The 57,671-nt window shown below is 57.3% G+C and carries 51 protein-coding genes (2 of these 51 cut by a window edge); 13 read left to right on the forward strand and 38 right to left on the reverse strand.

The features are described 5' to 3' along the window. The 5 genes from HLUCCO03_RS03515 to HLUCCO03_RS03535 all read left to right on the forward strand — a co-directional run. Positions 1 to 815, forward strand: the 3' portion of a protein-coding gene (locus HLUCCO03_RS03515; RefSeq protein ID WP_027830939.1) for a lysophospholipid acyltransferase family protein. 94 nt of this gene lie to the left of the window's left edge; the window shows 815 of its 909 coding nt (coding positions 95-909); its start codon lies off the left edge, out of view; it ends in the stop codon at positions 813 to 815. A 64-nt stretch (positions 816 to 879) separates the two neighbouring features. Further along, positions 880 to 1,983, forward strand: a complete 1,104-nt coding sequence (locus HLUCCO03_RS03520; RefSeq protein WP_027830938.1) for a glycosyltransferase family 4 protein — start codon at positions 880 to 882, stop codon at positions 1,981 to 1,983. Between the two features lie 130 nt (positions 1,984 to 2,113). Next, on the forward strand, positions 2,114 to 2,944 hold the full coding sequence (locus HLUCCO03_RS03525; protein ID WP_027830937.1) for a glycosyltransferase family 2 protein: 831 nt from the start codon (positions 2,114 to 2,116) through the stop codon (positions 2,942 to 2,944). Continuing rightward, entirely contained in the window at positions 2,941 to 4,089 is a 1,149-nt protein-coding gene (locus HLUCCO03_RS03530; RefSeq protein ID WP_027830936.1) for a glycosyltransferase, read from the forward strand. Before HLUCCO03_RS03525 ends, HLUCCO03_RS03530 begins: the two co-directional genes overlap by 4 nt. 43 nt (positions 4,090 to 4,132) lie before the next feature. Continuing rightward, positions 4,133 to 4,792: a hypothetical protein gene (locus tag HLUCCO03_RS03535; RefSeq protein WP_051603775.1), complete on the forward strand. Its 660-nt coding sequence runs from the start codon at positions 4,133 to 4,135 to the stop codon at positions 4,790 to 4,792. An 85-nt stretch (positions 4,793 to 4,877) separates the two neighbouring features. On the opposite strand, the gene HLUCCO03_RS03540 is transcribed toward HLUCCO03_RS03535, so the two are convergent. The 8 genes from HLUCCO03_RS03540 to HLUCCO03_RS03575 form a co-directional block, all read right to left on the reverse strand. Beyond that, a complete protein-coding gene (locus HLUCCO03_RS03540) occupies positions 4,878 to 5,534 on the reverse strand; it encodes an HAD family hydrolase (protein ID WP_036197266.1) in 657 nt (218 codons plus the stop codon). Beyond that, positions 5,528 to 6,271, reverse strand: coding sequence for a 3-deoxy-manno-octulosonate cytidylyltransferase (locus tag HLUCCO03_RS03545; RefSeq protein WP_027830934.1), 744 nt, complete (start codon positions 6,269 to 6,271; stop codon positions 5,528 to 5,530). The genes HLUCCO03_RS03540 and HLUCCO03_RS03545 overlap by 7 nt, the downstream gene beginning before the upstream one ends. Positions 6,272 to 6,277: 6 nt before the next feature. Continuing rightward, on the reverse strand, positions 6,278 to 7,894 hold the full coding sequence (locus tag HLUCCO03_RS03550; RefSeq protein ID WP_027830933.1) for an aldolase catalytic domain-containing protein: 1,617 nt from the start codon (positions 7,892 to 7,894) through the stop codon (positions 6,278 to 6,280). Between the two features lie 26 nt (positions 7,895 to 7,920). Next, positions 7,921 to 8,607: an acylneuraminate cytidylyltransferase family protein gene (locus HLUCCO03_RS03555; protein ID WP_027830932.1), complete on the reverse strand. Its 687-nt coding sequence runs from the start codon at positions 8,605 to 8,607 to the stop codon at positions 7,921 to 7,923. 40 nt (positions 8,608 to 8,647) lie between these two features. Continuing rightward, on the reverse strand, positions 8,648 to 9,769 hold the full coding sequence (locus HLUCCO03_RS03560; RefSeq protein ID WP_155939878.1) for a hypothetical protein: 1,122 nt from the start codon (positions 9,767 to 9,769) through the stop codon (positions 8,648 to 8,650). A gap of 166 nt (positions 9,770 to 9,935) precedes the next feature. After that, positions 9,936 to 11,285: an O-antigen ligase gene (locus HLUCCO03_RS03565; protein WP_027830930.1), complete on the reverse strand. Its 1,350-nt coding sequence runs from the start codon at positions 11,283 to 11,285 to the stop codon at positions 9,936 to 9,938. Then, a complete protein-coding gene (locus HLUCCO03_RS03570; RefSeq protein ID WP_027830929.1) occupies positions 11,278 to 11,964 on the reverse strand; it encodes a hypothetical protein in 687 nt (228 codons plus the stop codon). The genes HLUCCO03_RS03565 and HLUCCO03_RS03570 overlap by 8 nt, the downstream gene beginning before the upstream one ends. A gap of 34 nt (positions 11,965 to 11,998) precedes the next feature. Beyond that, positions 11,999 to 12,727, reverse strand: coding sequence for a 3-deoxy-D-manno-octulosonic acid kinase (locus HLUCCO03_RS03575; RefSeq protein ID WP_027830928.1), 729 nt, complete (start codon positions 12,725 to 12,727; stop codon positions 11,999 to 12,001). A gap of 145 nt (positions 12,728 to 12,872) precedes the next feature. On the opposite strand from HLUCCO03_RS03575, the gene HLUCCO03_RS03580 reads away from it, so the two are divergent. Further along, entirely contained in the window at positions 12,873 to 13,931 is a 1,059-nt protein-coding gene (locus tag HLUCCO03_RS03580) for a glycosyltransferase family 9 protein (protein WP_036197912.1), read from the forward strand. Between the two features lie 69 nt (positions 13,932 to 14,000). On the opposite strand, the gene HLUCCO03_RS03585 is transcribed toward HLUCCO03_RS03580, so the two are convergent. The 3 genes from HLUCCO03_RS03585 to glnE form a co-directional block, all read right to left on the reverse strand. Then, on the reverse strand, positions 14,001 to 14,405 hold the full coding sequence (locus HLUCCO03_RS03585; RefSeq protein ID WP_027830926.1) for a DUF6165 family protein: 405 nt from the start codon (positions 14,403 to 14,405) through the stop codon (positions 14,001 to 14,003). A gap of 35 nt (positions 14,406 to 14,440) precedes the next feature. Next, entirely contained in the window at positions 14,441 to 15,367 is a 927-nt protein-coding gene (locus HLUCCO03_RS03590; RefSeq protein WP_027830925.1) for a branched-chain amino acid transaminase, read from the reverse strand. Between the two features lie 88 nt (positions 15,368 to 15,455). Next, positions 15,456 to 18,362 (reverse strand): bifunctional [glutamate--ammonia ligase]-adenylyl-L-tyrosine phosphorylase/[glutamate--ammonia-ligase] adenylyltransferase, encoded by a 2,907-nt coding sequence (gene glnE, locus HLUCCO03_RS03595; RefSeq protein WP_027830924.1) that lies wholly within the window; start codon positions 18,360 to 18,362, stop codon positions 15,456 to 15,458. A gap of 81 nt (positions 18,363 to 18,443) precedes the next feature. On the opposite strand from glnE, the gene HLUCCO03_RS03600 reads away from it, so the two are divergent. Beyond that, on the forward strand, positions 18,444 to 19,619 hold the full coding sequence (locus HLUCCO03_RS03600; RefSeq protein WP_027830923.1) for a potassium channel family protein: 1,176 nt from the start codon (positions 18,444 to 18,446) through the stop codon (positions 19,617 to 19,619). 18 nt (positions 19,620 to 19,637) lie between these two features. Here HLUCCO03_RS03600 and HLUCCO03_RS03605 read toward each other — a convergent pair whose 3' ends face one another. From HLUCCO03_RS03605 to typA, 5 genes are all read right to left on the reverse strand, one after another. Next, the gene (locus tag HLUCCO03_RS03605; protein ID WP_027830922.1) at positions 19,638 to 20,495 is read right to left on the reverse strand and encodes a CYTH domain-containing protein; all 858 of its coding nucleotides are present in this window, start codon (positions 20,493 to 20,495) and stop codon (positions 19,638 to 19,640) included. A 102-nt stretch (positions 20,496 to 20,597) separates the two neighbouring features. Then, a complete protein-coding gene (locus HLUCCO03_RS03610; RefSeq protein ID WP_027830921.1) occupies positions 20,598 to 21,590 on the reverse strand; it encodes a porin in 993 nt (330 codons plus the stop codon). Between the two features lie 514 nt (positions 21,591 to 22,104). Next, entirely contained in the window at positions 22,105 to 22,554 is a 450-nt protein-coding gene (gene dtd / locus HLUCCO03_RS03615) for a D-aminoacyl-tRNA deacylase (RefSeq protein WP_027830920.1), read from the reverse strand. A 104-nt stretch (positions 22,555 to 22,658) separates the two neighbouring features. Next, positions 22,659 to 23,621, reverse strand: coding sequence for a prolyl aminopeptidase (gene pip / locus HLUCCO03_RS03620; RefSeq protein WP_027830919.1), 963 nt, complete (start codon positions 23,619 to 23,621; stop codon positions 22,659 to 22,661). A gap of 97 nt (positions 23,622 to 23,718) precedes the next feature. Continuing rightward, a complete protein-coding gene (typA, locus tag HLUCCO03_RS03625) occupies positions 23,719 to 25,530 on the reverse strand; it encodes a translational GTPase TypA (RefSeq protein WP_027830918.1) in 1,812 nt (603 codons plus the stop codon). Positions 25,531 to 25,978: 448 nt separating this feature from the next. Between typA and glnA the strand changes: the two genes are divergently transcribed. From glnA to ntrC, 4 genes are all read left to right on the forward strand, one after another. After that, positions 25,979 to 27,382 (forward strand): glutamate--ammonia ligase, encoded by a 1,404-nt coding sequence (gene glnA / locus HLUCCO03_RS03630; RefSeq protein ID WP_027830917.1) that lies wholly within the window; start codon positions 25,979 to 25,981, stop codon positions 27,380 to 27,382. 190 nt (positions 27,383 to 27,572) lie between these two features. Beyond that, positions 27,573 to 28,103, forward strand: coding sequence for a DUF4124 domain-containing protein (locus tag HLUCCO03_RS03635; RefSeq protein WP_027830916.1), 531 nt, complete (start codon positions 27,573 to 27,575; stop codon positions 28,101 to 28,103). Positions 28,104 to 28,430: 327 nt separating this feature from the next. Then, on the forward strand, positions 28,431 to 29,513 hold the full coding sequence (glnL, locus tag HLUCCO03_RS03640) for a nitrogen regulation protein NR(II) (protein ID WP_027830915.1): 1,083 nt from the start codon (positions 28,431 to 28,433) through the stop codon (positions 29,511 to 29,513). Then, on the forward strand, positions 29,510 to 30,937 hold the full coding sequence (gene ntrC / locus HLUCCO03_RS03645; protein ID WP_027830914.1) for a nitrogen regulation protein NR(I): 1,428 nt from the start codon (positions 29,510 to 29,512) through the stop codon (positions 30,935 to 30,937). Before glnL ends, ntrC begins: the two co-directional genes overlap by 4 nt. A 7-nt stretch (positions 30,938 to 30,944) precedes the next feature. On the opposite strand, the gene HLUCCO03_RS03650 is transcribed toward ntrC, so the two are convergent. From HLUCCO03_RS03650 to HLUCCO03_RS03725, 16 genes are all read right to left on the reverse strand, one after another. After that, positions 30,945 to 34,580: a DUF6701 domain-containing protein gene (locus HLUCCO03_RS03650; RefSeq protein ID WP_051603773.1), complete on the reverse strand. Its 3,636-nt coding sequence runs from the start codon at positions 34,578 to 34,580 to the stop codon at positions 30,945 to 30,947. Continuing rightward, complete coding sequence (locus HLUCCO03_RS03655) at positions 34,577 to 34,990, reverse strand: hypothetical protein (RefSeq protein WP_027830913.1); 414 nt, start codon at positions 34,988 to 34,990, stop codon at positions 34,577 to 34,579. The genes HLUCCO03_RS03650 and HLUCCO03_RS03655 overlap by 4 nt, the downstream gene beginning before the upstream one ends. Beyond that, a complete protein-coding gene (locus tag HLUCCO03_RS03660; protein ID WP_027830912.1) occupies positions 34,980 to 35,765 on the reverse strand; it encodes a type II secretion system protein in 786 nt (261 codons plus the stop codon). Before HLUCCO03_RS03660 ends, HLUCCO03_RS03655 begins: the two co-directional genes overlap by 11 nt. Beyond that, positions 35,765 to 36,253, reverse strand: a complete 489-nt coding sequence (locus HLUCCO03_RS03665) for a type II secretion system protein (protein ID WP_027830911.1) — start codon at positions 36,251 to 36,253, stop codon at positions 35,765 to 35,767. Before HLUCCO03_RS03665 ends, HLUCCO03_RS03660 begins: the two co-directional genes overlap by 1 nt. Then, a complete protein-coding gene (locus HLUCCO03_RS03670) occupies positions 36,250 to 36,711 on the reverse strand; it encodes a type II secretion system protein (RefSeq protein WP_027830910.1) in 462 nt (153 codons plus the stop codon). Before HLUCCO03_RS03670 ends, HLUCCO03_RS03665 begins: the two co-directional genes overlap by 4 nt. A gap of 90 nt (positions 36,712 to 36,801) precedes the next feature. Then, complete coding sequence (locus HLUCCO03_RS03675; protein WP_036197263.1) at positions 36,802 to 37,263, reverse strand: type II secretion system protein; 462 nt, start codon at positions 37,261 to 37,263, stop codon at positions 36,802 to 36,804. A 35-nt stretch (positions 37,264 to 37,298) separates the two neighbouring features. Then, on the reverse strand, positions 37,299 to 37,808 hold the full coding sequence (locus HLUCCO03_RS03680; RefSeq protein ID WP_036197908.1) for a type II secretion system protein: 510 nt from the start codon (positions 37,806 to 37,808) through the stop codon (positions 37,299 to 37,301). A 96-nt stretch (positions 37,809 to 37,904) separates the two neighbouring features. Then, positions 37,905 to 38,465 carry a hypothetical protein gene (locus HLUCCO03_RS03685; protein ID WP_051603772.1) on the reverse strand — a complete coding sequence of 187 codons (561 nt, stop codon included), beginning with the start codon at positions 38,463 to 38,465 and terminating at the stop codon, positions 37,905 to 37,907. Then, positions 38,466 to 39,695 carry a type II secretion system F family protein gene (locus tag HLUCCO03_RS03690; protein ID WP_027830907.1) on the reverse strand — a complete coding sequence of 410 codons (1,230 nt, stop codon included), beginning with the start codon at positions 39,693 to 39,695 and terminating at the stop codon, positions 38,466 to 38,468. Beyond that, on the reverse strand, positions 39,695 to 41,488 hold the full coding sequence (locus HLUCCO03_RS03695) for a GspE/PulE family protein (protein ID WP_027830906.1): 1,794 nt from the start codon (positions 41,486 to 41,488) through the stop codon (positions 39,695 to 39,697). The genes HLUCCO03_RS03690 and HLUCCO03_RS03695 overlap by 1 nt, the downstream gene beginning before the upstream one ends. 3 nt (positions 41,489 to 41,491) lie before the next feature. After that, positions 41,492 to 42,631, reverse strand: a complete 1,140-nt coding sequence (locus tag HLUCCO03_RS03700) for a lipopolysaccharide assembly protein LapB (protein ID WP_027830905.1) — start codon at positions 42,629 to 42,631, stop codon at positions 41,492 to 41,494. Beyond that, a complete protein-coding gene (locus HLUCCO03_RS03705; RefSeq protein ID WP_027830904.1) occupies positions 42,628 to 43,467 on the reverse strand; it encodes an AAA family ATPase in 840 nt (279 codons plus the stop codon). The genes HLUCCO03_RS03700 and HLUCCO03_RS03705 overlap by 4 nt, the downstream gene beginning before the upstream one ends. Position 43,468: 1 nt before the next feature. After that, on the reverse strand, positions 43,469 to 45,199 hold the full coding sequence (mshL, locus tag HLUCCO03_RS03710) for a pilus (MSHA type) biogenesis protein MshL (RefSeq protein WP_027830903.1): 1,731 nt from the start codon (positions 45,197 to 45,199) through the stop codon (positions 43,469 to 43,471). Continuing rightward, positions 45,196 to 45,510, reverse strand: a complete 315-nt coding sequence (locus HLUCCO03_RS03715) for a hypothetical protein (RefSeq protein WP_027830902.1) — start codon at positions 45,508 to 45,510, stop codon at positions 45,196 to 45,198. Before HLUCCO03_RS03715 ends, mshL begins: the two co-directional genes overlap by 4 nt. A 1-nt stretch (position 45,511) precedes the next feature. Continuing rightward, a complete protein-coding gene (locus HLUCCO03_RS03720; protein WP_027830901.1) occupies positions 45,512 to 46,201 on the reverse strand; it encodes a type II secretion system protein M in 690 nt (229 codons plus the stop codon). Beyond that, positions 46,198 to 47,712: a PilN domain-containing protein gene (locus HLUCCO03_RS03725; protein WP_292016609.1), complete on the reverse strand. Its 1,515-nt coding sequence runs from the start codon at positions 47,710 to 47,712 to the stop codon at positions 46,198 to 46,200. The genes HLUCCO03_RS03720 and HLUCCO03_RS03725 overlap by 4 nt, the downstream gene beginning before the upstream one ends. A gap of 494 nt (positions 47,713 to 48,206) precedes the next feature. On the opposite strand from HLUCCO03_RS03725, the gene HLUCCO03_RS03730 reads away from it, so the two are divergent. Further along, positions 48,207 to 50,480 (forward strand): sialidase family protein, encoded by a 2,274-nt coding sequence (locus tag HLUCCO03_RS03730; RefSeq protein ID WP_051603771.1) that lies wholly within the window; start codon positions 48,207 to 48,209, stop codon positions 50,478 to 50,480. A 49-nt stretch (positions 50,481 to 50,529) separates the two neighbouring features. On the opposite strand, the gene HLUCCO03_RS03735 is transcribed toward HLUCCO03_RS03730, so the two are convergent. The 6 genes from HLUCCO03_RS03735 to HLUCCO03_RS03760 form a co-directional block, all read right to left on the reverse strand. Next, positions 50,530 to 51,414 carry a metallophosphoesterase gene (locus HLUCCO03_RS03735; RefSeq protein WP_036197260.1) on the reverse strand — a complete coding sequence of 295 codons (885 nt, stop codon included), beginning with the start codon at positions 51,412 to 51,414 and terminating at the stop codon, positions 50,530 to 50,532. 87 nt (positions 51,415 to 51,501) lie between these two features. Beyond that, positions 51,502 to 52,554 carry a cell envelope integrity protein TolA gene (gene tolA / locus HLUCCO03_RS03740; RefSeq protein WP_051603770.1) on the reverse strand — a complete coding sequence of 351 codons (1,053 nt, stop codon included), beginning with the start codon at positions 52,552 to 52,554 and terminating at the stop codon, positions 51,502 to 51,504. Next, positions 52,551 to 52,949, reverse strand: coding sequence for a biopolymer transporter ExbD (locus HLUCCO03_RS03745; RefSeq protein ID WP_027830899.1), 399 nt, complete (start codon positions 52,947 to 52,949; stop codon positions 52,551 to 52,553). The genes tolA and HLUCCO03_RS03745 overlap by 4 nt, the downstream gene beginning before the upstream one ends. A 1-nt stretch (position 52,950) precedes the next feature. Continuing rightward, entirely contained in the window at positions 52,951 to 53,355 is a 405-nt protein-coding gene (locus tag HLUCCO03_RS03750; RefSeq protein WP_027830898.1) for a biopolymer transporter ExbD, read from the reverse strand. Beyond that, complete coding sequence (locus HLUCCO03_RS03755; RefSeq protein ID WP_197025640.1) at positions 53,345 to 54,061, reverse strand: MotA/TolQ/ExbB proton channel family protein; 717 nt, start codon at positions 54,059 to 54,061, stop codon at positions 53,345 to 53,347. The genes HLUCCO03_RS03750 and HLUCCO03_RS03755 overlap by 11 nt, the downstream gene beginning before the upstream one ends. Before the next feature lie 10 nt (positions 54,062 to 54,071). Beyond that, a complete protein-coding gene (locus HLUCCO03_RS03760; protein ID WP_081813494.1) occupies positions 54,072 to 55,412 on the reverse strand; it encodes an alkaline phosphatase PhoX in 1,341 nt (446 codons plus the stop codon). Between the two features lie 474 nt (positions 55,413 to 55,886). Between HLUCCO03_RS03760 and HLUCCO03_RS03765 the strand changes: the two genes are divergently transcribed. Then, a protein-coding gene (locus HLUCCO03_RS03765; protein ID WP_081813493.1) for a TonB-dependent receptor crosses the window boundary here: on the forward strand, positions 55,887 to 57,671 show its 5' portion. The gene runs 1,098 nt beyond the window's last position; the window shows 1,785 of its 2,883 coding nt (coding positions 1-1,785); it begins with the start codon at positions 55,887 to 55,889; its stop codon lies off the right edge, out of view.

Raw genomic sequence — 57,671 nt, forward strand, 5'->3', positions numbered from 1 at the left:
GCATGGTCGGCTGGCTGTTCAAAACAGAATCGCGGAAAACCACCAGCACTAACCTGGAGATCTGTTTCCCGGAGTACACGGAAGAGCAGCGCCAACGCATGGCCCGCTCCAGCCTGCGCCACACCGGGCAGACCATGATGGAAATCCCGCTGATGTGGGAATGGCCGGTGGAAAAATGCCTGGGGCTAATACGTGAAATTGATGGCGAAGAGCTCCTGGCAGAGGCCAAGCAGGGTGGCCGCGGCCTGTTGCTGCTGGCCCCGCACCTGGGCAACTGGGAACTGACTGGTCTGTATTTTTCGTCTCGCTATCGCATGGCCGCCCTCTACAGCCCACCGCACATCAAGGAGTTTGAAGACTACATGATCCGGGTTCGCGGCCGAATGGGATCGGAGCTGGTCCGTGGCGACCGCCGTGGCCTGGCCAGGCTGATCAGCCTGCTGCGGGAAGGCGAAGTAGCGGGCATACTCCCCGACCAGAGTCCCCGTGGAAAAGGCAACGCCTACGCGCCGTTTTTCGGCATGGAAGTGCGCACCATGACCCTGGTCTCCAAACTACTTCAAAAGTCCGGAGCCAAACCCGTGGTGACCTACGCCCAGCGCCTGAAAGATGGCCAGGGCTTCCGGCTGGTGATTCGGGAATGCGAACCCGGCATTGCAGACCCGGACCCGGTGGTCGCTACAACAGCACTGAACAAATCCATCGAGAACGTAGTGCGCGAAGTGCCCGAACAGTACCAGTGGGAATACAAGCGATTCCGCCACCGCCCGACTGGCCTGCCCCACCCCTACAAACCCGGGCGGGTGTGTAAGTAAACCGTCACTGAACCGTCATCTCCAGCTGGTAGCCTGCTCGCAAACCTGAATACATAGGTCTGCCATGCGAGTACTGTTTTCGAAACCCCACCTGGATGCCGCGGAGCTGGACCTGGTGCTTCGTCTGCACAGCATGGGTGTGTTCATCCGTGTGCTGGCATCTCCACGAACGCTTGGCCGCCAGGAGCTTGCGGCCAGGGGGCTGTTCATCGAGGCCGCCGCAATCAAGGGCAAGATACAGCCACGGCTGATCAGCCAGATGCGCCGCCTGATACGGGAACTGGACCTGTCCATTATCCACGCCACGGACTCTGCTTCCCTTTCCAACGCCCTGTTCGCCTCGTTGTTTACCTCTGTGGACGTGGTTGGTTATCGCGGCACACTCTCCCGCATTCGGCGCTTTGATCCAACCTACTGGCTGGGCATCCTCAACCCGCGGGTGCGGAAAATTTTCTGTGTCAGTGAGTCAGTACGCGACCACCTTGCGCCATTCATCAACCCCAGCCGGTTGGTGGTGAATCCCAAGGGCTTCAGTTGTGAGTGGCTAAGCGCCAATACATCCGCCTTGGAGCTGCCCTCCCGCACCCGGTTGTCGGCTGTGTTTATCGGTAATGCGAGGGGCCGCCCCTACAAGGGGCTGGATTCACTGATCCAGGCCTTTCATATTGCCAACCACCCCGAGTGCTCGCTGGTGATTGCAGGTGACTATGATGACCATATACCGGCGCTGGTCGCCGATGGCCCGGCTTCGGAAAGAATTCATCTGCTGGGACAACAAGGGGGAGCCGCCAGCATGCTCCCCTCGGCAGATATCTACATCCAGCCTTCATTACGGGAAGGCCTCCCCCGCTCGGTAAAGGAGGCCATGGGCGCAGGTCTGCCGATTATTGCCACTGACATTCCCGGCAATACCGACCTTGTTGAGCATGGGCGTTCCGGACTGCTGGTGCCACCCTCTTCGCCCGAACATATGGCAGCGGCGCTTTTAAAGATGTGCGACTCGGCAAAACTCCGATCACAACTTGGAGAGGCGGCACGGGAACGCTTGAAAACCCGTTTCTCGCCAGCCCGGTATGCCCTGAAGACATTCCAGGTCTACGAAGAAATACAGAACTCAAGACAACGCCCTCCCCGAACCGTAAAACCGGCCCCCGGAAGCGCCCGCTGAAGCCTTTCCGCCCTCAGGGTATCTACGGGCATCCCGGCCGGTGCCCGCCGGAGGCTAAAACTGTATAATCCCCTGACCAAACCAGTCTTGATGACTGTCTGTTTTTCCTGAAAATAACCGGGCCGGATTCATGTCCCCAGAGCGTATTGGTGTTGTTATCACCACCTACAATTCCCCGTTATGGCTGAGCAAGGTGCTGACGGGCTATGAGAACCAGACCGACAAGGACTTCCGGACCATCGTCGCCGACGACGGCTCCACCGATGAAACCCGCGCCCTGATCGACCGGTTCCGGGAACGCGGCATTCTGAACATTGACCATGTCTGGCATGAAGATGACGGCTTTCGCAAGTGCCAGATCCTCAACAAGGCCATTGCCGAAACCGACTGCGACTACCTGATTTTCACCGACGGTGACTGTATCCCCGAGCCGGAATTCATTGCCACCCACAGGCGGCTCGCGGAACCAGGCCACTTCCTCTCCGGGGGCTACATCAAGCTCACCATGCCGGTTTCCGAGGCCATCTCTGACGCGGATATCCAAAGTGGCGTGATTTTCGATCCGCAATGGCTGGTCAGCAAGGGCCAGCCGAAAAACCACAAACTCTGGAAGCTGTCCCGCTCGGCGCTGAAAAAGAAACTGCTCAACGCCATAACCCCCGCCGCCGCCAGCTGGAACGGCATGAACAGCTCCACGTGGACGAAAGACCTGATCGCGGTTAACGGCTTCAACGAGGACATGCAATACGGTGGCCTGGACAGGGAGCTGGGTGAACGCCTTTGGAACTACGGGCACAAATCGAAGCAGATCCGCTACAGCACTGTCTGCCTGCACCTGGATCACGCCCGCGGCTATTCCAAACCGGAAATCTGGGCCAGGAACAAGGCGATCCGCAAGGCCGTGAAGGACAACAATACCTTCTGGGCGGAGAACGGAATCAAGAAGAGCCGCGCCGCATGAGAACCCTGGTCGTCATTCACAGCCTGAAAATGGGGGGCATGGAGCGCGTTGCCGTTAACCTGGCCGATGCCTTTGCCGACGAGGGCCACGAAAGCCACCTGCTGTCCTGCCGCAACCGCCCCAACGATCTCAGCCCGGCCAATCGGGCGGTGCACCTGCACCATTTCGACCAGTTCCAGGCGCTGATCAAATCGGTGATTGGCATTCCGGTTTTCCTGCTTTCCCGCCTGCTGCTCGGCGTGCTGATGCCGAAATCCCACTTCATCTGGGTGGGCTGGCTCAGCGGCTGGCTGCTCAAAAAGCATATTGCCAAGCTGGAAAGACAGTTCGGGCGCTTTGACCGCATCGTTTTCAGGGGTCTGGGCACCTTCAAATATTTCTGGTCGTTCCGTGACGATCGCAATGTGTATGTGCTGGAAAACGTCATCCATTACGACCGCCCCCTGTGGCAGAAAAAGCTGGAATGGAAACTGGTTTTTCATGGCCGTCACCTGGCCTGTGTGTCTTCCGGGGTTCTGGATTCAGCGCGGGAAGCATTCGAGAAAGGCGGCATCGAGCCTGCCAGCCTGCGGGTGATCACCAACCCCTGCCCGGTGGAACAGATCAACGCCCTTGCGCAGGAATCTGACCCGGATATCCCAAACGAACCCTACATCCTCAATGTTGCTCGTCTCGTGCCCCAGAAAGGGCATGAGTTATTGCTGGAAGCCTATGCCAGGGCCGGAATCGGTCATAAGCTGGTCATCGTTGGTGAGGGTGAGCTGAGAAAGACTTTGGAAGAGAAAGCCAGAAGCCTGGGTATCGCTGACCGCGTATATTTTGCCGGTAAACGCAAGAACCCCTATCCCTGGATGAAGCACGCAGACCTGTTTGTGCTGGCCTCGGAATACGAGGGCCTGGGGATTGTTCTGACCGAGGCACTCGCCTGCGGCACACCTATTCTGTCTGTGGACAGCCGGGGGGGCGTGCGGGATGTGTTCCGGGGAGAGCTGGAAGCCTTTCTGACGCCACGCACTGTGGATGGGCTGGCCGAGGGGCTGTCATCGGTGGTGGCTGAGTTGCCGGTGAAAGTTAAAGCTGAGTGGCTGGCGCCTTTCAGGTCCAGAACAGTAGTAGAGGCGTTTCTGAGAGGGCCCCTTGCTTAAGCGTGAGCACGCCGGAAATCAGTGCCAACAGGGAATAAAAGCAATGGGCATCACCGAAAAAAAGCGATTTCAGCAAATTCGTCGTAACTGGAACAGCAGGCTCAGAGCACTCCGGATCGATGGGAAAAATCGAAAACAATACGGTGACATGGCACCAAAATTTGCTGAACTTCTTTGGGTCCCCACTGACTCCATAGACTACAGCGTGAAAGTCGGAAGCTCCAAAGACAGCGCCCGGGTCGTTCAAGACTGGCCAGACCAACTCGTTGTCCCGGTGAGAGAATTACCGTCGATCAAGGCCTGCCTCGCGCATTGGCAAGACGGCGTGGCCTGGGAAGAAACTGGTATTTTTCAGCAAATGCTCAAGAAAATTGACGAAAAGGGTAAAGTAGATCGGCTGAGAAACCTCGATGACATAAAATCACGTTACCAGAGTGTTGACGAACTTTACCGCCAAGTTGCTTTATCCAGAAGACTTAGCCCGAGATCCGAACTCATACCCGGCAACTTCAGAGAGGAAGGGGGCATCCTCATACATATTGGCCCGAGCGGCACCCCATTCTTCGGTAAAAAAGGCCATCACCGGCTGGCGATTGCACTCGCTCTAAAGCTTGAATATGTGCCTGTACAACTCGGGGTGGTTCATATTTCAGCAATCAAAAGCCTAGAAGCGTTTCGCTTAGAGAACCCGCAATTTCTCTGACAATGGCCGCCACATTGTCTTCGCGAGCGTAGTCAGTCTCTTTTTTACTGCCGGCTTATAGGGCTCCAGTAACCCCGGCAGCGACTCACACCGCACTACACCCGTCGACAAGATCCCGAATAGCGCCGGCGTGTCTGGTGGCACCATCGAAACTGAAAGTGGACTCGCTCCAGTCCGACAAATAAATAAAATCCAGCCCTGCCCTGTTAGCGGCCTCATAATCGTACCGGCTATCACCAAGAAAAACAGCCGGTTGCGCCAAACGACCGGACTGTAACTCTCGCTTAAGTATCTGATCCTTGTTGGCAGGGCTACCAAAGATGCCTCCGTCAAATAAGGACGACAAGTCTCTTGCTTCGAATACCTTTCTCAACTCAGCCTGGTCGCCTCCAGAAACAACAAGCCACCTGCTGTCCTCAGTTCGCCTCTTGAGTTCGAAGAGACCCTCTGCAATGTCGCAATCCAACAAACCCTGAATGACGTTTTCTGCATAAGCTCTGAGCAACCGCTCCAGCTCATCAGAATCAATCTCGTTACGACCGATAATATGTCGCAGAAAGTATTCAAATTTCGCATACCGCGAAATTCCGCCGTGCTGAACGTGATATTTCACCAACGCGGAAGCCGCTAGATCCCCGTAGCCTTTTGCAGCTGAAAAAAAAGCGTCGGTTTTGACCCTGTTGGAATCGAGAATAACGCCGTCACAATCGAAAACCCAGGTTCTATATTTGCTGATCAGCATCCACGGCCACTCTCTTTTAATGCTTTTTCCACTGGTGCTACATCCGCTGGAACATCAACAGCCAGGCTTCCCGGAGACGTCTCTACCATTAACACAGGCCGGTCCAGCTCAAGAAACCGCAAAATTTCTATGTCTTCACTCCACTCAAGCTCACTCTTTCGGCCAAATTTTCGGAATGCTGCCAGCTCGGATCGGCTAAACGCATAAATGCATACCTGCTTTTTATACCTGCCAGGGGCTCTCTTCGGTTCTTTATACCCAGGCAAAGGATTACGAGACATATAAACAAGCTCGTTCTGCTCGTTCGTAATCACTTTCGGTATGTTGACGCTTGAAGGATCTTCAGCAGCAGAGATCCAGCAGAACCCGTTAATCACCATATCGGGATTCGATAATTTCATATCGCGGATTTTCAGGATATCAGCCGGGTTTACCAATGGTTCATCACCCTGGACATTTATATAGACATCTGCATCGATATATTTGCTGGCTTCTGCCAGACGGTCAGTGCCCGTTAAGGCATCGGAGCTTGTCTTCACCGCTTGATAGCCCGCCTCTCTGACGACCCATGCGATTCGGTCATCATCGGTCGCTACATAGACGTTTTCAGCCCCAAGCGCCTTTGCCGATATATCAGCTACCCACAAGATCATGGGCTTACCCAACAACTTAACGAGCGGTTTACCGGGATATCGGGAGGACTGGTAACGCGCGGGAATCAACACAACCGTTTTCATCAGGCTTCAACTCATGCCGTAAATTGATTCTGTAGACACCGAATAGCGGGTTGGTGTTACAGACACCAGCTCGCGAGCGCCAGGTGTGTTCTGGTAGAGATCAATAAGCTCCTGCATTTCCCGGCTTCTAGGATCATCTGCGCCATAACCGTCGAATCCCGCCATCAGCACTCTACTTGCGCATCCGCTTGTCGCTATTGCGAGTGCGTAAGCCACTACTAAGGCTGTCGGTAAAGTACAAGAAAATTGGCTGAACGCGAAGCGTCCTCTCTCTATTTCCAGTCCAAAATCCAGAACTTCTTTACCCTTCAAAGATGTTTTTACATCGTCAGGAAGCATCGACCACGGAGTTACCAGTGGCTGAGGTAGCAGTGTGTGGGCCTCACAGTCAGCAAGCAGACGAACCGGGTGGCACGCAACCCGCAAGTCAATCAGATCAGGGAGAAGTGCAGCTTGAGTATTCAATGCAATTACAACGGGCCTGTTTTTCCGAACGTATTTGTCAAGGGCCCACTTATGGCGCTCCACACCCGGCCCGGTTCCTAGCAGCAAGACCTCCCGACCCTCAATCAGTGTGGCGGGATTCCAGTCGCCCTCCCGATTCTGTCCGTAAAAATGTCGGGCGGCATCAAGCGTGTGTATACTGAATTTCTTACCGCCCTCAACCCGCAAGTGATCGATGGCTGAAAGAATATCTTCTTCATCGTAACGGGAGTCGCTCAACATTTCCTGTATATAGGTAGGGTGGATTCCATATTTCCCGGCGAGGTAATAGTAAGGATTGGTTCCCCACCCATACCGCTCCTGCATAGGCCTGAACTCTTGTCGAATCAGCTGCATCAGGGGGACCAGGCTGATTCGTTTTCCACGGAGATCCGCAACTTCAATTGCTAGTTCCTCAGTCTTTGCGTTACCGGGGCCACGGCCCATGCCAGTAACCGTTGCATCGATCCAGGTAACCCCCTCAGACAGTGCGGTCAATGTATTCTGAAGTGCCATCCCCAGATTATCGTGGGTATGGATGCCCAACGCGCCACTCCAATAATTACGCAACCAACGAATAATTCTGAGAGTTTGTTCCGGCCCCATGCTGCCCATACTATCTGCAAAGTACAGCGCTTCTATCGGATACACGGTCGCCTCGCGTGCAAGTGCCTCCACCTCAGCCTGCTGCCGATCTGCTACCTGCATGAGGTTAAAGCCTACCCGGTACCCTTGATCATGCAGCCATACACTGGCAGGGAGGGCTTTAGAGAATTCGTGAACATGACAGGCAACTCTCACCAGATCAACCGGGGAGTCGTCAGCATGTACGGGGAACATCCTTTGCAGACTGTCCTCCATGGGTGTGCCATCAACCAATTCAGCCGCATTGACCATCACGCCAACCGACAGGTTATCGGGAATTGGTAAGCTTTCGAGAAATTCGTCGGTCGAAAAAGCGCATGGCCCTTTGAACCCACCACCCCGGAGGGTTCTCAGACCCAGCTCCACGATATCAACGCCAGCAACTCCCATTGCTTCAAGATATCGACCAATCAAGTTCGACTCGAAGTCCCACGCATTGTAGTAACCACCATCTCTGAGCGTGCAGTCAATGAATGTGATGCTTGCGTTGTTCATCGGATGTACTCACTTGGAACCATCATTTAAATTCGCGAGATACCAGCGCGCATCAAGGCTTCTGCAATCTGGAAGTCTTCTTCCCAGTCGATATCAAAGCCCTGGATCTTATCCAGCTTATATTTGAACGGATTTGTTCCAATCCTGTCCTTTCGTTCGCGATATACATTCACAGGAGCCACAAAGGCACCGCTATTCACTTCATAGAGTGGGGTCAACGTTTGAGTTCTGGGCCACTTTTCCACGCTGCGATCATAGTTCACCGGTCCCGCATCATCCCAAATAAAGCCGTGAAGTTCGGTAACCGTCATCAAAGAATCATACCCATTCTCAAGTTCGCGGAGATAGACCCTTAATAATTCATCGTACTGTCCGGCTCCAATAAAAGGCGATGTCACGTGAGTCCAGACCAGGTGCCCTTCGTCTACCTGAGAGCCTGCATACTCGATTAACTCATCTGTACTGGTACTGTTGGAGGCAAGTGACTCGTCGCGGGGCCTTACTTCAAGACGATCCGCCCCCAAAGAGGCTGCGAACTCCAGAATCTCCTCGTCATTAGTAGAGAGAATAACTCGATCGATCATCGTCGTGGATAGAAGCTGATCCAGTTTTATTTCCAGCAGCCCAAACGATTTGCCCGCAATTGTTCGGATATTTTTCCTCGGAACTCGTTCACTGCCTTTCCGACACGGCAAAAAACAGGTAATAGTCAATTTACTACCCCAAATACGTAGCAGTTTGGTAAAAGAGAAGTCACTGGGACCTTCCCCTTAGATTCTCCCTGGCTATTGCGCCATGCCCTTCCTGAAGACGCTTAATGTAATCGCGCTCATCGCTTGCCATAACTTCACAGAAACGCTCGTCACCATCAATAAGCCTTCGAGACCAAGCAAGCTTCGCCCAACGAAACTGCATTAAAGGGTCATGAGTTTTTGCAAAGGAATGCGAATAGTTAATTTCTTCCCCACCTGGTTGCGAATAGCCGCGGTATCGACCTGCAGTAAGCATTAAGTCGGTATTGAACACTTTGACGGTTGCAGGCGCAAACCTCAGTAAATCGAATATGGCATTAGGCCCGGCATTGAACTCACTGTCAAAAAGTAACCATTGAAGGTTCATCAGCACCCGTCCGGTGGTGGTATATCGGCCAAGGAGCCGATACCCTTTGCCTTTCACAAAAACAGGAAATGGTATATCAGAAATAAAGGCGGGGTTTGTTTTCCGGGCAATAAACTTTGCCTGTTGTAGATTGAAGTAGGAAATATCGACCCGACTTCCCTGCGTATCGGGATCCCGTCCCCCTGGGCCACCACGATAATTGAACTTCGCGACAAGATCGAATCCGTCGATTTCAGGACCATTGGGCGACCGGGTCGGTACAGGCCCCACCAGAGCAATGCTTGCACCCTGCGTGGCCTTCAGCACTTCAGCCTCAACAGGAAACTTGTCTGGCCGAAGGTATGCCAATGGCCTTTCGCTATCCAGCAACCGAAGCAACCAGTCAGCATGTTCCATAAGATCCGGATCATCCCCTTTTTGACGAAGGCCATTCAATACAGTGCGCGCCTCGTCAAAGGAGCCCCTTTCAATCAACACCGACATCGCATGCCGAAGGGTATCTATCGATGCATCATCGGCCTCTGCTTCGACCAATACAGCTAGTTCAGCCCGCTGCCGGAGCTCAATGCCAACCACAAAGAGCCCGGAAATCAAACAAATACGATACAACTCGAGCCAATCGCGATAACCCAACTCGCCAACCGACAACTCTCTGCACATCTTCAGCAGTATTGCTTCTTTAGCCACGTAACTCGCATCGTCGGCGGCCACTGCATCGGCGTACGCCGACCACCATGCGCGCCCAACCGTGATCAAGCGCTGGTTCCCGGTCCTTGCAAGAGCCCGCTCAATCCGCCCGAAATCAGCGTCAGAAAATCCTGTCTTGCAATGACTTATAACTCCCGTCAGCCCTTGAGCCAGAAGTGTAAGACGACGATCCCGACTCTGAAGCGATTTCCGCCTCAGCAGGTACCAAGTCTTATCAATCCATATCGACATCGCGGCTCCCGTTGAAACACTCCTGATCTTTCCTGTTCCTGACCGCAGACTCCTCTGCTCTGATCGCTCCCCAGATAAAGATGACCATGAATGCAAACATCATCACGCCGATGTTCCTCTCAAGCATACTCTGCGTCAGGTTCACAATTGCATGCAGCGCAACGAAAAAGCTGCCACCGAGCGCTAATGCCTGCACAGACGCAGATTCAGATCGTGCTCTCTGCAAGAACAGGATGAACGGAACAACCAATAGCATCAGATAGCAGGTAAGGCCAATCAAGCCATATCGTGCCATGACATCTACATATTGGTTATGCAGGTGTCGGAAATTTTCGACAGCAGGATGTATTCTCTGATCCGCAACAAGCTCAGCAATGACTGCATCAGTTCCACCAGGCCCAGAACCAATCAAGGGATTACGTATAAAAGCAGTCATCCCAGCCTTCCACATATCCAGTCGCAAACCGACTGAGGTCCCGTTACGACCTTCTTCGTAGTAATCAACAAACTCATCAACGGCTACTTGCGCCCTTTTCTCGACCATATCAACCTGCAAAAGTGCCGAGAAGCCAACGACCACGAGCGATAGCAGCACAAAGGAGATTAGCTTTTTCCTGAAAATCGGCTGCCAGAACACATAGACGGCGATAACTGCAATAAAAGGTACCGCAATCCACCCACTTCGGGTCCCCGAAACAAGCGAGGCGTACCCCCCCCCGACAACCCCGGCAAGAAAAAGTCCAATCCAGCAATAATGGTATTTCTGTTTTGCGGCCCAACCAACTCCGGTCAGTGAAAGCAAGGCAAGTGCCATCGCTCCATTTCCGTAATGAATCGGGTTATCGAAAGCTGAAACACGTGAAGCACCGATGAACTGAGCCTGGTAGAACGCATAAGCTCCTGCCGCCAATGAGCCTATCGCTGCAAGCGACAAAAACCCACGGGCGCTGAGCGGATACTTCAGGACAAATAAAAGGATCAGTACAGCAGCTATATAGCGGGTGGAAAGATCAAACTCTGAAACGTCTTCGCCATGGAAAATCAAAGGAACGGCTTGCCCCAAGAAATAGAGCAAAAATACACCTGCCAGCCACTGACTCTGGGTATCAATACCGCCCAGAATTTCCCTCCACCGACAGCCAAATAACGCCATCAACAGTAACAATGCCGGCCCAATAACATAGAAATCCGGAACGAGGACGTAGAAAACCAGGTAAGACGCTACAGCGAATCTGGAAATCCAAGCGAGCTTACAGTCCCATGAACCTGATAGTCTGGATATTCCTGTAGCGTTCATGTCAACCTGCAAACTAGTGTGGGTTTGGTTAATCAAACTTTCTTTCCCGCGCAATGTTCCGGCTGGCCCGCTTCGCTTCCAGCATTGTCTTCCAGCCCTGAACACTGGCCCAGAACGCGCCACGGTCCCACCCGGAGCCGGCTTCCACAAAAGCCACGTCAAGGTAGGCGGTCAAAAGGGCTTCAACCATTTCTTCGTCTGGCAACCGGGCCGCAACGTTGGCAAGGTTCGAGGTGGCAACACTTAGTGGAAGCATACCGGGATGAACACGAATGTCGTCTTCATCAACCATGGATAACTGGCTGTCTTCACCCATCAGGAAATTGGTGAGGTTGCCATCCGGCTGTTCAATGCCCCGCTTGTGAATCTCTGCCATGGTCCAGCCCAACAGACGAACAATCTCAATCTGCCTGGTGCGGGAAGGCTCATTCACCAACACGGCCCTTAGCGGGCGGTACCCCTCCAGAAATGCCGTTCCGAAGCCAAAACACTTCTCGGATGTAACCCAGCCGGCAAATACGATGGGCGGCACCGGAGCCCCTACCTGCCGGATCTTCTTCCCCTTTCGCAACGCCCGTATCCAGTGAATCAACCCGAAAAGCGGCTTCCGGTAGCACTTGATCGCTGCCGGTTGCCCATTCACCAGTCCCCGGTAGGTGATCCGGGTTCGGCGGGTATTGGAATGAAGCTCTTCTTCGAGTTCGACATTGGTCATGGAAGGATATCAGGCCTGGTCAGAAATAGGAGGATTACGGCTGGCGTTCGTAGGCCTGCAGCAAGCGTTGCCAAAGACTCTCTCTCTGGCCGGGGGGTATATCCAGGCATCGCTTACCAACGGAACGATGGAGGCGCTCCAGGTTTCGCTGCTTCCATGCCGCATCTGCTTCATTATCTTTCTCGGGCACCAGCCTGCAACGGTCAAAGTCGATCAGGTATATCTGGCTATCCGTAACAAGTATGTTGTCGCAATTCAGGTCAACGTGGTCGAGCCCGTTGTCGTGAAAACGACGAATCACCTGTCCTAACTGTTCCCAAAGCAACTCGTCGCCCAGGCGAGTGCTATCAGAAAATGTAACCGCACCCGGTATTCGCTTCACCAGTATAGCGGCACGATACCAGAACAGCCGGTATTTCCAGGCGATGGCTGCAACCGCCTCGGGCACAGGAAGATCAAGCGCCCGGAGCCGGCCCAGAATACGGAATTCCGCCAACGACCGTGCCCGGTCAAAACCGGCGTACAGATACGTTCTTTCCGCCAGCCTGGCCATCAGGCCGCCTCGCCGGTAATGGCGAAGCACCATGTCTACATGATCTGCATCGATAAACCAGGCACCACCACGTCCCCCGGATGTCACCGGCTTTGCCCGGTCTCCCCAGAAGTCGGGGGAAAACCAGGACTCCGTAACACCTTTATACTCCGGCGCTACCAGCAGTTGTGATTGTACGGAACCTGAATGTTCGCCCGTTGCCGCTGTCAAAAGATCGGTACCCTCGGCCCGGCAAACCATGGTTCCCGGGTAAAGACGTTAAAAGCCCAGTAGGCTAGAATGGCGCACAGTTTACCAACGAGCCCCGCCCGGCTCCACATCCGGCAGTTAAAGATTGGAAACGGACCGTAACTTGATCAACTCCATCTGCATCCTCCGCCTATCCGCCATTGGCGACGTTACCCACGTGATTCCCGTGGTGCTGAGCCTTCAGGAGCAGTTACCCGGCGTAAAAATCACCTGGGTGATTGGCAAGATCGAAGCCAAACTGATCGGCGATCTGCCAGGCGTCGAGTTTGTTATTTTTGACAAGAAAGCCGGGCGGAAGGGTTATGCGGACTTGCGCAACACCTTGAAAGACCGGAAATTTGATGCCCTGCTGCACATGCAGGTGGCATTCCGGGCCAACCTGGCAGCGGCGATGATTCCCGCCAGGGTGAAGGTTGGTTACGACAAGGCCCGCAGCAAGGACCTGCACAGCCTTTTTATCAACCGGCGGATTGCCCCGGCACCACAGCAGCATGTTCGGGACTGCCTGGCGAGCTTTCTGGAGCCCCTTGGGCTGGAACCGGCCGCACCAAAATGGGTCATCCCTCTTTCCCCGGAGGATCATGAGTTTGCCCATGAGCAACTGGCAACGGACCGGAAGAACCTGGTGATCAGTCCCTGTGCCAGTCATACCCTCCGCAACTGGCCGGCAGATCGTTATGCCCGGCTGGCGGATCATGCGGTTCGTGTCCATGGCATGAAGGTGATTCTGGTGGGTAGCCCGGCGCCTTTTGAGGCGGAATTCTGCGCAGCCATTGAAAGTGCCATGGAAGAGCCGGTTCACAATATCTGTGGCAAGGATACTCTGAAGCAGCTAACGGCCCTGCTCCACCATGCTGATCTCGCCGTGGCGCCGGATACGGGTCCGGCTCATATTGCCAGTGCGATGGGTACCGATGTGATCGGGATTTTTGCGGCCAGCAATCCGTATCGATCCGGGCCTTACAACTCGCTTGAGTGGTGCGTGAATCGTTATCCGGAAGCACTGAAGCAATTCACCGGCAAGACTGTGGATGAGGCTCGTTGGGGGGCCAAGGCTGAGTTTGAGGGGGCGATGGAATTGGTGACGGTGGAGGATGTTACCGGGATGCTGGATCGTTGGGTTGAGGTTCAGGAGTATAAGGGGAACCCGGCGACGAGGGTTTGAGTTCGGCGCCGGGTTGGGTTGTCGGATTACGGCCCTTTGGGCCTAATCCGACCTACGTTTGCAGGGCAATCAGTTGCGGGCGGTATAGTCCTGGTAAGACTTCTCCTCCACGAACCGAGACCCCAAAGCCAGGTTCACTTCTTTCTTGATGGCGGCGCGTTTGTCGTTGGTGACGTAGACGGCGCGAGCCAGTTCGATGAACCTGGGGCCGAAATCCTGGGCGGCTTCCTGGTCACGGATGTCGTCTTCAATTTCCCAGAGCGCTTCGTTCACTTCCTTGAGTTGCTTGCGCAATCCGGCAATCGCGGCCTGGTCCCGAACGGCTTCGTTCCAGGTGGCGTTGAGTTCGTCCAGTTCCAGGCGAACATTTTTAACCTTTTCCGGGTCCGCGATGCGTTCGGACTTGATCTCCAGAATGGTGATCTTGTCCAGTACTTCGCCAAAGGAAACCGGCACTTTGATAACGTCTGCCATTTGCTCTTCCTGCAGTCGTGTGTGTGAAAACCCTGTCAGCCTCTAACCGGTGTCAGCCAATTTGAGTGGGCTGCACTCTTGCCTTTCACGGCATCGAAGTACATGGCCTGCAGCTTCTCGGTAACAGGGCCACGCTTGCCTGCCCCGATAACACGGCCGTCCAGTTCGCGGATCGGTAGCACTTCGGCGGCGGTCCCGGTGAAGAAGGCTTCGTCGGCAATATAGACTTCATCCCGGGTGATGCGGCGCTCTTTCACCGGTATGTTCAGCTCCCTGGCGAAATCCAGGATAGTGGCCCGGGTGATGCCTTCCAGGCAGGAAGTCAGCTCCGGAGTGTGGAGAACGCCATCGCGCATGATAAAGATGTTCTCGCCGGAACCTTCAGCAACATAGCCTTCGTTGTCCAGTAGAAGGGCTTCTTCAGCGCCACCGGAAATAGCCTCGTTCAGGGCCAGCATGGAGTTGATGTAGTTGCCGTTGGCCTTCGCCTTACACATGGTGATGTTGACATGGTGGCGGGTGTAGGAGGAGGTGCGCACCTTGATACCCAGCTCTTTTGCCTCCGGCGACATGTAGGACGGCCAGCTCCAGGCAGCAACCATCACGTGAACCTTCAGGTTGTCGGCACGCAGGCCCATGCCTTCGGAACCCAGGAACACCATCGGGCGCAGGTAGGCTTCGTCCAGATTGTTCTCGCGAACAGCAGCACACTGGGCGGCATTGAGCTCATCCTTGCTGAACGGCATCTTCATATTCAGGATATGAGCGGAGCGGAACAGCCGGTTGGTGTGATCCTCAAGGCGGAAAATAGCCGGGCCATCGGCGGTGCTGTAGGCACGCACACCCTCAAAGCAGCCCAGACCATAGTGCAGGGTATGGGTCAGCACGTGGGTTTTGGCGTCCCGCCAGGGAACCATTTCGCCATCCATCCAGATGACGCCATCGCGATCAGCCATCGACATTGTTTCTGCTCCTAAAGCGCTCATTATCGGAAAACGGGCATTCTAGCAGGAAAAACCGGGCTTACGAAGAGGCGCAATCATCCTTCCGTCACCCCAGCATCACCCGGTTCCACATACTCTGGATGTAGTCACGTTCCTCGGGAAACGCATCCCCCGCCACCTGGCTGTTCAGATTCTGCAGGGCCCGGCGGTGAATGGTGGAGCGCAGCGTGATATAGGCCTCGCGCAGTTTTTCCGTATCTTCAACCGGAAGTACTCCGGCCCGCCCGAGCTCTTCCATCTGGCGAATATTGTCGGACCACTGGGTCAACTCCGGGTGTTCGGAGCACCAGGCCAGCATCAGGTACTGAACCATGAACTCGATATCAATGATGCCGCCAAAATCATGCTTGATGTGAAAAACCTCAGGCTCCTTGTCCTCGACCTGCGGCGTGCCCAAAGTTGTACGCATTTTCTCGCGCATGTTGACCACTTCTTCCCTCAGCTTGCCCCTGTCCCTTGGCTGGCAAAGGATATCGCTGCGCAGTTTTTCAAAAGCATGCAGCGTAGCCTCACACCCTGCCACGCCACGGGCCCGGGCCAGTGCCTGGTGCTCCCAGGTCCAGGCGTCGTTGCGCTGGTACTTCTCGAACGCAGTCAGGGTACTGACCAGCAACCCCGAATTACCGGACGGACGCAAACGCATATCCACTTCGTAAAGCTGCCCGGAAGGCGTCTGGGTATTGAGTATATGTACAATGCGCTGGCCCAGCCGGGTGTAAAACACGGCGTTGTCGATGGGCTTGTCACCGTCGGTTGATTGCTCTGGGTCCGCATCGTGGATGAAGACCAGGTCCAGGTCCGAGGTATAACCCAGCTCGATACCACCCAGCTTGCCATAACCGATGATGGCGAAATCGGTATCGCAGGCGGAACCATCCTTGCGCCGGGGATAGCCGTGGCGACTCACCAGATTGGCAAAGGCAACGTCCACCACATGATCCAGCACCACTTCCGCAATCCAGGTCAGGTAGTCGCTGACTTTCATCAGCGGCAGGGTTTCCCGGATTTCCGAGGCAGCTACCCGCAGGATATGGGCCTTCTTGAAGTGCCGCAGGGTTTCCATCTGCTCTTCAAGATCCTCAAAGGGAATCCTCAGCATCTGCTGGCGCAGGTCATCCTGGAGTTCGGTTTTTGCCGGCGGGCTATACAGGCTTTCCGCGTTCAGCAACTCATCCAGCAGCAACGGGGTTTCCGCCAGCTGGCTGGCAATCCAGGGGCTCTCGCTGCATAACCGCACCAGTTGCGTGCGCGCTCCCGGATTTTCCAGCAGCAACACCATGTAGGCTGTTCTGCGCAGGATGGCCTCCACCAGTTGCAGAACACGGGACAGGGTCTGGGACGGGCTGTCTACATGGGTGAGCGCTTCCAGCAACACCGGCATGAACTTGTTAAGCCGTTGCCGGCCCTGGGTCTGCAGCGTTTGCAGGGTTCGGGTTTCACGCAGGTCCTTCAGCGCTGAATAGCTGGCTTCCGGCTCTTCAAAACCGTGATCCCGCAGCCAGGCTGACGCGGCCTCTTCATCCATCTCACCCAGCCACAGCTCCTGCCAGCCTTCATCCAGCACGGTCGCTTCGTGCTCTTCATCGTCAATGGCAATAATGTCCGCAAAATGGGTTGCGACCCGCTCACGATGCCTGTCCAGCTCGGCCACGCAGGAGGCCCAGTCGTCAAACCCCATGATCAGGGCGACTCGTGCCCGCGCCAGGTCGTTGTCCGGCAGCAGTTGCGTCTGCTTGTCTTCCATACCCTGGAGTGCGTGCTCCAGATTGCGGAGGAATATGTAGGCCTGCTTCAGCTCTTTCACCACCGGTGATGGCAGAAGTTCCAGCTCCTCGAGCTCTTTCAGAATCACCAGCAGTTCCCGCTGCTGCAGTTCCCGGTCGCGGCCGCCACGGATCAGCTGAAAGGCCTGAACCACGAATTCAATCTCGCGGATGCCACCATTACCGAGCTTGATGTTGTTTTCCAGGCCTTTACGGCGGACTTCCCGGCTGATCATGGATTTCATGCTGCGCAGGGACTCAAACGCACTGAAATCAATGTATTTGCGATAGACAAAGGGCTTGAGGTTGTCCATCAACACCTGGCCGGCCTGCTGGTCACCGGCAACCACACGGGCCTTGACCATGGCGTATCGCTCCCAGTCCCGCCCCTGGTCCTGGTAATAGGTTTCCAGGGCGGCAAAACTCAGGGCCAGCGCACCACTCTGCCCGTACGGGCGCAGGCGCATGTCCACACGGAACACAAAACCGTCGGCGGTAATCTGGTCCAGCGCCTGGATCAGCCGCTGCCCCAGGCGGATGAAAAACTGCTGGTTATCAATGGACCGGCGCCCGCCACGGGTCTCACCCTTGCCCGGAAATGCAAAGATCAGATCAATGTCGGAGGACACATTGAGCTCGTGCCCGCCGAGCTTGCCCATACCCAGGACAATTAACGGCTGCGGCCCCTCTTCACCGGTGGCCGGGTTTACGCCCCACGGGGTACCGGACTGCTCACAGGTGTCATCATAGAGCCAGTCAAGGGCGCCCTGGATACAGGTGTCGGCAAAATCACTGGTGGCGGCCATGGTCTCTGCCAGATCCGACCAGCGCATCAGGTCCCGCCAGATTATCCGGAACTGGATTTCCATGCGGAAGCGCCTTAATGCAACGTGAAGGCTGCTTTCATCGGTCACCTCTGCGAGAAACTCCTGCCAACGCTGGCGCAGATAATCCGCAGAGGTCGGCTCGGTCAGCGGTCGGGACTTGCACAGGGCCGCAACCTGTTCAGGGCGGCGCTCCAGGGTTTGCCGCAGAAACAGGCTGCGAGCCATGGCCTGGGCCACATCTTCGTCGGTTGCCCCGCCAGAGGCGTGCAGATATTCCGGCACACCTTCCGGGAACACCGAGTGCCAGACGCCAGCGACATCATCCGCTAACGGCTCTGGTAGGGAGCGCCAAGGCTCGGACATAATGCAAACCCCTGTGTCTCTGTTATATTTCCCGTACTGTATAACGAACTCTCCCCCGACTGAACCATTGTAAGGACAACGATGCTGAGGAATCGCAGACCGCTGAACCCGGAGCATCAGCTCTCGCACTTGCCGATGTCCGGCATTATTCGGTCCCGCATCAAGCGTCTGTTTACCATTCTCGGGGGGCTGCTGATCGCCCAGGTTCTGGTTATCTGGGCAGCTGAGGACCTGACTCTGTTTGAATCAGCGTGGCTGACCATGACCACTCTAGTCACGGTGGGGTACGGTGATTTTGCACCGGAAACGGCCATCGGCAGAATAAGCACCGTTCTGGCCATGTTTATAGGTGCCATTACGCTGTTAACGCTTATTGTCAGTGACTATATTGAATTCCGGTTCTACCGCCGGGAACGCATCTTAACCGGACGCTGGATCTACCCAATGAAAGACCACATTGTCATCATCAACACTCCTCAGACCGGGGGGGAACAGTATTTTGCCCGCTTTGCCTCCCAGGTGCGCTCGGTTCCGGGCTATGAAACCGTACCCATCATGATACTGACCCGGCAGTTTCCAATGGGGCTGCCGCCGGAACTATCGGACAAAGGCCTGGTTCATTTTCATGGTTCCGGCAGCGATCCGGAGGCCCTGAAAGCCGTCCATGCCGGCAGTGCCAGGCACATCGTCGTTCTGGCTGCCGACGAAGCTGACCCGTCCTCCGACAGCCTGACCTTTGATATCGCCCATCGGCTGAGCGAGTCCAACCTGGGCCAGAAAGTCACGGTGGAATGTGTGCGGGATGAGAATCGTGACCGATTTACCGCAGTCGGGGTCCGCACTGTCATCAGGCCGGTGCGGACCTATCCGGAAATCATGGTGCGCTCGGTGGTGGCGCCGGGCTCGGAAAAAGTTCTGGAGGATCTGTTCAACTACCAGAACGACCACCCGCACCGTTACGAGATTGAACTGGACGACCTGACCTGGGCTGATATTGTCAGCGCGCTTATCCGCCATGGTATTGGTACGGCACTGGCCTATATCGATGAGAACGACGACGTGGTCTGCCACCCGCCTACCGACCAGGAAATTGAAGGCAAAGGGCTGATCGTGCTGGTAAAGTCCAGTGAAACGCCGGATGTGGGCGTAGTGGAAGAAGCCTTGGCCCGCTACCGCGAATTCATCAAAAAATGGCATGAGTTGCAGGACCAGGCCGCGGAGGAAGAGGCCATAGCAGCGAAAGCCGCAGACCAGTAATCGCCCAGATGCGCGGTATCAGCCTGCGGCAATGGCCAACTGAAGCTGCCCGAGCTCCTTGCCTGAAGCCAGGTCGCTGACTGCAATGCCTTGCGCAAGAGACCCGGTGACTTGCTGATAAAGTGATTCGACACCACGTTCGGCTGCCAGATGGCGAATTTCACCGAGGTCATCGTCATCGAGATGGACGGGCTGGCCGGTCAGCCAAGACACACTGAGCGAAAACAGGAAATCATTGACAGTCAGTTCCGACCCCGCCCCTGCACCCGCAATGGGTTGATAAAGCCCGGCCAGGAAATACCCCTGCTCTGCCTTGCTGACCAGATTCAGGAACACCGGTATTTCCTCCGCCAACCTTCGGGCCCAGGTAAGTAACGCTGAGGCATCACCGGCCTTGAGCTCGAATTCAATCTCGTTAAGCGGCCTGGACTGGCCACCGGCCTTGATCTCACCGGAATCGACCGCCACCTCGATCAGGCTTGCTCCCTGCTCGATCATTACCACCCGACGCTCAAAGTTGGTCTCGAACACAGGCTTCAGCTCGGCCAGGTTCACGCTCTGGCCCACCGGTGTGTCCGCAAGCAACCCCATCTTGAGCTTTGTTCCGATCAGGGGCCACTCCCATTCCTGGCGGCGATGCGCGCCGTCGACGAATTCGCCACGGGTTTTCAGGGTCTGGATGAACCTGTCGCCCATTTTGCGGATTCGCAGCGCTGTTTTCTGCCGGTTGAGGTCGCCCGCAGGCGTGTCGTAATAGGTATTGCCCAGTTGCAGGGTTTCCGATTCACGGGTGTTCGGCTGGCCCAATAACCAGGCCACTGCCCTGTCGAGATCCGGTTTCGCGACGCTGAGCTTGATTTCCAGTTCCTGGGCCATCGCCCCTCCTGACATGGGAATGTGGTATCAGCATACATAAAAAAACCGGCAGCCCGAAGGCTACCGGTTTTTCAACTACTGTGTGACTAGCTGGTTAGCTGATCAGAAGTAGTAAACAGCGCCGACAGAGGCGATGGAACGCTCGTCAGTAACAGCATCGTTACCCAGTGAGTCTTCATACTCATACACGTCGTCACCGCCGCCCAGGTAGCCTTCGAAGTAGACATACATGTGATCAGAGACGTTGTGAAGAGCTTGCAGAGTAATGGTGTCAGAATCGACATCACCCATGCTGGACTCATCATCAAACTGGGTCAGCTCGTAGGAGAGGGCGAACTGGTTTGCACCCAGGGTGTAGTAACCGATAACACCAAAAGTATCCGAGGAATCCTTACGCGTATGGAACTCACCAGTTACACGCAGGTTGTCTGCGTTGAAGCTACCGCGCAGGCCGTAAGTATTTTCGTTGTTGCCATCGCTGGTGTCGTTGGAGTCAACGGCTGCAGCCAGCTCCAGAGCGTCCATCTCGTAAACAGCAGCCAGCTGGTACGGATAGGATTTGTCGTCGCCACCCTTGGTGTCGTCGTCACCGTTGAACTGAACAGCAGCCCACAGGCTCAGGCCGCCGAAAGACGGAGACATGTACTGGATCAGATCGCCTTCGCCGGTGGTGTAGTCAACGCCCTGATTCAGCGTAGCCACTTCGTAGTGCTCGGAAATTTCGGTAACAGCACGCTCGTAAGTGGAGTCGTCAGAGCCAATCCAGATCTGGCCAAAGCTGTCGCCCTTGGCACCGATGTAGGCTTCGTCCAGCGCATCGATACCGTTGCTTCCAGCCTTGTCGTCGGCATTGATGCCTTCAAGCTCAACCTTGAAGAAACCGGTGATGCCCGGAGCGATTTCGTGGTCGTGGGACACACCCAGAGTAGAGCCATTGTCGAAATGCTCTACAGAAGAGGGGCCGCCGTCAAAGTTGTCGTGGGCGATGGCATATTGGATGTTGCCGTATACAGTCGGCATGTTGCTTTCTTGTGCCAGCGCGCTGCCAGAGAAGGTTGCGGCTGCAATAGCAGATGCGATGAGCGTCTTTTTCATGTTGCGTCTTCCTTTATTGAGTTAACTCAGGTTTTTCGTGACGGGTTAGATTCCCGTTCTTCAGACTTCACCAGTCGGGCTGGTTGAGCCCTATTCTGTGTACTTGTTATGTCAGTTTTATGACACAACATTAACAATTCGTTTTTCTTTTTCTTCCAGAGACCGAACAGGGTCTTTGCACGTCAATCACTTACGGCTTGAACTTAAAGCTTTGAGTGATGAACCTGTTTTAATACAATGAACACACTTTTGCAAATTTTTAATCGCACATTTTTAGCTCGTTTCGACGTAACAAACCTCGCGATTATGCGTGCAATCCATGTGCGCACTCAAAACGACTACCTTTCAAAACCAGGGCCACAATACACTTAAGCCCTTATTTTCAATATCTTATATATCAACTGATGCGATAAAATACCAGGCAACACCGTTACACTGCAGGCAGGCCGCACCAGTGCAGGACACGCATCGGATACGCGCGCCAGATCAGTGCATCTACCTACCCGGGCCGGATTCACCTCCCAACCTCCAGCAGAAACGTTACTGGCCCGTCATTTACCAGAGCCACTTTCATGTCGGCACCGAACTGCCCCCGGCCAACGGATTCTTTGCCCAGGTATTGCTCCGACTCCGCCACAAACTCCCGAAACAGAGATTCCGCCTGCTCTGGTGGTGCGGCAACAGAAAATCCGGGGCGAGTGCCCGAGCGGGTATCAGCAGCGAGGGTAAACTGGGGAACAACGAGGAGAGAGCCGCCTGTATCAAGCAGGCTGCGATTCATCCGTCCCTGGTCATCGGGAAACACCCGGTAGTTGATCACTTTACGACAGAGCGTTTTCGCCGTTGCCAGGTCATCGGCTTTTTCAATACCAAGCAACAGCAAAAGCCCCGTTTTGATCTCGGCGACAGTCGTGTTATCAACAGTAACGCTGGCGTGAGTGACGCGTTGTATCAGCCCTTTCATTGAGCTCCCTGCGGAAGGACCTAAAAGTTCCGGGGGAGTTTATCCACGCAGCAAGCTGGCCGCAACCCCACTCCGGGGGTATTTTTTGGCGGCTTGAGAGGTAGTTAACCCGCATCGCCCTCAAGCTTTGCCACCACCTCATCAACGCCGCGCATCAACGCATCGATAATCGCCGGCTCGGAGGCAGAATGCCCGGCGTCCCGAATGATTCGCAAATCCGCTCCCGGCCAGACCTCGCTGAGGGCAAGGGCATTATCCAGAGGGCACACCATGTCGTAACGGCCATGGACGATGATTCCGGGAATGTTTTTCAGGGAACCGGCATCGCGAATGATCTGATTGTCCTCAAGAAAGGCGTTGTTCATAAAGTAGTGGCATTCAATACGGGCCAGCGCAATGGCCACATGAGGGTGGCCGAAATGTTCAACGACCCGGGGATTCGGATGCAGGGTGGCGCAACGCCCCTCCCATATCGACCAGGCTTTGGCAGCCTGGATCTGTTCCAGCTCATTGGTGCTGGTAAGGCGGCGATAGTAGGCAGAGACAAGATCGTCCCGCTCGTTTTCAGGAATGGGGGCGAGAAAATCCTGCCAGTAATCAGGAAAAACACGGTTGGCGCCTTCCTGGTAAAACCAGTGAATATCCCTGGGACGGCACAGGAATATGCCCCGGAGAACCAGTCCAAGCACCCTGTCCGGATGGGCCTGGGTATAAACCAGGCTCAGGGTTGACCCCCAGCTGCCCCCGAACAGAATCCACTGGCTGACACCCAGGAAAGTGCGGACTGTTTCCATGTCCTCCACCAGTTTTTGCGTGGTGTTGCCGTCGAGCTCAGCCAGAGGGGTTGAGCGGCCGGCGCCGCGCTGGTCCACGAGAATAATCCGGTAACGTTCGGCATCAAAAAACCGACGGTAATAGTCCTCGCATCCGCCTCCGGGGCCACCATGAACAACGAGAACAGGGATGCCATCGGGATTGCCGCTCTCCTCCACATAGAGCTCGTGAGGAGAATCCACTGCAAGGCGGTGCTGGGCATTCGGCTTGATGTCGGGATACAGGGTGAGCATAAAACCGCTCCGGAAAAGGGATGTAACCGGAGTTTAGCTGAAGTCAACGAAAAAGGGACAGATCACGTCTGCCCCTTTTCCGCTGAAGCGATGAAGCTTACTTCTTGTGGGCGCGCTTGCGCTCGTTTTCAGTAAGCAGCTTCTTGCGCAGACGGATGGACTTGGGGGTCACTTCCACCAGTTCGTCCTCATCAATAAACTCCAGCGCCTGCTCAAGAGTGAACTTGATGGGAGGCACCAGGCCGATGACTTCTTCCTTTCCGGAAGCACGCATGTTGTCCAGCTTCTTGCCCTTGGTGGGGTTGACCACCAGGTCGTTATCACGGCTGTGAATGCCGCACAGCTGGCCTTCATACACTTCCTGCCCCGGATCCAGGAACAGCTTGCCCCGGCTCTGCAGGGTTTCCAGAGAGTACGTCAGGGCCGTACCGGTTGCCATCGATACCAGAACTCCGTTCTGTCGGCTGGTCATGTCACCACTCTTGATCGGGCCGTAATGGCTGAAGGTGGACGTCAGGATGCCCGAGCCGGATGTCATGGTCAGGAACGCGTTACGGAAACCAATCAGGCCCCGGGCCGGAATGGTGTACTCCAGGCGCATACGCCCTTTTCCGTCTGGCACCATATTGGTCAGGTCGCCCTTACGCAGGCCCATCTGATCCATCAGGGCACCCTGATGCTGTTCCTCGATGTCGATGATGACGTTTTCGTAGGGCTCCTGCTTCACGCCGTCAATTTCCCGGATAACCACTTCCGGACGACCCACAGCCAGCTCGAAGTTCTCCCGGCGCATGTTCTCGATCAGTACCGACAGGTGCAGCTCACCACGGCCGGATACCTTGAACTTGTCCGCTGATTCGCCTTCTTCAACCCGCAGGGCAACGTTGTGAAGCAGCTCTTTCTCCAGCCGCTCCTTGATGTTGCGACTGGTGACAAACTTGCCTTCCTTGCCACAGAACGGTGAGTCATTTACCTGGAAGGTCATGGAAACCGTCGGCTCGTCCACCGTCAGCGGGGGCAGCGCTTCCACGTTGGCCTGGTCGCACAGGGTGTCGGAGATGAACAACTCATCCATCCCGCTCACACAGATGATGTCACCCGCCTGGGCTTCGTCAACTTCCACCCGCTGCAGGCCGGAGTGGCCCATGATCTTGAGGATGCGGCCCTGGCGCTTCTTGCCGTCGGCACCAATAGCAGTCACCGGGGAGTTGGTCTTGATCTTGCCGCGTCTGATGCGGCCGATGCCGATAACACCCAGGAAGCTGTTGTAGTCCAGCTGGGAAATCTGCATCTGGAACGGGCCTTCGCGATCGACATTCGGTGCCGGCACGTGGTCCACGATGGCCTGGAAAACCGCATCCATATTGTCGTCCAGCTTTTCGTGATCCATCCCGGCGATACCGTTCAGGGCACTGGCGTAAACAATCGGAAAATCCAGCTGCTCATCGCTGGCACCCAGGTTATCGAACAGGTCAAACACCTGGTCGACTACCCAGTCCGGGCGCGCACCGGGACGGTCAATCTTGTTCACCACCACAATGGGGTGCAGGCCGGCATCGAAGGCCTTCTGGGTGACGAACCGGGTCTGCGGCATGGGGCCATCGATGGAATCAACCACCAGCAGCACGCAGTCAACCATGCTCATGACCCGTTCAACCTCGCCACCGAAATCGGCGTGCCCCGGGGTGTCAACGATGTTGATGTCGTAGTCGTGCCATTTCAGTGCGGTATTCTTGGCCAGGATGGTGATGCCCCGTTCCTTTTCCTGGTCATTGGAATCCATGACGCGCTCGCTTTCGAGCTCTTTGCGATCCAGTGTGCCGGACTGGCGCAACAGCTGGTCCACGAGTGTGGTCTTGCCATGATCAACGTGGGCGATGATGGCGATATTACGAAGTTTATCAATCACAACTATAATCCTGCAGAATGCACTGAAATGACCTGGCGGTATTCGCCGGGCGAAAATAAAGTGGCGCGAAGTATATAGTAAAGTCCTTTTCGTTTATATGAAGAAAAACGCCTACGGGAGCGCTTTGCCCTAACGCACCAAATTAATGCATTTTTTCTGCACACGCACCGTTTTAATGCACCACAACAGGGCGAAACAGGCGGCGTTATGGCTGCAATCGCGCCAAAACAGCCCGAAAACCCCGTTATTGCGCCCTTGTGGAGCATGCAAAGAAAACTGGCAAGGCTATTGCTTTATCTCAGACAGCCGAATTTGCAGGTAAGTGGCAACAGCTTTTGTTAAGCTGCCCAACCTGAAAGAAAGATCGGGTGTCAGCACCGCTGAACGATCCGGCAATAATGTACACAGAAATCGCCCGCGCAGCGGGATAACTGACGGAGCATGCATAATGTCCAAGACGATTGATCTGATCAAAGAACACGAAGTCAAATGGGTCGACCTGCGATTCACTGACAGCCGCGGTAAAGAGCAGCACGTTACCCTGCCTACGTCCGAAATCGACGACGACTTCTTCGCTGACGGCAAGATGTTCGACGGCTCATCAATTGCAGGCTGGAAGGGCATCAACGAATCCGACATGATCCTGATGCCGGATGACTCCACATCCGTTCTGGACCCGTTCACCGAAGAAACGACTGTTAACATCACCTGCGACATCGTTGAGCCTTCAACCATGCAGGGTTACGAGCGTGATCCCCGCTCTGTTGCCCGTCGCGCAGAAGAGTACCTGAAGTCCACCGGCATCGCCGATGGCGCGCTGTTCGGTCCTGAGCCGGAATTCTTTGTATTCGATTCCGCCAAGTGGAAGATCGACATGCAGGGCGCGATGTACGAGCTGTACTCCGAAGAAGCCGCCTGGGTATCCGGCGAAGACTTCGAGCGCAACAACATCGGTCACCGTCCAGGCGTAAAAGGCGGCTACTTCCCGGTGCCCCCGGTTGACAGCCTGCATGACCTGCGTGGCGCCATGTGTGCTGCCATGGAGTCCATGGGCCTGGAAATCGAAGTACACCACCACGAAGTGGGTACTGCCGGCCAGTGCGAAATCGGTGTTGGCGCCAACACCCTGACCCGCAAGGCCGATGAAGTCCAGATCCTCAAGTACTGTGTCCACAACGTAGCCCACGCCTACGGCAAGACAGCTACTTTCATGCCCAAGCCGGTTGTAGGTGACAACGGCTCCGGTATGCACGTGCACATGTCCCTGAACAAGGACGGCAAGAACCTGTTTGCAGGCGACGGCTATGCCGGCCTGAGCGAGATGGCCATTCACTATATTGGCGGCATCATCAAGCACGCCAAGACCATCAACGCGTTCACCAACTCGTCCACCAACAGCTACAAGCGTCTGGTTCCGGGCTTCGAAGCACCGGTCATGCTGGCCTACTCGGCCCGTAACCGCTCTGCCTCGATCCGTATCCCTTACGTGAACAGCCCCAAGGCACGTCGTATTGAGGTTCGTTTCCCTGATCCGTCCGCCAACCCGTACCTGGCGTTCGCAGCGCTGATGATGGCTGGCCTGGACGGCATCCAGAACAAGATCCACCCTGGCGATGCCATGGACAAGGATCTGTACGACCTGCCAAAGGAAGAAGCCCTGAACATTCCGACTGTTGCAGAGACTTTCCAGGAAGCCCTGGATTGCCTGGAAGCAGACCACGAGTTCCTGACCCGTGGCGGCGTGTTCACCGAAGACATGATTGCCGGTTACATTGACCTGAAGCGCGGAGAAGTCGAGCGCCTGAACATGACCACACACCCGGTTGAGTTCGAGCTGTACTACTCTTGCTAAGTATGGTCTGCCAGGTCACCTCAGGGTGACTGCAGCCAGAGAAGCCCTGCCTCCGCGCAGGGCTTTTTTGTGGCGCAAATCACGCCACCGCCTCCCCCTTAACGGAATGTAACCAAGCACGGCGGGAATGGCGTTGAAATACACAGGTCTGACGCAGATAATCGGATAAAACAACAGACAGGTTGTATCTATGAAATCACGGCTCGCATTTGTCGCTGGCATCCTCGCCTTTATCACCTTCCCGGTTTCTGCGGAGGTGTACCGTCAGGTTGATGCCCAGGGCAACGTCACCTACACCGATGAACCCGCCGAAGGTTCGGAAGCCGAAGAGATCAAGGTCAAGCCGGTAACCACGGTTACCTTGCCGAAACTCGAGTCTGTTCAGGAGCCCGAGCAACTCCGGGAACAAGTGGAAGAACAGGGCGCAACCTACGACAGCGTTACCTTCGTTGCGCCTGACAACGATGAGGCTTTCCACAGCGGCAGTGGCGACGTGGAGTTCCAGGTGACCAGTTCACCCTCGCTGCGGGATAATCACAAATACGAGATTACCCTGGATGGCCAGCCTGTCGGCCAGAGCGAATCGGGAACCGTTATGGTACGCAACGTCTATCGCGGCACCCATGATGCCGGCGTCAATATCATTGATGGCAATGGTGTCACCATCAAAAGTGGCGACACCATCTCGTTTACCGTACACCGGCCCAGCGTCAACAACTGACGCACCTTTTCGGGGCTCGCTGTTCTCCAAAAAAATGCCCTGAATACCCAGGCCGTGCCGTCCTGGTACGCTCATTCCCGTCACTAACGCGCACTCTTTTAGTGCATGCGCACCACAAAGCAGCCATACTCTGATCATTCGCAGGGCGTTTACCCGCTGTTCTGCGTGGCACAATTCTACTTATGCACTACACAACGGCGCGTTCCCGGGGCTCAGAACCACGATGCCCGCAAAATGCGCATTTTCAGCACCGCAATCCTTCAATGTGGTTCGCTTTTTGCAAAACTGACTGAGTACTCAGCGTTGCCCACCAATAGGGATGGAAGCATGGCAATACCGGCCGGATACAAGAGCATTCTGGACAGCCTCACAACCGCAGTGATTGTGCTGAGGGACGGCTTGCAGATCCAGTACCTGAACCCCGCTGCCGAAAGCCTGTTCGAAACCAGCATGACCCGAAGCCAGGGCGCCCCGATCAATGACATCCTGATCGACTCGGAAGACGCCCTCAAAACCCTTTATGCCGCTGCTGAAAACGGTCAGTCGTATACCCGCCGGGAAGCAGAGTTCGTACTCACCAGCGGCGTGCGGCTGACCGTTGACTACTCGGTATCTCCGATCAGCCTGGACCCCACCGAACTGCTGATCGAGATCCAGCCACGGGACCGGCTGCTGCGTATCAGCCGGGAGGAAGACATCATCTCCCAGCAGGAGACCACAAGGATACTGGTGCGGGGAATGGCCCACGAGATCAAGAACCCCCTGGGCGGAATCCGCGGCGCAGCCCAGTTGCTGGACCGGGAACTGAACAACGAAGACCAGAAGGAATACACCCAGGTCATCATTGCAGAAGCCGATCGCCTCAGATCGCTGGTAGACCGGATGCTCGGCCCGAACAAGGCACCGAAACTGGCGTCCACCAATATTCATGAAGTGCTGGAACGGGTGAAGACCCTGCTTGAGGCAGAAAGCCGCGGCCGGCTCAGTTTCCGTCGCGACTACGACCCCAGCCTGCCGGAGTTTCAGGGTGACAAGGAACAGCTGATCCAGGCATTCCTGAACATTGCCCGCAATGCCATGGAAGCCGCATTCGAAAACCAGGCTGAAAAGTCTGGTAATGAGCAGCCAACCATTACCTTCCGCACACGCGCACTGCGGCAGTTTACCATCGGCCACAAACGCCACCGTCTGGTCTGCCGGGTGGACGTGATCGACAACGGCCCCGGCATACCGCCGGAGCTGCTGCAGAATGTTTTCTACCCGATGATCAGCGGCAGGGCCAGTGGCACGGGCCTTGGCCTGTCCATCACCCAAAGCATCATCGGGCAACATCACGGGCTGGTTGAGTGTGAAAGCGAGCCCGGCAAAACCGACTTCATCATCTTCCTGCCCCTGGAGGACAATCAATGAGCCAACCGGCAAACGTCTGGATCATAGACGACGACCGCAGTATACGCTGGGTGCTGGAGCGCGCCCTGAACCAGGCCGGTATGCAACCGCGGGTGTTTGAAAGCGGCGAAAGCATCATGATGCGCCTTGAGCATGAACAGCCAGACGCCATCATCAGCGATATCCGCATGCCCGGCGTCGACGGCATTACCCTGCTATCCCAGATCGTCGAGGTGCATCCTGACCTGCCGGTGATCATCATGACCGCCCATTCCGACCTGGAAAGCGCGGTAACCAGCTACCAGACAGGTGCCTTCGAATACCTGCCCAAGCCTTTTGACGTGGACGATGCCGTCGCTCTGGTAAAGCGGGCGGTGGCCCACAGCCACGAGCGCCGGGCCACGGCCGAACCCCAGGCAGAAAGCTCCCAGCGAAATACCGAAATCATTGGTGAGGCTCCGGCGATGCAGGAAGTGTTCAGGGCCATCGGTCGGCTCTCACACTCCAATATCACCGTACTGATCAACGGCGAGAGTGGTACCGGTAAAGAGCTGGTAGCCCAGGCGCTGCACAATCACAGTCCCCGGGCCAGTCGGCCATTCATAGCACTGAACATGGCGGCCATCCCCAAGGACCTGATCGAGTCAGAGCTGTTCGGCCATGAGAAAGGCGCCTTCACCGGCGCGGCGGCGGCCAGGCAGGGCCGTTTCGAACAATCCAACGGCGGCACCCTGTTTCTGGACGAGATCGGCGACATGCCCGCAGACACCCAGACACGTCTGCTGCGGGTACTGGCGGATGGAGAGTTCTACCGGGTCGGCGGCACCACGCCCATCAAGGTGGACGTGCGCATCATCGCTGCCACACACCAGGACCTGGAAAAGCTCGTCCAGGCCGGAACCTTCCGGGAAGACCTGTTCCACCGCCTGAACGTCATCCGCGTGCATCTGCCAAAACTGGCGGAACGCCGGGAAGACATCCCGCGCCTGATGGAACATTTCCTCAAGCGTGCAGCCCGGGAACTGGCCGTTGAAACCAAATTGCTGCGCCCGGAAGCCGAAGAATACCTCACCACCCTGCCCTGGCCGGGTAACGTGCGCCAGCTGGAGAACACCTGCCGCTGGCTGACGGTGATGGCCAGTGGCCGGGAGATTCACATAGACGACCTGCCAACGGAACTGATGCAGCAGGCGGAAACCCCGACCACAGGCCAGACCTGGCAGGAAGGCCTGCGCAACTGGGCTGAACAGGAGCTCAAGCGTGGCCGCAAGGGCATACTCGATACCGCCGTGCCGGAGTTCGAGCGCATCATGATCGAAACCGCCCTGAAGCACACCGGCGGGCGCCGGCGGGATGCCTCAATCCTGCTGGGCTGGGGCAGGAACACTCTGACCCGGAAGATCAACGAGCTGGGGATGGATCATCCGGATCATGAGGACGAGTGAGTAAAGCCTAGCGCTCCCGCCAGTAAATAATCCGGTCGTGGCCGCGATAGACGCCGAAGGTGGCGAGGGCTGAGGGGTTTTCCAGGGTGCCGTCGTCATCCGTGTCATCCTGCAGCCACTCCTCGACACCCCAGATCAGCGTATCCGTGCCCTGTGAGCCAGAAGGCTCCAGGCTTAACGGTCCGGCCTCTCCATTAATAAACGTGCCTGAGTCCGTCGCCAGAGTGTGATGGTCTGTTGTGCCGCTGATATCCGACGTTGTCCATGGCGTACAGCTGTCTGCCGTATTGACCGTGAACCGGGAACCATTCCAGTACTCCAGCCGGAAGGGCATCTGAAGCTCGTCGATATTTTCCGGGCCGTAGACGTTGTCCATGGACAGCCGACCATACCTTACCTCGAAGTCCGCCAAAGGGGTGAAGCGGTATGGAGAGCTGCTGGCACTGACCCCATCAGCATCCGTCACGCTGTCCACGGAAAACTCCAGATCCGGTTCTATCGGCGCAACACGCGCTTCAGACAGTTTGCTGTACTGAACGGTATCATCGATTCCGTAATCAAAACTCAACAGCCCGGGCTCAGCGATACCAAGCACTCCGGAACCGATATCGGTCGTTACCGCCAGTGGACCACTGTCCCGATTCAGGGCGGAGCTGTCCGCTACCGGGAAGGACCTGACAACATCCGCCACCGATAACCGCTGGAAGCCAGTCTCAGTGTAATTCAGCGTGCGTGTGCCCTGCACCGAAAGGGGCTCTATTTCCAGGTTGGGCGGCAACGCCCATCCGATGGCCTGGCCGGTATAAGTAAACGGCGTGCCAATACTGCACATCGGTTCCAACTCACCCGAGTCAATCACAACATTGAAACGATCCGGATAGAACCGGCCAACAGGGGCACTGATTCCGGGGGGCACGGTTTTCCCGAGGTAGCTTCCCGCAGCCGGCGTGGCCGAGAACCTGAAAACACCTACCTCGGAAACCCGCGCCGCAAGAGTTTCGGTGGCGTCAGCTGACCGGGTATGGGTATAGCTTTCCGGTGTCAGAGTGCCATCCGCGCCGCCGGTCGGTGCAACAACCCCGGAAGACAGCGGTATATCCAGCAACCGGAAGTTGGGGGTATTCGGGTTACCTTCGCAAAGGTTGCTGTCGCCGTCGTTCTGCCAGCCAACCGCGGTCACCGTCAGGTCAAACTCCTCGCCGGCTTTCACAAAAAGCGGACAGGAGGCATCACCCGCCGCACACTCCCCTGGCGAGGAAACACACAGCCCGGCGGGCACGCTGACGAACTGGTCGGACCCCGGCATCACCAGACCATCATCCTCCGTTGCTTCAGACCCAAGGTAGGTGCCGTTTAACTGCATCTGGCCGGCATCGGGATAACGGACATCAATCTCCGCGACACCGCCTGCGCCAAAATCCAGATCAAGGATAGTGGGATTGCCCGGGTCGCCACTGATATCGGTATCATCCACGTTCAGGGCGCGGCTGACCGGACGACCGTTCGGGCCAGGATCAACATAGGTTGACCAGAAGCGCACAGGCTTTTCCACATTTTCAAACGCCGGCACACACGCCTGTGTTTCCTCATCCCGTCGCACTGCGCGCACCTCAATGGGGCCAGACGGCCGGTGGGACGTCAGGTCTGGTACCTCGAACGCCAGGCCAGAGTCAAAAAACTCCAGCCCACAGTTCGCGGCAGACAGATTGCCGCCGCCGATCTGACACAGGGTAACGGCCTGGGGCCGTGTCGACGGCTCCGAACCAACCACATCCAGCGTCACCTCGCCGGCAACGGTGTTTTGCAGGGTCGCCTGGCCCGTGCCTCTAGCAATATCGATCACGTTGCCACCTTCCCAGCCCTCGGAAGGCGACAAGGTTGCCTGAACGGGGTCGGTGAAGAGCTGGTCGCAGTTCTCGTTGGCACAGGCGCGAACCGTCACCGTTTCCGGTTGGCAGGTCAGCGCCACGCCGTCATGGAGAATTTCGAAATGGTCAACCTGTTCACCGACAGGATTAAGCTGAAGGGCGCAAAGCTCGATCTCATCAAGCTCATGGATATTGGTGGAGCCCCCCGTCGACCCCGTGAGGGACAGTAAAAAGTTTTCCGGAACAGGTGCCTGGTCTGAATCCGCCAGCATATCGAAGGGTGGGATCAACGTATTCATTCCACCACCCGTATCGCGCTCTACCGAAACGATAGCCTCTCCGGGGCTTCGCGAGTCTACGGTAATACGATACCGGTGGGGGTTGTCCGAGCCGGTTTCATCGATACCCGGGCTCAGGCCAGAGGTGCCTTCAAGATACTTGTAGCCACTCTGGCCACTACCTGACCCCCTTACCACAACGGCTTGTGGAACGAACCCGACGCCACCCTGCCGACCTTCCGTCTGATTGGAATAGTTACCGAATTCATCAAGCCCAACGCCCATCCAGCCGCCAGCGAACCCTGCATCACCGTTGTTCCTCTGGGCATAGCCCAGCGACCCTCCGAAGCTTCCCGGTTGCGGAGTGACTCTCGAGTCCGAGAGGGCGATCACGATACCGTCTGCCCCGTTGCCACCGTAGGCGTAGTAGTCAAACTCGAGAATCACCAGATTATCGGCACCGGGAATTTCCCGTTGCAGCGTGGCTGCTGTTGATTGATTGCCTACCGCCTGAGTCATTCTCAGGCGGCCGTTGGATTCAACGCGAGGCGTAAAATTACCACTGGATACCGAGGTTACCCAATCGTCACTCAAGCTGCCGGCCGCGAAGTCATCGTTAAAGCACTGAAGCTCATTGTCTTTACAGGGACGTGTCTCCAACGCATTATTCTGGATTTCACTGTCGGTCAACACTCGTTGGTGCAGGCGTATCTCATCAAGCCGGCCGGCAAAAAAATTAACCCGGCTTTGAGGCCCGAAGCTTTCCGCGGCAAACAATAAACTGCCGGTCGTGGGTTTCTGACTGTATTTACCACCTCGTCCGGCAAAAAACGGGTTCCAGTTGTCATTTCCGACACCGATTGACTGGCCACTTTCATCCAGGACAGTAATCTGCACCTCTAAACGGTTGCCATTCGGGCGATGAGCAGTGACGCCGAAGTAATACCATTGATCCACCTGCAACGCAGCGTTTGCCGAGACAGTGTAGGGCGAGCCATTCGCATCCCAGAAGGTTACCTGCAATTGCCCACCAGACAGCTTGACCTGATACTCCTGAGTTGCCCCGCCCTGGCCTTTATGTAAAAGCGTCCCGTTTAACTGATCGGCCCGAAACCATCCCCCGATCGACATCGCCTCTGTCACTGCCAATGGTGACAACAGATCTCCATCACTGATCTCCACATAGTGCTGTGCATCGACGTACTGGTTAAATGGACCGGTACTAAATCCTTGCCCTCTGAAATACCCGGAGTTGCAGACCTTCCCCTCGTCAGTATCGGGCAGCGAACCGGAGCTGCCATTCGTTGCCGCACGCCCATTAAAACCATTGCCAGAGCTGTCAAATACTTCGTTTGCAGCACCCTCCCATGAGTCTTCATCCATCCGCCATTCACCGATGGGGCCGGAAGCATCCTGTGCATTCACTGCCGGTGTCGGCAACAAAACGAATGAAAACACCAGAACCGAAAACACGGTGGTATACCAGTGGCTGTTCATCGTATCCGTACCTCTACCAACCGAGTTGACTGATCATTCCCGGCGCCACACTGGCCGGTACTGGTAATCGTATACACCGTATCGCCCCCGGAGCCGCCAATAGCCGCAGAGACAGCTTCGCATTCCATCATCGCACTGCACCCCTGCAGGCCGTCAGCCTCCTCAAAATCAATGGAGCTGGTAATAGCGCCACAACTGTCTGCTTCGAGCACGTCCCTGACGGCCACCTGGGCACCGCTTTCGGCAGCAAAAAATGCGCGCTGGAACTGGATCTGTAGACTGATGGATTCACCACTGCCTTGCTGGAGCTGGGACATGCCAAGAACGAGTAGCGCCAGCACCGTCACGATGAACAGCGCGATGGGCAGGCCCGCGCCGGACTGCCTGTTGAGGAGTTTGTCAGGGCACATTGCGGATCTGTACCTCCTGACTGATGCTGGTGGACTCTTCGGTTTGCGTGTCTTCCAGTACAAACCTGAATGAGACGACGGCTCCACGCTGCAATGTCGGCGGCGTGACCTCAAAAACGAGGGAGTTTTTTGCCAGGGTGGCGGCCATCACTTCACGCCCGGGTATGCCTGAGGGCAAGCCCGATGCAACTGCCGTATTGATTCCGTAACCACTATAACGGAATAGCCAGCGCCCCGACTGGCACAGGGATACCGGGTCGTCGATGATATAGAACCGCCTTTCCGGAGACCGTGCCGTAAAGCGGTGAGTGGCACCGTCGTCAAACGTCACCGTCGCCGGGACGCTACTGCCGGTCAAGGTTGCGGGCGGCGACACGGGCCCCGGACTATTCAGGTCATAGACGTCGCTGCCGTACCCGTAAACCACGACACGGCCGGTCACAGACTGCCCTCCCGGCAACGGCACCGCCTCAAACGATGAGGGTGTGTTGCCCCGTGGCAAATCAAGGTAGTTCGACGCGGCGCGAATGGGCATCCACTCTATACAGGAACCGTCGGCATTGGTACGGATCGAGGTCGGCAAGGCTTCCCTCAGTTCTCGGGTAATCTGCTCGCTGATGACCACACTGGCCAACGCCCTTTGCTGCCGCGAACTGACATCAATGGCGCCCTGGGTCGAGAGGGATACGAACTGCACCGAAATCGTCGCCACAACCGAAAGCAACACGATCACCATGATCAGCTCGATCAGTGTAAAACCATTGGCGCGGCGCATCAGAAATTTGCCCTGTAGGCGGAAAACGAGAACGACTGGCCGCCTGGTGTGGTGATAATCAGATCAATCCGTTTGGCTTCGGGGCCAGGTAGGTCCACTTCACCGCCCGCACAGGCAACCGCCACATCCACAGTAAAACCGTCGTAGCCATCCAGAGGCGCTTCTGCGCTTCTTGGCGGCGAATCCGAGGTGCCGTCGTAATCATCAACATCGTTGTAAGTGTCTCGGGATTCTTCCTCGGGCCCGATGTTACAGGAACCCGCGTACTTCGGCGTACCGCCCTGAGGTGTCGCGTCGTCGTACTTTTTGGAAATAATCTCATCCATATACAGCTGCGCCAGTTCCACAGCCCGGGTCTGGTTCAGTGGGTCGGCGCTGCGTCCGGAAATCAGTGCAAAGGCACCCACCACACCGGCAATGGCCACGCTGATGATAACGATGGTCATCACCAGTTCCACCAGGGTGGCACCACCTTGAATTGACCTCATGGCTGGCAGCTCCCGCGGTAAACCGCACCCAGGGAACTGAGGCAGGTTTCAAATGTGCTGTCACCGGAGAACGTCAGACTCAGGTTTGCTCCCGAGTCCGGTGTACCATTGCCGTTAAAACGGATTGTCAGCGGCAATCCGCCGGCAACAGAGAGAGATGTGCCCTCGCGGGGCAATTCGAAAACCCTGGGATCAGGCGTGCCTGAGCCAACGGTAAAGCGAAAACTGTTACTGCCCTGCTCGATCGTCAGGGTATCGGCGGCATTACCCGCCAGCGCTGCCTGCTGGGCAAGCAGCGTGGCGGAAGCAAGTTGCTGGGTCGCCAGCAGGGGAGAGAACGCCGAACGGCCGGCAAAGAGGCCAACTCCCAGAGCGGCGAGAACCCCGATCAGGATGATGACCATAACCAGCTCAACCAGGGTGAACCCCGATGACCTCGGGGCGTTCATTTTTGTCATGCCCCTCTCCCGGATTCCCTTCAGTTTCGAATCTAAACGTAGATCGGATTGCGCTTTCGACCAATCTGACCCGCGCCATTAGGAAACAAGTTAGCAACCGCCATCTGGGATATTCACAGCAGTGGTTTCTCCGTCTGAATCAGTATATGTGAAAGAACAGGCACCCAACTCAACCGTCAACTCGTTATCCGTATCGGTATCAAGTGTGTAATCGTTAGCATCCAACTGTGCGGCTTCTATGATGCCACCATTATCACCATCAACCGGTTCAGTTAGTGGATAACCATCATTGCTCATTTCGATAGTCTCTCCCTCAAGATCAACATCGCCTGAACTTCCCCCAGCCAACCAAGCCGAATGAGCAATTGCCGAAGCAGATTTGACTGCCCCACGCGCACCTTCAATACTTGCCTGGCGAGCCTCTCCCCCCAAATCCGCAAACCGCGGCAACGCAAACGCCGCCAAAATCCCCAAAATCACAATCACCATTACCAGTTCGATAAGGGTGAAACCTTTCTCTTTTCTCGCTGCCATCTGATTCATCACATTCATGGTTTTCTCCTGCTTTTGCTGCGTTTTAAAAGTGTTTAGTTGATGACTTTGATTACTTCGCCATTACTGGCGTCATACTGGATGTTGTCGGTGCCGCCGTTCAGGTTGTACTCATAGGTACACACGGAGCCGCTTGCCGAGGCGGTGTAGTCGGTTGTGTCGCCACTGGTCGCCACGGACGGTGCGTTGGACTGCATCAGGGCCAGCCAGAGGTCCTGGCATTCGGTGGCGGTCATGGCGTCCGGGTCGGTGTTGCCACCTACACCCGTGGGCCAGCCATCGGCGCTGACGTCCACATTTTCCTCGCCGAATCCTGGCAGGTCCGTCTGCGCGCCACCGGCGCCGCGGGCGGTCCACTGGGCACGAACCAGGGCAACAGCGGCAGCATAGGCACCGGAGGTGCCCTGTATGCTTGCACGGTGGGCTTCGTCCGACAGTTCGGCGAACCTCGGCAGCGCAAAGGCTGCGAGGATGGCAAGAATGGAGATCACCACCACCAGTTCAATCAGGGTAAAACCCCGAGTCCGGTGTTTTGTTGCTGTCATCGCCGTCATAGTTCCGTCCCCCTGAGGCTTGTTATTGATTCCTGGCACTTTTTATTGACCCTTGGCACTTTCAACACCTGTATTCGCAATTCCGCTTTATGGCTCCACCGGCTGTAACATCAGCCCGGACTGGAGGTCCGCTTCATCAAGGCGTCCATTGCCGTTGCTGTCCGTGAACTCGACGGCCACAACCCAGGCCAGGGTTGTGTCGGGGCTTCCCTGCCTTTCTCCTATGGTTATCGACTGGCGTGGTTGAAATATAACCTGCCCGTAATCGCCCGCCGTGTCATTTTTGTATCCTTTGTCACCGGCCTGTAACGGCCTGAAACACCACTGACCGGGTTGCGGCTGCCCCTCGGGACACTTGCCACCGTATGCGGCCGGTTCAGACTCGAACCAGTCAAAGGGGTTCTTTTCCGCCCACGGCCTGAAATCGGGCCCCTCTTTCAGGCGGACTTCGGCCCCCTTGACCACCAGCAAGCTCCTGATCTGGTTGAGCATCAGCCGCGTGCCTTCCTGCTCCGCCCTGGCGGCTTCCCGCTCTACAACCCCCAGCAATACCCACCAGAGCACGAACAGAATGCCTGTGGCGACCAGAAACCTCAGCCGGCGGGCATTGGCCATCGCCGGCGCGGCCGAGAACTGCTGGCCGGCCATTCAGCCGCGCCCCATGGCGGCGGCTCCCAGATCCCATATGGGCAGGAACACGCCCAGTGCCAGAATAAGAACCAGTATGCCCATGGCGACGATCAGGATTGGTTCAATGGATTCCGCCAGCCGTTTGAGGCCGTAGTCCACGTCTTCATCGTAAAAGTCAGCCACATTCACCAGCATGTCGTCGACAGAACCGGTTTCCTCGCCCACGGCAATCATCTGAAGGATCAGGGGTGTGAACATCTCGCTCTGCCGGGCGGTGCGTAAAAGGCTTTCGCCACGTTCGATACCGGCGCGCATCTCCTTGATGTGTTTCGATATCCAGGCGTTGTCCGTGGCATCGGCAACCACCGTCAGTGCATGGGTTACCGGCATGCCCGCCGCCAGCATGCTGGCGAAGTTGCGGGCGAAACGGCTAAGGGTAATCAACTCCAGCAGCGGGCCGATAATGGGCATTTTCAGCTTGTAGCGGTCCCAAGTCAGCCGGCCCTGCTCGGTCTGCTTCCATTGGCGCAACAGCAGTGCGCTGGCGGCGATGGCAAACAGCACGATGTACCAGTAACCCAGCAGGAAGTTGGACGTGCCCACCAGCACCTGGGTCAGAAATGGCAGATCCGCGCCCAGTTTGTTGAAGACGGCAGCGAACTTCGGGATCACCAGGAAGTTCACGACCATCAGGGCGGCAAACAGGGCGATCACCACAAACATGGGATAGCGCATGGCCTGTTTGAGGCGGCGCCTGGTGTCCCGTTCCAGCTCCAGGATGTCAGACAGGCGCTTGAAGGCGTCGTCCAGCTGTCCCGTGTTCTCGCCCACGTGGATCATGGCGATGAAGAGCTCGGAAAACACTTTCGGGTGCGCCTGCATGGCAGTGGCCATGGTAGAGCCACCCTCAAGCCGGTCAGTCACATCGTCCAGCACCTCGGCAAGTACCTGTGAACGCGTGGTGTCCGCCAGCCCTCGCATGGTCCGGATCAGTGGTATGCCGGCCCTGGTCAGCGCATGCATCTGGCGGCAGAACACAATCAGCTCGTCCAGGGTGATCTTCTTGCGGAAAACCGGCAGTTTGTTCAGCCGGTCAACCACGGATTCGGTCTGTTCCTGCTCACGGATGGACAAAGGCGTAATGCCACGTCGCATCAGCTCCGATGCCGCTGCCTCAGGGCTCGGTGCCGCCAGCGCACCCTGCTGCACGGTTCCACGGCTGTCCTTACCCCGGTAACTAAACTGCATCAGGCACCTCCCTCACCCGGACCGGGGTTGTGGGCGGCGGTTTCCGAAGCCCGGGAGAGAACAGGCACTTCCTCCAGAGACACATCGCCCTCTGAGGTCGCAGCCACCCGGGCCACTTCTTCCAGTGAGGTAATGCCCTGCAGGGCAAAATCCATCGCACACATGCCAAGCGGCCGGTACAGGTGACTTTTACGGGCTTCACGGGTAAACCCGGAAATATCCTGGCGCCGAAGGGCATCGAGCATGCCTTCGTTCATTTCCAGCATTTCGTAAACACCCAGCCGGCCCACGTATCCACTGTTGCCACACTGGTAGCAGCCACGCCCATGAACAAAGCCCGCCTCCAGGTCCAGCGGGTCGAGGTCGAACTGCTCCAGCCAGACCTTCTCCTGACCGGTGGGCTCATAGCCCTCCCGGCAGTTATCACACACCTTGCGAACCAGACGCTGGGCCACCACGCCCAGCAACGAGCTGGCCACCAGGAAGGGTTCCACCCCCATATCAATCAGGCGCATGGCACTGCTGATGGAGTCGTTGGTGTGCAGGGTGGACAGCACCAGGTGACCAGTCATGGCGGCACGCAGGCCGATTTCAGCGGTTTCGTGGTCGCGCATCTCACCCACGAGGATGATATCCGGGTCCTGGCGCAGCGCCGCCCGTAGCACACTGGCGAACTCCAGGCCGATTTTCGGGTTTACCTGCACCTGGGTGATACGTGGCAATCGGTATTCCACCGGGTCTTCCGCGGTGATGATCTTCACTTCCGGGCGGTTCAGCTCAGCCAGTGCGCCGTACAGGGTTGTGGTTTTACCACTGCCGGTGGGGCCAGTGACCAGGATCATGCCGTGGGGCTTTCTGATCATGCGCCGGAAGTGCTCCAGCAGTCTTGGTGGCATGCCCGAGGCGTCCAGGTTCAGCATGCCCTGGCTCTGGTCCAGCAGTCGCATGACCACCGATTCGCCATACTGAACCGGCATGGTGGATACCCGCACATCGATGCTGCGGCCCTTGACCCGGATATTGAAACGGCCATCCTGGGGAACGCGTTTTTCGGAGATGTTCAGGCCCGCCATCAGTTTGAGGCGCAGCACCAGGGCGGAGTTCACCCGCTTCTCCTTCATCACCTGTTCCTGCAACACGCCGTCCACCCGCTGGCGAATCCGCACGACGGTTTCATCCGGCTCGATATGAATATCAGAGCTTCTGGCCTGCACCGCATCCTCGAACAGTGTCTGCAGAAGCTTGACCACCGGGGCCTCGGCACTCTCGGATTCGGCGCTGATGTCCGCCAGGTCAAAGGCATCATCCCCCAGCTCGTCTTCCAGCTCTTCCGCCAGCGAGGCAATCTCGTCAGTGCGGCGATACACCAGATCAATGGTGCTGAGCAGCTCACTCTCCCGGACCACCGCCTGCTTGATCGGCTGTTTGAGTACACGCACCAGCTCGTCGTAAGCGAAGATGTCGAGGGGGTCGGCCATGCCCACCAACAGCTCGCCGCCCTGCTCCGCCAGTACAATACTGCGGAAACGGCGGGCCATGGCTTCCGGCAGTTTCCTGACCAGGTCGTTATTGAACTGGAAGTGCCGCAATTGCACGAAAGGCACATCGAGCTGGCGCGAGAGGATGTTGAGGAGATTGTCCTCCTCCACATAGCCAAGGTCGATCAGGGTGCGGCCCAGCTTGCGCCCAGTGCTCTTCTGCTCACGCAGGGCCGTCATCAGCTGCTGTTCGGTGATGACGTCGTTCTGGACCAGCAGGTCACCTATGCGGATTTTCTTCTTCGCTTCAGCCATGAATCATCCTGCCCGTAACGCCCGCAGCCGTTGCTGCACGTAATCTGCCAGTGAACGGGGCAGCCCCGGCAGCTCGGCTGCCTGCCGGTAAGCCCGGGCAGCTCCGGCCTGTTCACCCTGGGCTTCCAGCGCAATTGCCAGTCCTACCCACCAGGGGCCCTGGCTGTCATCCCAGGCAATCAATTCTGCCCAGTGACGGGCCGCTTTACTGTTTTCTCCCTGCTGCTGCAGCAGGGTCGCCAGTGTTACCCGGTATTCCGCGTGGTCTTCCACCGGCGGCACATCCGAGCTGAGCGTATCGACAGCTGCAGTCAGATCACCGTTGGCATGCAGCGCCCTGGCTCTCAACAGGCGCAAGCGCGAATGCCCGGCTGCCACGGTCTCGGGCAACCAGCCGAGAGCCTGATCCTGCTTTCCGTCCACCAGCAGCGCCCTTGCGACCACATAACGGCTGCGGGGTGCCGTCTGCTCCTGTGTCAGTGATGCAAGGCGGCGCTCGGCATCGGTGACGCTGCCCCGGGCCAGCAGCTTCTCCAGCTCCCTTGCGGTGCTTCGGTCCAGGGCCGCTGGCGTTTCCGGGGTCTGTTTCACGCCAGCCGTAGACACTTCCGCGGATGGCTTCTCGTCTTCCCGGGCAACACTTTCCTCGCTCTTTGCGCTTTCCTCTTCTTCTGCAGGAGGCGCGGATTCAGCGGTCGCCTCCGGCTGAGTAACTTCCGGTGCGGTCGCTTCCTGCACTCCTTGCTCGGTTGACGGTTCCGCAGACCGGCCCTGAGCCGCAACCGGTTTCGGTGTCGGCTCCTGACGGGGCTCAGGCCCGGGCTCTTCATTTGCCGGAGCGGGGTTCACGGTTTCCACGGCTCGGGTGTCCGGCCTGTCTTCGACAGCAACCACGGTTTCCCGCCGAACCGGCTGTTCCGGGGATGGATCACTTTCCAGCGCAGTGGGTTCCAGCGACAGGGTATTGGAAAAAATCCAGTAGCCACCGGTTGCAGCGATCATCAGCACCAGAATCACCAGCACGGCCATGAGCAAAGGCCTGCGGTTCCGGGACTGTGGCTGCTCACCCACGTAGGCACCCGGCGCTTCCGGACGGTTCTGCCTCTGCTCCGCTGCCCTGAGGGCGTCATTAAGCAGGCTCATAACCACCTCACCAGCAGGTTGGGAAGGTGGGCACTATCGGTATCACGGATAGCCTGAATGACATGTGAGCGCCCGACCTGCCGGTCACCACGCCCCCACGCCGAAAGCATCGATTTGTGAGCAATGATATTGACCAGCCGGGGAATACCACCGGACGAACGGGAGATCAGCCGCAGGGCCGCCGGGGCAAACAGGTCACCGCCGTTGTAACCGGCCTGGGCCAGGCGGTGCCTCAGGTACTGTGCAACGGAGACCCTGTCCAACGGCGCCAGGCGGTACTGGAAGGTGATGCGCTGGCGCAGCTGGCGCATACTGTCCCGCTTCAGGAGTTCATCCAGTTCCGGCTGGCCGAACAACACCACCTGCAACAGGCGGGTACTTTCGGTTTCCAGGTTGGTGAGCAGCCGCAGGGCCTCGATGGTTTCCTCGGGCATGGCTTGTGCTTCGTCGATCACCAGCACCACGGGCCGCTGTTCCATGGCCAGGGCAATCAGCCGTTCGTTCAGGGCTTTGAGGATCTGGTGAGTATTGGCACAGCGAGCCACATCCACCCCCAGTTCTTCTGCCACCGCTTCGTAGAGGGTATCCGGCGTCAGATGGGGGTTGGGAATATAGGCGGTATGGGCATCCTGCTCCAGCTCATTGAGCAGAAGCCGGCAGAGCAGTGTCTTGCCGGTGCCCACCTCACCGGTGATCTTGATAAAGCCTTCCCGTTCACGCAGCGCCACCAACAGCAACTCCAGCGCATCACTATGGCTGCGAGCCCTGAGGAAGTAGCGGGTGTTGGGCGTCAATGCAAACGGTGCTTCCTGCAGTCCGAAATGGGATTCGTACATGCTAGCGTTCGGCTTTCTCCGGCTGGGGTTGGGCAGACTCGGACGACTCCAGCAGTTCCCGCAGTACCTGCATGCGTTCACGGCTGGAGGACACGTCAGCACTCATCTGTTCACTGCCGGCAACGACCGGGCGCAACAGGATAACCAGCTCACTCTTGCGGGACTCGAAACGGCGCTGTTTGAACAGTTCCCCCAGCAGGGGAATGTCGCTGAAGAAGGGTACCGCCGAATTGTTATCTTCGCTGGAGTTCTGAATGAGCCCGCCAATAACCACGATCTGGCCGCTCTCGGCACGGATCACGCTGTCTGTTTCGCGAACAGTGCTCCGCGCGAGCGGCAACGTCACATCCCGCTCGCCCACGGTGATCACTTTTTCCTGGTCATTCACTTCGCTGACAGAAGGGTGGACATGCAGGGTAATGGCACCGTCCTCAGCAATCTGCGGTGTCACATCCAGGGAAATACCGGAGAAAAACGGCGTGAGCTCCACCGAAGTGGACGTTCTGTCCGAGGCGGTGACGGCCGAGTTATTGTCGTCAAAGTCGATATCAGTAACGAAGAACTCATCCGTACCCACCTTGATCACCGCTTTCTGGTTGTTCACCGTGGAAATGCGCGGGCTGGACAGGATCTGTACGTTGCCCTGTTCCCCCAGCAGCTCAATCAGCCCCGTAAAATCACCGGCCCGTACGCTGGCCGAGAACAGCCCGCCAATGTCAGAGGTATTGATAGCCTGCCCGGCCAGTGCCTGCGCGGTGAAGTCCTCCGGCAAACCGTCAGAGGCGGTAATGCTGGAAGCGCTCTGAATATCCGCCCAGTTGATGCCCTGCTGGTAGCCTTCATTCAGGCCGATCTCCAGAATTTTTGCCTCCAGAACCACCTGTCGCTGCATGATCAGCTGGGTGCGGCGCAGATATTCTTCCACCTGCCGGAGAGACTCCCCATCGGACCGGACCATCACCAGGCCGGCACCGGCATTGACGATCACCTGGTTGCCGTTGTCACCTCCGATAATCATCTCGAGGGCGCTTTCAATGTCCTGCCAGAAGTCGGATTCGGTTTCCGTGGAAATCCGTGTACCCACCAGGTTGGCGGTGCTGTTGTCGCCAGAGTTGTCCCGGTTGGAACCAGCACCTGTGGAGTTGTCCCGTGAACTGCTTACCTGCCCGGAACTGACACGGGTTTCGGAACCGCCACTGCGCTTGAAATGCAGGTAATCGATCGGGAATAGCCGGGTCTGGATACTGTTGGCCCTGACCCGGAACAGGCGGCCGTTGCGCTCGATATCCAGGCCATACAGGTCACCGGCAATGTCCATGACCTCGGGAACCGTGACATCGCGCAGCCGCAGGTCGATGGTTGCCTCGACATCGGGGTGGACCACCACATTGTACCGGCTACCCTCGACCAACGCCTCAAAGAATGGCCCGGCGGCCAACCCCCGCGCGTTGACGTCAAAACGGTCTTCATCATCGGTCTCGCCCGACAGCGACGGCATCAGAGCGGCGCTGACGTCCTCGGGCACCTCCCCGGACATCTGCTCTTCCTTGGCTTTCTGACGCTGCTCTGCCTCCGCCTCGTCCATCGCTTTTTCAATGGCGGCGGCGGTGTCGGTGGACGTTGCCTTACTGGTTCGCATCAAGGGATTATTGCTGCAGGCAGTCAGAAAAACGGCCAGCATCAGGGTCAGAAATGTTCGATTCAGTGTCATAGCAGCTCGTTTGTCTGTCATTGGGAACTCCGCACTTGCGGAAGAGGCTCCAGGCGTAAAACCCGCACTCGTCCCTGATCGACCAACTCTACCCGGTCCGGGTGAATTCGCCTGATGCGAACCCCCTCGAATGTCTGCCCCTCCCTGCGGGCCTGTCCGTTTATCACCGCTACCCGGCGATCGTTGCCAATAAATATCGACGCCAGCGTAAATTCTTTCTCCGGCACCTGAGCCTGAGGAGCCGCACCGAAGCCATCCGGACGGGTCGGGTCCTGCAGAGCCGCCGCAGTCGTTGCTGACATAGCCAGGATTGCGATCAACAGCAACTTCATGTCACACCCCCAGCCATGCACGATCCAGGCTCAGGGTTCGCACCCTGATCCGGACTTCGTTATCGGGGTAATCATCGGAATCGTATTCCATCAGCACCCAGCCCAGGCGCGCATCCATGGCTTCAAGTGTCTCCAGGTAAGCCAGCACATCCATATAGTCGCCGCGCAGGGTGATTTCCGCATCGTGGGCGAACAGAAGTGGTTCCTCAGATTCCCTCCCGTTGTCCTCGCCGGCCTGTTCAGTTTTACCATCAAAGACCGGTTCCGGCGCCAGCAGATCCATGCCCAGGAGCTCCAGCTTGTCCTGGGCCGCAAGCATATCCCGCAACAGTACCACCATGGCCCGGGGAGCAATCAGCCGGCCAGTGGTTTCAGCAAGCTCATCATTCAGCCTCTCCAGCCTCTGCTGCCGGGCCGCAAGCTGGTCTCTCAGCACCTGTGACGGGGCTGACGCCAACTGCTCTGTCAGCCGCTCCTGCTGCTCCAGGAACGATGTACGGGTATCGTCCAGGGACACCTGGCGGGCCCGGTGCTGCTCGTTACTCGCTACCACCGGAGCAACGGCAAGCTCCCAGCCGGCAAACAGGACCACCACCAATGCGGTGACCGTAAGCAGAACCCGCTCACGAATGGGGCGCTCATTGAACCACGCGGCGCCCTGATCCAGCGACTGACGGAAAACCGGAGTCATTGTGGAGCCTCCCGGTCAGCATCTGTTGCCACCTGGAACTCGATCCAGCGCCCGTCCTCTTCCCGGTCAAGCCGGAAGCTGCCGAAGGTCTTGCCGCTGAACGCCGGCTCATTCCCCAGTTGTTCAAGATACACCGGCACCAGCCGGCCTGATTGCGCCCGGCCTGCCAGACCCACATCGCCGTGGAGGGCATCCAGGCGGATATTCGTTAACCACAATCCGTCCGGCACCTGACGGGCCAGGGCCGACAGTGATTCGGAGAAGCCCGTGGTTTCAGTGGCAATCAGGTTCTCCACCCGGTCCAGCAGTTGCTGCCGGCGAGCCAGGGTTGCCGTCACACGCTCCAGGTCTGCTTCCACTTCAGGATCTGGCTGGCGGGCTTCCATCTCGTTCGTGAGCTGCTCCACGGAGCCCCGGAGCTGCTCGTTCTGCTGTTGCAGGGCCAGGGTATCTGCCTGTAACTGCGATTCCTGATAACGGGTAACACCGGCAGCGACAGCTATCACAACCAGGGCCAGCGCGAGCAGGGCCAATGCTGTCCCGGCCTGCAGTTTCTCCCTGCGGGGCCGCAGATCATCGTTGTAGAGATTGACCTGCTGGGAAATGTCATCGCTATTAACTGCCATGCCCAGGCTGGCGCTCCAGGCTACCAGGCAGCGACTGTCCACAGCCTGTTCCAGGTCAAAAAGCGCCCAGTCCAGTGTTTCAACTCCGGCAGCCACGTAGGATGCCAGCATGGACGATAACGGCAGAACGTTGTCACGGGCCACCAGCCTGATGACGGAAGGCGGCACCTGCCCAAGCTGACTTTCGTAGTAATCCAGGGACCGCTGCATCTCCAGCGCCAGCGACTGAACCGCGTTTTCCTGGCTTGAGGCATCCCGCAGGTCATCGGACGTAACATCGAGGCGCCGAGACAGGTAGAGCGTCTGCCCCTTACACACGATCATCTGGCCAAAACGCTCACGCAAATGGACCAGAGCGGCACCCCGGTGATCCGGGTCAATACGGGGAATCAGTTTGCGCAAGGCCAGCTCAGCGATGTCGATGGTGATCAGTGCCAGGCCGCAACGTTCCACCAACGCCACCAGTTCGCTGACCAGCGACTTCCGCGCGGCCACCACATTCACCAGCTTGCCGCGTCCGCGGGAAGCGTCTTCAGGGAAAGGAAACACGTCAGACACGGCATCAGAGGGATTGAAATCGAGAAAGTCCTTGAGCTTCCATTTCAGGGCATCGCCAAGCTCGGACTCGTCAACCCCTTCCGGGCGTTCAAGCTGGAACACCTGGTACTGATCAAGCGGAAGGACAAGCGTGGTGTCGGCACCAGCCCATCCACGATCGCTGACGAGGGTTCCGAGAACCCCCTCCCGCTTTGCCGGGGAACAGTCCGAAAAACCGGCCGAACCTGAAGACTCCGCCCAGGCAATGCCGTCGGGGCGAACTTCCAGGTAAACACGCTGGCGTTTGCCGGAACGCTGTAGAATCTTCGTTATGAAACCTCGGGCCACTCGCCAGCCTCAGTGCGCAAATAATGATCGGGCTTTATATCCGCTTTGCATAATAGTTGAGAAAGTGAACGCAATTCCATGTTTTCTTATGAAATTTGACCTCTTTTTGCAACTCTTTAACAAAGAAGATCGCCACCCTGGGCACACGAAAAGGTCACAAGCACTTGTTTATCCTGAAAGCCCGCCATTGTAACAGATGTGAATACGGGAAATTGCCGCCGGGGCGGTGGCAGGGCTCTAATTGCAGGTCAGTTATCCCGCTATACGGTGTAATCCTCCATTAATACTCTGTCCATATAGTTCTCGAGAGCGTAACTACGCCAATAACTATGAGGTATCAGATGAAAAACCGCTCCAGCGAACCTTCTTTCAAGGGGTCTCGACAACCAGGCTTGACCAGACCACTCAATCCGCGGTCAGCCCTGCTACCCTCCTGGCTATCCCTTTTCGGTGTTCTTTTCGCCATATCCGGGTGCAATGCCCCTGACAGCCAGATGTCTGCCAAAGACAACGCCACTGCAAACCAGCAGACCGCCTTCCGAGTACGCTCGGACTTTGCCGCATCACTGAATGCGGACAGCGGCTGGGCAGGAAAACTCAATGAAGACGTCACTGTGAAGGTGGATGAGCCCTTCCGCCTCCGCTTTGAAGTAGATAACCCCGGGAAGGCCAGCGACGGCCAATCTTTTCAGCTGCAGTCCCGTCGTAATGGCGGCGAATGGAGGCACGTCGGCGCCGAAAACTTTCCCCAGCCGGAAAAAGTACTGGAACTGGATTTCTCAGAGCCGGCCGCCCCCATGGCTGAAATCTGGCGCCTTGACAGTGGGGACGCCGCTGTCATGACGATGGCGGCGCAGGATGACGAATCCTTCCTTCAAGTGCGTGCTGATGACGACCCCATCCTGAGCATGGGGCGCTATGACACCCCATGGGAACCCATCGAATTTGCTGTCGATATGCGTCTGCCCGAAGGCGGTGATGCCGGAGCGGGCATCGTATTCGGATATGTGGACTCTGAAAACTACAATCAGGTTTACGTTGACCCCGATGGCTCCATACTCGTCCACCGCATCGTGGACGGTGAAGAATCCCTGGTCGCGAAGAGAGAGGCCAGGGTTGTCAGAGGCGACTGGTTTGAGCTGAAAATCGTCATGGCGGACGACAAGGCCTTCACCGGGGACGACGAGCCCACCAACGCGGACGCTGAGGCTTCCCTGGATAAAGATCAGGTCGTTGTTGAATATGAGCGGGGCGAAGAGGCGCTGATCTTCACAGCGGACCTTGGCGCCACCATCCCGTCATCGACGATGGGTTTCCACGTTCCCACCGGTGGCACGGTGCAGTTCGAAAAGTTTACGATCGAAGGCAAGCCGCGCACACCCCGGGTCAGCATTATGGCCAGTGAGACATTCCAACACGGCGAGCCGACCACGGATCTGCTGCCCGGGTCGAGCCAGGATTTTACTGGTGGCGCTGGCATCAGCTTTGCGGATAAAACCCCTGCCTGGTCGGGTCAACGCGGCCAGAGCGAATGGGAGTGGCCTCTGGTGATTCGGCGTTTCGCCGATGGCGCCGTTACCAACAACGACGGAGACACCTTCGAGTTCAGGATGGTCGATGCCGATGGCCAGCCACTGCAAGGCGATAACCCGACAGTCACCGCCACTGTCCCGGAAGGCCATCTTGGTGGCACCTTCGTCGAAACCCCCGCCCGTATTGGCCCCTGGCAAGCGTCTAACGGCGACCTCTATTTCGCGATGGAGCCTTCTGAAACCTATAACCTGCTGATGACCGTCAAATCCACCGATGGCGGCAAGAGCTGGACGGAAGTTGACGGCGCCAACCGGCCGGCAACGGGAGACCTGGAAGGTTTTGCCGCTACCCTGTCCGGAGACACTATTCACATGCTGCACCAGACCTCGGACGATGTCTGGCACCATGCCTTCCGTACCTCGGATCACCCGACCCAACCTGATTCCTGGGCGATTCAGGATGAACGTCTGGCATCCCCTGAAGAGCCCCCCACTCAGGTTGCCGATATCGCCGTGCGTTCCGATGGCAGCATCGTGGGTGTCTACGGCGGCCCCGAAAAAATCCACTTCAAAGTTCGTTCCCCGGACGGTCGCTGGGGAGATGAAACGGTCATTGACGAAGGCATTGCACCGGATCTGTCAGGGCCCATGATGGTGGTGGGTAAAGACGACGTGATTCATCTTGCCTACACCGGAAACGACGGTACTGCCTGGTATCGCCGGATGCTGCCCGATGGCGGACTGACGCCACGGGAGCGGCTGGCAACAGGGCTGGGAACCGACAGCGAGGATATCGGTTCGATTCTCCCGCTGGTCTATATGCCGCAGACAGATACCGTCAGTATTATTTACCGGCTTGAAACCGGCAGACTCTGGGAGCGACGTGTGGCCGGGGACGGTTCACTCAGTGAACCGGTGAAAGTCAGCGATCACAAAGTGGTTCAGAACGCGGTCGATGCAGACCAGACCGGTGCCGATGCCATTGCGGACGGAAACACCGTTCACGTTCTGTTCATTGAGGAAGAATCACGCGACCTGTTCCACACCCGCACAGACAGCGAAGGAAACTGGCAACCGGCGACCCCGCAAGTGGATAACATCAATGCCCAGTGGGTGCGTGGGGCACGGCTAACCAGCGATGGGGAGGGAAGCACCTATGGATTCGTCTACGATGCCGGCGCAGATGGTGGTTCAGGCATGAACCGGTACGGAGAGATAAAACTGGACGATAACTGATCAGTCACGGGCGAGGGAGCGCCGCACCTGGTGCGGCGCTCCATTCAGGTCAGTCGAGCTCGATATCAAACTCATAATTGTGGCGTGCCAGGGGTTCCGGGACGTCAACCTGATAGGTCTCCACCTTCATCGTACCGCCGGCCTGCAGGCTGAACACGCGGAACATGGGTGTATGGCGGCTTTCATCCGGAATCTTGGTGCGCTCCAGCGCCGGGATATGGAGATAATGAACGGAACCGATCTGCTTCGAATGGTCCACCCGCTCCATGTCCATGTGCAGATCCCCTGAAATCACGGCCGCGAGGTTTGGCTGCTCAATCACCTCACTGAAGCCCTCATGCTTGACGCCCTTGTCGGCATTTTCCGGGTAGGCACCGGCCTGTGCGGCATGGGCGATCAACAGTACCGGCTTGGCCTTCAGGTCCTGCATCTGGCTCAGCATCCATTCGACACCCTCGTCTTCGAAATCACGTCCGAAATCCGGTGATGCGAATACCAGAGCGACCGGGTCCGTTTCCATCACATAACTGGGCTCTTTCATCTCGGCCTTGTCCCGGCCCCAGCGATTGGCAAACTCCAGATAACGCTCCACGGAACTGCCATGCTCTTCGTTGCCCATGATGGGGTAAAAGGGCAGGTCCAGTTCCGATAGCACTTCAGTCGCATTTTCATACTGCACCAGGGTGCCTTTGTGGGCGATATCGCCAACGCCCACGACAAAATCCAGGTCCTGCTTCTGCGCCAGCCTGTTCACATCGTTCACGGCGGCTGCCAGCCCCGGAAACTGTGGTTCCGGCTTGGGTTCCGCATCTCCGAGCACCGCAAACCTCAGAACCACTTCGTCGGTCCCGCTGGTATCCGCCAGCACATTGCTCGTGAGCGACAGGCCCAGGATCATTGCGCTGACGGTTGTCATTCTTGCAGTAGGTTTCATCATCGTTCCTGTTGGTAGGTTTGTTTGGGGGTATGCACTCCGAACCCCAGCAACATCGAATGTCCGGTGATGTTGCGCAGGAGCCCGTTACTTGAGCTGGAAGTAGACCGGCATTGTCCAGGTCATGCGGTTATGGGCGAGATCTTCGGGCATGGCAGGCAAAGGGTCGGCGCGTTCGATCATGTCTTTCACAGCCTGATCGAGTCTGTCGTGCCCTGTCTCCCGCTCGAGGTCATAAGCGAGAACCCGGCCGCTGCGGTCAAAGGTGAAGGTCACCATGGCCATGCCTTCCTGCCCGCGACGTCGCGCCATCATCGGGTAGTCCTTGTGTTTCTCAAGCCATGCCCGTACCTCAGCCTGATAGTCCGGAGAGGCATCTCCCATGCCCCCTCCGCCACCGGGTTGTCCCTGTGCTGAGCCACCAGCCTGCCCACCAGCCTGACCGCCGGTCACGCCACCTTCCTGGCCAGCCCGGTTAGCCTCCGCGGCGGCCGCATCTTTTGCTTCGGCGGCAGCCTGTGCCAGGGCCTCTTCCTCAGCTTCGGCTTCTGCCTGTCGCTGTTCCTCCAGCTCCCGCTCTCGCGCCTTCTCGGCTTCCCGCCGTTTCTGTTCCTCAAGCGCCAGTTGTCGCTCTTTCTCCTTTTCCCTTTCTCTTGCTCGTTGTTCCGCTTGCTCCTGTTCCCTGCGCTGCTGTTCCTGGCGGACGAGTTCCTCCTCCCGCTGGCGGGCTTTTTCCTGTTCCTTTCGCAGCTCTTCCTTTCTTTGCGCTTCCTGGCGCGCGAGTTCCCGCTCCCGTTCCAGTTTCTGCTGCCGTTTCCGTTCCTTTTGCATCTCCTCTTCCCGTTCACGTTCGCGGGCTTTTTTCTTTTCACGGTCAGGCGTCCGGACTTTCGATTCCGCCACTTCTGGAAGTATCTCCGGTTCAGGCTCTGGCTCCGGCTCGGGGGGCTCCGGCAGGGGCTCTGGCTGCACCTCGGGTTCAGGAGGGGCCGCAAGGGCAATCTGGGTCGCCTGGGCAGGGGGCGCCGCCATGCTCGCTGAGGGTGTATCAGGTTGGTACTGGACAAAGCCCAATGCGTGAACAAGGCTGGCAAGTATGAAGGCGGTTACCCAATGACGGGGACGAGGCTCGAATATCATGGCTGGCTGGTCGTCAACAGGCGAATTTCGGCGACATCGGCTTCCCGCAGCGCCGTCAGCAGGCGGGTGAGCCGGTCGGCCTCCAGCTCATTGTCGGCACGCACCTGTAATGGCGCTCCAGTCTCAGATCGCTCGGCCAGATGGGCCGCCAGTTCACTTTCCTCAATAATGTCGCCATTGTAGGCCAGGCGTCCGTCGGCGGCGATCGCCAGGTACTGCGAGTCGGGCTCGCCGGAGGCGGTATGCCGGGTCTCGGGCGGAGTCACGCTGAACGGCGGTTCCTGCACCAACGCCCCGGCCAGCATGAAAAAGATCAACAACAGAAACACCACGTTGATCAGCGGCAATACATTGTCTTCGGGATTACTGCGGCGCTTGGGCAGGGGCAATAACATGTCAGTCTCCCTCGCGCCCGGATTCTCCCAGCGCCAGCGCATCAATGCCCGAGTTCGCCAGGGCATCGAATGCACCCACGACCGGGCCCAGACGCACGCCGGCCTCTGCCCGCAGGATAACGGCGGAAATGGCTTCCTCTTCGAGTTCCTTCGACAGCCGCTCTGACATCGATGGGACGTCAAGCGTCTCGCCCTCGTAGCGGAGCATGCCGTCGTCAGTCACCCGGACTTCTGCCGCCGGGGGCGCGTCGGCGTCGGCGGGGCTGCTGCCGGTTGCGAGATCCAGAATGCGCCAGTCAACCAGGCTGGAGGCAAGCATGAAAAACAGCAACAGGTTGAAGACCACATCAATCAACGGAGTCAGGCCGAGTGCGTGACGCCGCCGGGGGGCGACCTCAATATGCATTTGCAACCGCCTTCGGGCTGATGTGGTCCTGTGTCTCGGTAACGGGCGCCGGCGTCGGAGACAGGGAACGCTGGGTAAACAGACGGGTCAGTGAGTCCTGCATATCTTCATGCAACCGCTCGGTGACGCGCTCAAAATAATTAAGCAATGCCGTTGCGGGAATGGCCACCACAAGCCCGACCGCGGTAGTGAGCAGTGCCTCCCAGATACCGCCCGAAAGCACCGTTGGGTCCACCTGGCTGCCCGCGGCTTCCAGTTCGCTGAAGGCGGCGATCATGCCGATAACGGTGCCCAGCAGGCCCAATAGCGGCGAGACGGTGCTGATCACTTCCAGGGGGCGAAAATACCCGCGCAGAATGGTGATGTCCCGGGCGCCTTTGCGTGCGGTTTCTTCCCGCACCAGTGGCTCAGCCACGTTGCTACGAAAACCTTCAACGCCAATCGCAAGGGCCCGGGCAATCGGGTTGCGACGCCCGTCCAGGATTTCCAGAGTACGTTGATGATCGCCTGCCTGCCAGGCTTCAAGTGCGGGTTCCACGAACGAACGGTCCCCGATGCGCACCGACCAGAACTGCCAGGCTTTCAGCAGGGAAATGGCCAGTCCGAAAACCGACATTACTGCCAGAACCATCACTACCGGCCCGCCTAGAACGAGTATCTCTCTCAATGCGTTGAAATCCATAAACGTCGCTACCTGTTCTGTCATGGGTTAGCCTTCAGGCCTCTTTGTCGGAATCCGCGTCAATGAAGAAGGGGCCGCGCATTTCATAGGTCCGGCCGTCGGTGCTATCGCCGGCAATTCCCCGCTGGGAGCTAAAGTAAAGCCGGTTACCGTCGGGGCTGAACGCCGGTCCGGTAATTTCCGAGCCGCGCTGTCCGATTACATTGACCAGTTCAAACGGCCTGGCATCGCCGCCAACGACGACCAGGCGCATTTCGGCACCGTCTTCGGCCACTATCACATCACCACTGGAAGACACGGTGATATTGTCAACATCATCGATGCCGGGCTCGAAAATGCCGTCGGTTTTCTTGTCGTAGATCAGGTCAATCAGGTCGCGGGCCGTGTCGACCGCCCAGACCCGGTTGTCGCCCTTGGTGGTGAAGTAGACAACGCCGTCGTGGTACCAGATGCCTTCGCCGCCATCGAACTTGGTCGCCTCCGGTATCTGTTTGCGAGTTGGTAAGTCGCGCCTGTTTTCATCGCCGGTCAGGCGGGGGTTGGGGTTGGAAACTTCCTTCCAGCTCAGTGATCTGGTGCTGGCAGGATCGTCGCCCTGGACAATAGCTACCTCAAGCCGGCCATTGCGCAGGTCGGCGCGACCGCCGCTGGGGTATACGTCGGGAATGAAACGGTAGAAGTTTCCGTCACCTTCATCTTCGGTGAGGTAGATACAGCGCCCGATGGGGTCGACGGCTGCCCCCTCATGCTTGAACACGCCAAGGGCCGGCAAGGGCATGGCCAGGCGCTCGCCGGTCGGGTCGCACTCGTAGACCAGGCCACTCTCGATTTCCTCGCAACTCAGCCAGGTGCCCCACGGGGTCAGACCACCGGCGCAGTTATTGGTGGTACCACTGCAGATGGAATAGCTACTGACAATTTGGCCTTTATTGTTAAAACGCAGGGCGCCTACACCACCCTGGCGAAACGCGCCAACCTCGGCATTGGAGACATACACCCAGCCACCGTCACGCATGGGAAACGTGGCCCCGCCATCGGGCTCGCTGTGCCAGAGATAGGACGATCCCGGATGAGCTCGCTGCCCCGTGCGAGCGACTTCCCGCACGGAAAAACCCCGGGGAACCATCATTCGGGTGGCGGGATCATTCTCTACGGTAATTTCATGCAGCGTGTCAGCCAGATTCGGAATGTTGCTTACCCGGTTGCCCATGCCCATAGGCCGGGCCGAGCGCGGAGATCCGCCCCAGGCGGGTGGTCCCCAGAGACTCGGACCTATAGCAAGCACGCTGGCCGCCATCAGCCCTCGGCGAAGGAATTTCCTGCGGTTCTCGTTCGGCTCTTGCGAACGACGTTTTGCCAAGGGTGAGTAAGACATAAACCAACATCTCCGGTGAACTCAATCGTGAGTGATTAACGTGACAGGAACGATTGGAAGGCTAGACAGTGAATGTTTCATCACCGTTAACATCAGGTGACGCTACGGAGTCAGTTGCATGACATGAAAACCCACACGAAAACCTGTCACCTGACCGTCATCACTTAATAAACTTTCTGTAACCCTTTAGTCATCTCCCCTACCTATCGTCGGTCATGCCCGAATACTCCAACGTTCGGCCCCCGCCAGAATGGACTGCAGGGTTAAAACCAGACTCAGGGTAGCTGTAACCGGGCAACGGATCGCCTCTTTTGGGTCGGGGCACCGAGCTGCCCCGACTCAGCTTTCAGTCAACAAAGGTATCTGGTGACGCAACCGTCATCGCTTTATCGGGAAGACGTGCCTGCTCATCCGCGCATAACGTCAGCGACATACAGTTGGAAACACAACAGAGACAAACTTGGGAGACTTTCAATGATTATTTGGTTGGCAGGTAGGAGGCAACGCGACAAGTTCGCAATGCTTTTCATGTTCGTGGTCATTGCCTTCGGGTTGTTGACTACTCAGGCTTATGCCCAGACGAGCGGGCAACCCGATGGCGAAATTCGGGGAACGGTGTCCGATGCCACGGGTGATTTCAATTTCCCCGATGCAGAGGTGATTCTGGAAGGCCAGAATCGTACTGCTGTGACGGACCGGGGCGGACGTTTCCGGTTTGCCAACGTACCTGCGGGTGACTACACGCTGATCACCAATTACGCGGGTGCTCCACCCGAACGTCTGGCCGTGACCGTCAACTCCGGTGAAAGTGCACGGGTCAAGATCCGCATGGGCGGCAGTGAGAGTGCTCAGGATGGCAGCACCCAGCTTGAAGGTCTGCTGGTAGAAGGTGCCGCTGCTGGCCAGGCCGCGGCGATCAACCGTCGGCAGCGTGACGAAACCATCATTGATGTACTGTCCTCAGACTCTGTTGGCAACTTCCCCGACCAGAACGTAGCGGAAGCCCTGGCACGCGCTCCAGGTATATCGGTACAACGGGATCAGGGCGAAGGCCGTTTTGTAGTGATCCGGGGCATTGATCCCAACTACAACTCCACAACCATCAATGGCCAGCGCATTCCCGGGCCGGAGGCAGATTCCCGCGCGGTTAACCTGGATTCGATCGCATCAGACCTGGTCGAGTCCATCGAAATCAACAAAGCCATCACGCCTGACATGGATGGCGATGCCGTAGGCGGTAATATCGAGATCAAGACCCTGACCGCTTTCGATACTGGCGGTCGTAGCGGAAGCATAACGGCGGCGGGCAGCCACAATACGGCCCGCGACGCCACCAGCCCTGACCTTGCGGCGTCTTTTACCGACCTGTTCAGCGTCGGTGGCGGCGAGGATAACCTGGGTGTCGCCGTTGCCATCAGCCAGTTCGACCGTGACCTGGTATCCGACGGCATTGAAGGCGCCGGCTGGCCGGTTACCGAGTCCCCCCAGGGTGGCGAGTTCCGTTTCCTCGAAGAAGCCGAACAGCGTGATTATGTCCTGACTCGTAAACGCACCAGTGCTGCCGTGAACCTGGACTTCCGTCCGACTGAAGACGACGAGTACTATCTGCGCACGCTGTACAGTGAGTTTGACGATGCCGAGACCAAGCTCGAAAACGTTTACATTTTCGGCGACGGCAACCTGACCCAACTGGACAGGAATTCGGCCACCGTCGAAGACGGCGCGTTCGAAAAGAAAAGCTCCGACAGCAACAAAGCCGTTGAAATCTTCAACATTGTTGCTGGCGGCGAGCACGACTTTGCCCCCTGGACACTCGATTACAATGCCGGCTATTCACAGGCAGGCGAACAGGGTGATCAGGAAGTGGCCGGCGAGTTCCTGGCCGAGGGCGTTGATATGACCTACGACAAATCAGGGGATGATCAGCAACCAATCCTGGCCACTCAGGCCGGTGCTCGGGCCTCGGACTTTATTCTGCAGGAGACAGAAGACGAAGACGTATTCACTGAGGAGCGTGAGTTTTCCGTTGCCGCTAACATCCGTCGCGATATGGAATTCGCCAACAATCCCGGTTATGTAAAGTTCGGTTTCAAGACCCGCTTCCGGGAAAAAGAGGGTGATGAAGACATCAACATCTATGACGGCTTTGACCGTGAGTACACGCTTGCCGATTCCGGGGTCCAGGGTCCGGAAGCGGATTTCCCGCCCAGAGGCAGCTTCGGCCCCACTATCGATCCAGCAAAATTCACCGCTTTCCAT

The organism is Marinobacter sp. HL-58 (genome assembly GCF_001314605.1).
GTDB lineage: Bacteria > Pseudomonadota > Gammaproteobacteria > Pseudomonadales > Oleiphilaceae > Marinobacter.

Bases quoted from the DNA above. Each gene is read 5' to 3' on its own strand.
- HLUCCO03_RS03520 (WP_027830938.1), top strand. From the start codon at position 880: ATGCGAGTACTGTTTTCGAAACCCCACCTGGATGCCGCGGAGCTGGAC.
- HLUCCO03_RS03525 (WP_027830937.1), top strand. From the start codon at position 2,114: ATGTCCCCAGAGCGTATTGGTGTTGTTATCACCACCTACAATTCCCCG.
- HLUCCO03_RS03530 (WP_027830936.1), top strand. From the start codon at position 2,941: ATGAGAACCCTGGTCGTCATTCACAGCCTGAAAATGGGGGGCATGGAG.
- HLUCCO03_RS03535 (WP_051603775.1), top strand. From the start codon at position 4,133: ATGGGCATCACCGAAAAAAAGCGATTTCAGCAAATTCGTCGTAACTGG.
- HLUCCO03_RS03540 (WP_036197266.1), bottom strand. From the start codon at position 5,534: ATGCTGATCAGCAAATATAGAACCTGGGTTTTCGATTGTGACGGCGTT.
- HLUCCO03_RS03545 (WP_027830934.1), bottom strand. From the start codon at position 6,271: ATGAAAACGGTTGTGTTGATTCCCGCGCGTTACCAGTCCTCCCGATAT.
- HLUCCO03_RS03550 (WP_027830933.1), bottom strand. From the start codon at position 7,894: ATGAACAACGCAAGCATCACATTCATTGACTGCACGCTCAGAGATGGT.
- HLUCCO03_RS03570 (WP_027830929.1), bottom strand. From the start codon at position 11,964: ATGACCAATGTCGAACTCGAAGAAGAGCTTCATTCCAATACCCGCCGA.
- HLUCCO03_RS03585 (WP_027830926.1), bottom strand. From the start codon at position 14,405: ATGGCAGACGTTATCAAAGTGCCGGTTTCCTTTGGCGAAGTACTGGAC.
- HLUCCO03_RS03590 (WP_027830925.1), bottom strand. From the start codon at position 15,367: ATGTCGATGGCTGATCGCGATGGCGTCATCTGGATGGATGGCGAAATG.
- glnE (WP_027830924.1), bottom strand. From the start codon at position 18,362: ATGTCCGAGCCTTGGCGCTCCCTACCAGAGCCGTTAGCGGATGATGTC.
- HLUCCO03_RS03600 (WP_027830923.1), top strand. From the start codon at position 18,444: ATGCTGAGGAATCGCAGACCGCTGAACCCGGAGCATCAGCTCTCGCAC.
- HLUCCO03_RS03605 (WP_027830922.1), bottom strand. From the start codon at position 20,495: ATGGCCCAGGAACTGGAAATCAAGCTCAGCGTCGCGAAACCGGATCTC.
- HLUCCO03_RS03610 (WP_027830921.1), bottom strand. From the start codon at position 21,590: ATGAAAAAGACGCTCATCGCATCTGCTATTGCAGCCGCAACCTTCTCT.
- dtd (WP_027830920.1), bottom strand. From the start codon at position 22,554: ATGAAAGGGCTGATACAACGCGTCACTCACGCCAGCGTTACTGTTGAT.
- pip (WP_027830919.1), bottom strand. From the start codon at position 23,621: ATGCTCACCCTGTATCCCGACATCAAGCCGAATGCCCAGCACCGCCTT.
- glnA (WP_027830917.1), top strand. From the start codon at position 25,979: ATGTCCAAGACGATTGATCTGATCAAAGAACACGAAGTCAAATGGGTC.
- HLUCCO03_RS03635 (WP_027830916.1), top strand. From the start codon at position 27,573: ATGAAATCACGGCTCGCATTTGTCGCTGGCATCCTCGCCTTTATCACC.
- glnL (WP_027830915.1), top strand. From the start codon at position 28,431: ATGGCAATACCGGCCGGATACAAGAGCATTCTGGACAGCCTCACAACC.
- ntrC (WP_027830914.1), top strand. From the start codon at position 29,510: ATGAGCCAACCGGCAAACGTCTGGATCATAGACGACGACCGCAGTATA.
- HLUCCO03_RS03650 (WP_051603773.1), bottom strand. From the start codon at position 34,580: ATGAACAGCCACTGGTATACCACCGTGTTTTCGGTTCTGGTGTTTTCA.
- HLUCCO03_RS03655 (WP_027830913.1), bottom strand. From the start codon at position 34,990: ATGTGCCCTGACAAACTCCTCAACAGGCAGTCCGGCGCGGGCCTGCCC.
- HLUCCO03_RS03660 (WP_027830912.1), bottom strand. From the start codon at position 35,765: ATGCGCCGCGCCAATGGTTTTACACTGATCGAGCTGATCATGGTGATC.
- HLUCCO03_RS03665 (WP_027830911.1), bottom strand. From the start codon at position 36,253: ATGAGGTCAATTCAAGGTGGTGCCACCCTGGTGGAACTGGTGATGACC.
- HLUCCO03_RS03670 (WP_027830910.1), bottom strand. From the start codon at position 36,711: ATGACAAAAATGAACGCCCCGAGGTCATCGGGGTTCACCCTGGTTGAG.
- HLUCCO03_RS03675 (WP_036197263.1), bottom strand. From the start codon at position 37,263: ATGAATGTGATGAATCAGATGGCAGCGAGAAAAGAGAAAGGTTTCACC.
- HLUCCO03_RS03680 (WP_036197908.1), bottom strand. From the start codon at position 37,808: ATGACAGCAACAAAACACCGGACTCGGGGTTTTACCCTGATTGAACTG.
- HLUCCO03_RS03685 (WP_051603772.1), bottom strand. From the start codon at position 38,465: ATGGCCGGCCAGCAGTTCTCGGCCGCGCCGGCGATGGCCAATGCCCGC.
- HLUCCO03_RS03690 (WP_027830907.1), bottom strand. From the start codon at position 39,695: ATGCAGTTTAGTTACCGGGGTAAGGACAGCCGTGGAACCGTGCAGCAG.
- HLUCCO03_RS03695 (WP_027830906.1), bottom strand. From the start codon at position 41,488: ATGGCTGAAGCGAAGAAGAAAATCCGCATAGGTGACCTGCTGGTCCAG.
- HLUCCO03_RS03700 (WP_027830905.1), bottom strand. From the start codon at position 42,631: ATGAGCCTGCTTAATGACGCCCTCAGGGCAGCGGAGCAGAGGCAGAAC.
- HLUCCO03_RS03705 (WP_027830904.1), bottom strand. From the start codon at position 43,467: ATGTACGAATCCCATTTCGGACTGCAGGAAGCACCGTTTGCATTGACG.
- mshL (WP_027830903.1), bottom strand. From the start codon at position 45,199: ATGACAGACAAACGAGCTGCTATGACACTGAATCGAACATTTCTGACC.
- HLUCCO03_RS03715 (WP_027830902.1), bottom strand. From the start codon at position 45,510: ATGAAGTTGCTGTTGATCGCAATCCTGGCTATGTCAGCAACGACTGCG.
- HLUCCO03_RS03720 (WP_027830901.1), bottom strand. From the start codon at position 46,201: ATGACTCCGGTTTTCCGTCAGTCGCTGGATCAGGGCGCCGCGTGGTTC.
- HLUCCO03_RS03730 (WP_051603771.1), top strand. From the start codon at position 48,207: ATGTCTGCCAAAGACAACGCCACTGCAAACCAGCAGACCGCCTTCCGA.
- HLUCCO03_RS03735 (WP_036197260.1), bottom strand. From the start codon at position 51,414: ATGAAACCTACTGCAAGAATGACAACCGTCAGCGCAATGATCCTGGGC.
- tolA (WP_051603770.1), bottom strand. From the start codon at position 52,554: ATGATATTCGAGCCTCGTCCCCGTCATTGGGTAACCGCCTTCATACTT.
- HLUCCO03_RS03745 (WP_027830899.1), bottom strand. From the start codon at position 52,949: ATGTTATTGCCCCTGCCCAAGCGCCGCAGTAATCCCGAAGACAATGTA.
- HLUCCO03_RS03750 (WP_027830898.1), bottom strand. From the start codon at position 53,355: ATGCATATTGAGGTCGCCCCCCGGCGGCGTCACGCACTCGGCCTGACT.
- HLUCCO03_RS03755 (WP_197025640.1), bottom strand. From the start codon at position 54,061: ATGACAGAACAGGTAGCGACGTTTATGGATTTCAACGCATTGAGAGAG.
- HLUCCO03_RS03760 (WP_081813494.1), bottom strand. From the start codon at position 55,412: ATGTCTTACTCACCCTTGGCAAAACGTCGTTCGCAAGAGCCGAACGAG.